Raw genomic sequence first — 57671 nt, 5'->3', positions numbered from 1 at the left:
AGCGATTGGGATATGCGGTCGTCCGCGACGACGAGGGACGCTGCGTGGACGCCGCGCACCGGGATGGCCGCCGAGCAGTCTTCGTCGGCGATCTCGTCGACCGCGGTCCGGACTCCGCGGGCGTGCTGCGCCTGGTGATGGGCATGGTGGCTGCCGGCAATGCGCTGTGTGTGTCGGGCAATCACGAGGCGAAACTCGTGCGTGCTCTTGGCCGTAAAGACGTCAAGCCCACACACGGCCTGCAGGAGACACTGGATCAGCTGGCCGCAGAGGACACTGAGTTCGTCGCCGAGGTGCGGCGATTCTGCGATGGTCTCGTCGCGCACTACGTACTCGACGACGGCAGGCTGGTGGTCGCGCACGCGGGATTGGCCGAGAAGTATCACGGCCGGGCGTCCGGGCGGGTGCGGGCGTTCGCACTATACGGCGACACGAGCGGCGAGACCGACGAGTTCGGTCTGCCGATCCGTTACCCGTGGGCGACTGAATATCGAGGCGCGGCAACAGTGTTGTATGGACATACTCCGGTGCCCGAGACCGAGTGGGTCAACAACACCATGTGCCTGGACACGGGATGTGTCTTCGGCGGCAGCCTCACGGCACTGCGCTACCCCGAGCGCGAGGTGGTGTCCGAACAGGCACGAGCGACGTATTACGAACCCGTCCGTCCGCTGGTCCCGCCGCCGCGCCGCCCCGAGGTGCTGACCCTGACCGACGTCCTCGGTCAGCGCGTGGTCGACACCCATCACATGGGTCGGGTGTCCTTGCGAGACGAGACCGCCGCCGGCGCCTTGGAGGTGATGAGCAGATTCGCGATTCCGCCGGCCGAGCTGCTCTACTTGCCGCCGACGATGTCGCCGGTGGACAGCTCGTCGCGCGATGGACTGCTGGAGCACCCGGATGAGGCGTTCGGATTCTACGCGAAGCACTCGATCGGCCGGGTGGTCTGCGAAGAGAAGCACATGGGGTCCCGTGGGATCGTCCGGGTGGCGCGCGACGGGTCCGGCTGCATCCATTCGCGGACCGGACGCGCCTTCTTCTCCGACGAACGGCAGACGGAACTGCTGTCGCGGATCGCCGATGCCGTGACCCGCGCCGGTGTGTGGACGGACCTCGACGCGACCTGGATACTCGTCGACGCTGAACTGCTGCCGTGGACTGCGAAGGCGGAGGCCATGATTCGCAGCCAGTACGCCCGGGTCGGCGCCGCGGCGACGCACGCACTGCCGGCGGCGGTCGACGTACTGGCGGTCGCAGCCGCGCGCGGAATCGATGTCGATGATCTGCTCACCAGGGTGCGGTCGCGCGCCGCCAACGCCGACCGCTTCGTCGACTCCTATCGTCACCACGTGCAACCGATCGACACTCCGTTGGGAATCCAGGTGGCGCCCTTCCAACTTCTCGCCACGGATGCCGCGACGTATGAGACCCGCGATCACGAGTGGCACCTCGGCATTGCGGATCGCCTGGTCGCCTCCGACCCGGAGTTGTTCCGGCCCACCCGACGCCTCGTCGTGGAGACAGCCGATGCATCGTCGCGCGCAGCAGGCGTCAGCTGGTGGGAGGACCTCACCGCGAGCGGCGGCGAGGGAATGGTCGTCAAGCCGCTCGACAATCTCGTCCGCGGACCGAAGGGCCTCGTCCAGCCGGGGCTCAAAGTCCGCGGTCGTGAGTATCTGCGAATCATCTACGGCCCCGACTACACCGAAGCGGCGACCCTCGCCCGGCTCAAGAACCGCAACCTCCGATTGAAACGGTCGATGGCGCTGCGCGAGTACGCCCTAGGGCTCGAGGCGCTGCGTCGAGCAGTGGCAGGAGAGCCGACGTGGCGCATTCACCAATGCGTGTTCGGCGTCCTCGCGATGGAGTCGGAGGCCGTGGACCCGCGGCTGTAACCGCTGCGGGTCAGAGCGGGCCGGTCGGGAGGTGCCGGCGGACGAGCTTGCCGGTGGGGTTGCGAGGCAGGTCTTCGACGAAGACGACGTCGCGGGGCACCTTGTACCGGGCGAGGTGCTTCTTGGCGTGCGCCTTGATGTCCTCAGGCGTGGGGTTCGCATGTTCGGCGGCGACGATGAAGGCGCGCAGACGTTTTCCGTATTCGTCGTCGTCGACGCCGATGACCGCCACGTCGTCGATGTCGGGATGCTCGCCGAGCAGGTTCTCCACCTCGAGCGGGTAGACGTTCTCGCCGCCGGAGACGATCATGTCGTCGTCGCGGCCGTCGATGTGGAGGAGCCCGTGCTCGTCGAACCGGGCCATGTCGCCGGTGGACATGTAACCGTCGATGATCTCCTTGTTGCGGCCGTCGGTGTACCCCTCGAACGGGGCGCCGTTGCGCACGAACAGCCTGCCGCGCACGTTGGTCCCGGAGATCCGGTTGCCCTTGTCGTCGAAGAGCGCGAGTCGGCTCGTGACCGGTGCGCGGCCCACCGTCCCCGGTGCCAGACGCAGCTCCTTCGGTTGCGCGACCGTGGCGATCGCGACCTCGGTGGAGCCGTAGAGGTTGTAGAGCACGTCACCGAACGTGTCCTGAATGGCTTCCGAAAGTGTCGGCGACAGAGCCGAACCCGCGAGCACGACGATCTTCAGCGACGACACGTCGTACTTGCCGATGACGTCGGGACCCAGGGCGACCATGCGGTGCAGCATGGTCGGGACGGCGACCAGCACCTCCGCCTTGTGCTCGGCGATCGCGGCGAGGGTCTTCTCCGCGTCGAACCGACGCATCACCACGGTCTTGTTGCCCAGCGCCGTCCCCACCCCCCACAATGCGAAACCGGTGGAGTGGAAGATCGGCGAGACGATCACCATGGCGCTGCGCTGCGGCAACGAGATCCGGTCCAGCAGAAGCGCACTGGCGAACGGTGACATCTTGGATCGCTGGGCGCCCTTGGGCAGTCCGGTCGTGCCGCTGGTGAGGATGACGAGTCCACCCCACGCGGCTGGTTCGGGCGGAGTCGACGTATCGCCGGTGGCTGCGATGTCGTCGAGGGTCTGGACGCCGTCGCCGACGGGGCGGTTGCCGTCGATCCAGGTGACGATGCGCAGGGTGTCGGCGGGGAGGGAGTCGGCGAGGTCGGTGAACTCCTCGTCGTAGAGCATCGCCACGATCTTCTCGCGTTCGGCGACCTCGGCGAACTGGGTCTTGCCGAAGCCGGTGTTCATCATGGCCAGGCGGAACCCGGCCTTGCCCGCGGCGCTCATGGTGGTGAGCAGACCCCGGTGGTCCCGCGCGATGACGCCGATGACCGATCCCGGCTTGATGCCGGACGCGAGCAGGTGGTTGGCGAGTGCGTTGGCGTGCGCATTGAGTTCACCGAAGGTGAGCTCGCCGTGCTCGTCGGCGACGGCTCCGGCCTCGGGATACTCGTCGGCACCGTGTGCCACAGCCGCCGCACACGGACCGATGATCTTGGCCCGCTTGACCGTGGTCAGCAGCTCCTTGGGTTTCGTCGGATCCACGAGACCCGATCGCCGCAGGACCTTGAACGCCCCAAAGGCATCCTGCGCCGATTCCACCACCGTGCCGACCGCACCGGTCACCGAGACCATGTCCACCCCACCTTCCGCGGCTGGGCCGCGTCGTCGCTCTCTTCCGGTTCGCTGCGCGCCCGACGCACCCTGGTCACCGTCGTCACCAGCCGTGCCACAGGTGCAGGATATGCCGACCATGCCGACCGATGTCCGTTTCACCCGAATCGGTTGTCACACTGATCAGTTCACCGCATTTCGCACTCAGGTCACCGTTCGCCGTCCCGATGGGGTCGACCGAACGGCGATCTCGTGGCGACAGGCTACCAAGTCTGACAACTCGCGTCATCAGATTGGAGCCCCACGTGCTCTCGGGTCAGTACGGCGGTGGGTCGATGCGGTCGAGTTCTTCGCGGGCTCGTTTGTTTCGGGCGCGTTCTTGTCGCCGGCGGGCCAGTTTGGCGTCCAGTCGGCTGTGTGTGCGCTCCGGGTTGTCGGAGGCGATGACCCGTGGTGTGGGTGGGGCTTGGGCGGCTTGCTCGAACCGGATCCGCCGAAGGTTCGGGAAGGTGTCTTCCAGCGTCTCGGCGTCGCCGGGCAGAGTGACCCCTTCGGGCGTTTCGTATTCGGTGACCAGGCGACCGTCGTCGTCGCGGTACTGCACATCAACCCAGTCCCCGTGGGTCTTGAAGAGGTGACCGGGGCGGCATTTGGTGTTGAGGTTCTCACTCGACGTCGCCCCACCCCGGGCGGGGTCGGTGTGGTCGTACTCGGTGACATGGTCGAGATCGCACGCGAATGCCGAACGGGTACAGCCGGGTTCGGTGCAATACCCGTCCCGCACCCGCACGAAATCAGCACACGACGCGGTGGGCCGATACCCGTTGCCGGGATGGGTCGCCGGATACACCACCGCCACACCCGCGGCGGTGACATCGGTCGAGTCGCCGAAGTGGGTTGCGGTGGAATGCTTCTCGCTGTCGGCTCGGGTGTCCTCGGCTGGTGCCGGGCCGTGCGCACTCCGCCGCTGGTCATCGTCATTGGTGCTGCCGGCCACATAGATGGGCGCGGTGCGGGCGGGGGTGACCGGGGACAGCGTGGCGTCCGGGCGGGCGGCGAGGTCACGGACGTGTTCGTCGCTGATGATGCCGTGTTCGTCGAGGAACCCGACCCCGGGTGCCCCGGCCAGGGTCGCGGCATCGGTCACCACATGGATCACGATCTCGGCGCGGACCGCGTCGAGGACGCTCTGTGGGTCTGGGATGTCGGCAGTGCACGGCTGTTCATCGTCGCACTGGCAGTCGAAGCTGGTGCGGGTCAGCAGCGCGAACATCGCATCGGATCGTCGTATCCCCTGGGTGCGGGCATCCCGCTTGCAGACCGTGTCGGCGAGGATGGCGACGGCTTTGGCCGAGATCCGCACGTTTTCCGCCGACATCACGGCGGTGAGTTCGGCGGTGCCGTCGGGCAGTTCGTGGCTCCATACCCCACGTTGGTCCATGGCGTCTTTGCGGCGTTGGCGTACCGCGTCGGGGTCGTGGCGAAAGACGAGGCGGTCGACCATGTCCCGCAGGCGGGCCCGATCCCACACACCTGTTCGGCGACGCACAGTGTCGGCGATCTCGGCATCCAACGCGGGGGTGATCGGGTCGTCGGTGGGGATCAGTTCGGTGCGGGAGATGATCAGCCGGATCTGCCACTGCGACAGGACCCCGTCACGCAGGGTGTCGGCAACCTCGGGGAGCCGGTCGCGAGGCGCGATGGCCTCATCGATGAGGGTTTCGGCATGCCGTCGCGACACCCCGGCCTGGCGGGCGATGCGGGCCGCGCAGTCAGCATGGCCGTCCATGACGAACCCGGACGCGCTGGTGGTGATCAGGCGGTCGGTCATCGCTGCGATCGTCTGATACTGGTGCCAGGCGAGGTAGGACTCGCCGCGCCGGGTGGCGTCGAGGCCGGCCATCAACATGACCATGTCGGTCTCTGCGGCGTGGGCAGGATCGACCCCGGCGACGAACTCGCCCGGTAGATCGGTCCACGCCTTCACCACGCCCCCCGACGCCTGTCCACTCACCCGCTGCGACCAGGTGATCCGTTGAAAAACAATGTAAACCCGGCCACCGACAATTCCGGTTGAGTCTCTACAGGAGTGACATCGTTGTCGACGAAATGGGCTCTGGGCGTTGCGGTGTGGTGCCGTCCGGGTTGGCGGCGGCTGAGTTCGTCGGGTTGCCAGGTGGTTTCGACACGGCGACTCGCCTAGCGGCTCGTTGCCGGCTCAACCAGCGGGGGTGGGCGACTCGCCTAACGGCTCGTTGCCGGCTCAACCAGCGGAGGTGTGCCAGCTCAACCAGCGCGGGGAGGGGCACCTCGCTCCGCTCGGGGCCGGCTCAACCCAGCGACGGATTTCGCGGCTGCGCGCCGAGCGCTCCGCAGGTCAGCGACGACGAGTAGGTCGAACGCGCCGATCCGGAACCACTCCGCCGGCGCTCACACCGACGCCGCGCGGGCCCGTCCGAGCATGGCGCGCGCGACGGTGTCGACGTGCACGTCGTCGTCCTGGAACAACAGCTGGTCGGTCTTGGCCCGCCGGAAGTGGTGATGCAGCGGGTGCTCCCACGTGAACCCGATCCCGCCGTGGATCTGGATGGCCTCCTCCGCGGCGTACATGGCGGCCCGCGAGGCCAGCACGCGAGCCGACGCGGCCCGCTCGGCCAGATCCGCGTCGTCGAAGCGGTCGACATCCGCGGCGTCGAGGACCGTCGCCTCGGCGAGCTCGGTGGCAACGAGCATGTCGACGAGGCGGTGTTTGAGCGCCTGAAACGATCCGATCGTGCGACCGAACTGCTGACGCGTCTTCGCGTAGTCCACCGTCATCTCGAGGCACCGGCGGGCGATACCCACCTGCTCGGCAGCCAGGGCGATCATCAGCAGCGACCGAACCCGGCGCAGCCGCTCCTCGAGATACGGGCCCGACACCCGGGTCGCCTCGACACCGGTGAACTCGACAGTCGCGAACTCTCGTGTGAGATCCAGGCTTTCACGCTGGTGGCGGCCGATGCCGGCAGCGCCACCGTCGACGACGGCGAGTTCCACACCGGACGCGGTGTGCGCGACGACCACGAGCACGTCGGCCGACGCCGCGTCGAGGACGACGTCCTGCCGTCCGTTCAGGACAAGCGTTCCCTCATCGGTGACCTCCGCACCGATCGACGAGGAGACCACGGCGGGGCCGCAGACGAGCGCGGCGCGCCGCTCCCCGGACGCGATGGCCGGCAGGTGTGCCCGTCGCCCCTCGTCGTCGGCGGCATGGAGCAGGGTGAGGCCGGCCATGATCACCGACGAGAGGTACGGCGAGGAACCGAGACAGCGACCGTGGGCGGTCATCACGACCGACGCGTCCTTCACCCCGTACCCGGCCCCGCCCAGATCCTCCGGAAACGGGATCTCGGTCAGTCCGAGTTCCCGAATCGACGGCCAGACATCCTGCGCCGGAGCGTGTTCCGACCACGCATCGGTGAGGGCGGCTTGCAGATCGCGCTGCTCCACGGTGAGTTCGATGGGCATGTGTACTCCTAGAGGGGTTCGCGCGGCAGTCCGAGGCCGCGTTCGCCGATGATGTTCCGTTGGATCTCGTCCGAGCCGCCCGCGATGCGGTACCCGGGTGCGCCGAGCAGATGCTCCGACCATGCGAACGTGTCGGGCTCGCCGGTGTCGGCGACGATCCGGTCGCCGAGGAACGACGCCGCGGCGTCGCCGACGCGCTTCAGGTTCTGCGTCCACACGAGTTTGCCGATGGAGCCCTCGACGCCCGGCACGGCACCCGCCCGTTCACGTTCGGCGTAGCGCGCCACCATGAGCGCCGCCGCCCGCTCGTAGATCGCGGCATCGCCGAGACGTTGCCGGGCCAGCGGGTCGTCGGACAGTCCGAGACGGTCGACGAGGCGGGCGAGGTCGACGCTGTTGCCGCCGGCACTGACGATCCCGGCGCTCGAGTTCCGCTCGAAACCGAGTGTGGTGAGCGCGACCTTCCATCCGTCGCCCTCGGCACCGACCCGCAGGGCGTCGGGCAGTTCGACGTCGGAGAGGAAGACCTCGTTGAACGTCGACCCACCGGACATCTGTCGGATCGGCCGCACCTCCACGCCGGGCGTGTCCATCGGGACCATGAATGCGGTCATGCCCTTGTGTTTCGGCGCCGACCGGTCGGACCGGGCGATGAGCAGACCCCACTCGGAGAACTGCGCGCCAGAACTCCACACCTTCTGGCCGTTGATCCGCCAGGTGTCCCCACTCCGAACGGCTTTCGTCGACAAGCCGGCCAGGTCCGAACCCGCCCCGGGCTCGGAGAACAGTTGGCAGCACAGCTCGTCCGCGCGCAGGAAGGGGCGGACGAACCGCTCCCGCTGCTCGTCGGTCCCGAGTGCGTGCAGGGTCGGCGCCACCAGTTCGACTGTCACCAGGACGTTCTCGTGCCGGTCGGGGGCCTGGTACCCGCGTTCGAGGTTCACGTAGACGCGTTCGTGGCCCGCGGTGAGACCCGGCCCGCCCCAGTCCGGGCCCCAGGTGATCGCGCCGAAGCCTGCGTCCACGCGTCGGGCCTGCCACGCGCGCGCCGCGTCGATCAGCGCACGTTCCTCGTCGTGTGTCCGATTGTGGAAGATGGCGTAGGTCGGGTCGTGCTCCTGTGCAGCCCGGGCCGGGAGTTCGGCGTCGAGCCAGGTCCGCGCCTGTTCTTCGTAGTCATCGAGCGTGATCGCGCCCGGTGCGGTCGTCGTCATTCTCGTCGTTCCTGTCCTGCTCGGTCGTGCTGTCCTGCTGGATTTCTCACCGTTCGTGCGCCGCGGAGATGGTCACGGCCTGCATCTGCGGCGGTGTGGTGTTGCGGTCGCGGGTCCAGTCGCGGAGGGCGAACTTCTGGATCTTCCCGCTGGCCGTCTTCGGCAGGGAGTCGACGACGAACACGCTCTCCGGGACCTTCTGCATCGCCATTCCTCTCGCGGACAGGAACTCTCGAACCTCCTCGAGGGTGAGGTCGACGGCGTCCCGGGTGACCACGAAGGCGCACCCCCGCTCCCCGGTTCGGGCGTCCGGCCCGGCGACGACCGCGATCTCGGCGACCGCGGGATGCTCACTCAGTTCGTTCTCCACGTCGTGGGTGCTGATCTTCTCGCCGGACCGATTGATGATGTCCTTGATCCGGCCGACGATGTGGATTCCACCGTCGGCATCGAAGTAGGCGAGATCACCGCTGCGGAAGAATCCGTCGGCGGTGAAGGCCTCGTCGTTGAGCGATGCGTCGAGGTATCCGAGGAAGGTGTCGGGCCCGCGCCACAGCACCTCACCGACGACGCCGGTCGCAGCGATACCCCCGGCGCCGTCGGACACGATGACCTCGGTCGGGGCGAGCACGCGGCCATCGGTCCCGGTACGCAGGCGGGGTTCGTCGGAGCGATTGGCGGACGTCACCGACGGCCCCTCGGTGGCGCCGTACATCCGCGTCACGGTGCCCAGCACCTCGGTGGATCTGGTCACCAGCGAGTCCGGGATGTCGGCACCCCCGCAGATGATGTAGCGCACCGACGGTGTGCGTACGCCACGCGCGACGGCCGCGTCCAAAAGGCCACGTAGGAACGGGGTCGCGAAGATCATGAAGCTGGCGCGCTCCTCGAGCACCCTCGTCAGTGCGACCTCCGGGTCCCACGCGTCCTGGAGCACCACCGGCGCACCGAGGAGGAAGGGCAGGGTGAGGGCGCAGTTCACGCCCGTCACATGCGTCACCGGCGACGGGTTGAACACGACGTCGCGCTCGTTGAGTCCGAACGTGTCGATCATCGACATGTTCTCGAACACGAGGGTGTTGTGACTGTGCAACGCGCCCTTCGGATCCGCGGTGGTCCCCGATGTGTACAGCAGCAGGCACACGTCGTCGGGATCGGCGGGCGGCAGCGCGCGCACCGCCTCGATCATCTCCGGCGTCGCGGACGCGATCAGATCGGCGAGTCCGACGGTCTGGCCGTCGGTTGCCCGGCCGTCAGTCGTGACGACCAGGTCCAGTTCCGGAAGTCGTTGTCGGAGAGTTGCATACATCGCGACGTGATCGAATCCTCGGTGTGTTCCGGGAACGAAGGCGACCTTGGTGCCCGCCTGGCCGAGAATGAACCCGACCTCGCGTTCCCGGTAGATCGGCACGATCGGGTTGGCGACACCACGGACCCGATGGATCGCATGGAAGACGACGACCGCCTCGGCCGAGTTGGGGAGCTGGAACGACACCACGTCGCCCGGCTGCACACCGCGGTCGTGGAGCGCCGCGGCCAAGCGCAGGGATTCCCGTTCCACGTCGGCGAAGGTCAGCCGCCGGTCGCCGTCGATGACCGCGACCGTGTCGGGATACCGCGCGGCTGCCCGCTCGAGGAAGTGATCGACCGTCTGGTCTCGCCAATGTCCCGCCGCCCGGTAGCGCACGGCGAGATCGGGACGTGGAGAGTGCGTGGGACGCATGATGATTCCTCCGGATGCTCTTGCCGATTGCTCGTGACGCGTTCTACAGTAACCCACGTCTCACTAAATATGTACATATTAGTGCTCCCCGAGTCCATTCCCAGAAAGAGACCTCATGGCATCCCAGGATCGACGGAGTCGGCGAGCGGTCGTCGCGGCCGGCATCGGAACGGTGGTCGAGTACTACGACCTGACGGTGTACGCGTACCTCGCGGTCGTGGTCAGCCCGCTGTTCTTCCCCAGCGATGACCCGACCGCCTCGCTGCTGTCCAGCCTCGCCGTCTTCGCGTCGGCATATCTGATGCGGCCGATCGGCGGCATCTTCTTCGGACGTCTCGGCGACCGCTTCGGCCGCAAGCGTGCGCTCCTGGTGTCGGTGATCCTGATGGGTGTGGGCACCACGCTCATGGCCCTGCTGCCCACTTACGCCGCGGTCGGGGTCCTCGCACCGATCCTGCTGGTCATCGCCCGGTTGCTCCAGGGCTTCTCGGCGGGCGGTGAGCTCGGCGGCGCGCTGACCTACGTCTACGAGATCGTCGGACCGAAGCGTCGCGGTCTGGGCGGATCGATCGTCGCACTGGGCTCGAACAGCGGCTTCGCCCTGGCTGCGATCGTCGTCGCGACCACCTCGGCACTGACCTCCGAGGCCCAGATGGACAGTTGGGGCTGGCGCATCCCGTTCGTCGCCGGCCTGCCGCTGCTGGTGCTCTGCCTGTGGCTGCGAACCCGCATCGAGGACTCGCCCGAGTTCACCAAGACCGCCGAACGGCGCGAACTGCCGAAGGCGCCGCTCCGAGAGCTGTTGCGCAGTCAGCCCGCCCAGGTCCTGCAGGTCCTCGGGTTGGGTATCGCTCAGAACGCGACCGGGTACATGGTGCTCACCTACATCGGCATCCACCTCGTCCGCGAGGGTGGATACAGTCAGACCGCGGTCACCTGGACCGCCGCCGGCGTGATCGTCTTCATCGCATCATGTATGCCATTGGCGGGAATCCTGGTGGACCGCTTCGGAAGTCGGCCCGTCCTCATCGCCGGCCTGCTCACCGCCGCCACCCTCGCCTACCCCGCGATGGCGCTGATGACCGGTCACGGCCTGGCGGTGGCCGCCATCGCCTTCGCGGTGTTCGCACTGTGCACCCCGCTGATCCAGGTCGCCACCGCGCCGCTGTTCCCGTCGCTGTTCGACACGAAGGTTCGTCTGACCGGTGTCGCCCTCGGCTTCAACCTGTCGACGGTCCTGGCCGGCGGGACCGCCGCCTACATCGCCACGTGGCTCATCGACCGCACGGGCAACTCGCTCTCCCCCGCCTACTTCCTCATCGGTTCGAGCGCGATCGGTCTGCTGACGCTGTTGACGATCCGACGGAAGCGCCGCGGACTCGGCGAGGCCGGTGACGCTGCCGACGACACCCCGGCCGTTCCCGCGCGTACCTGACCCGACCCGGCGTCATCCGGCGCCCGACAACCGAATCCGACGAAACGGACGCGGACCGCCTCTGCACGGTGTGGTCCGCGTCCGTTTCGGCATACTGTTCGAGAACTCAGTTCCTCGAATCCCGGAGGTTCCCGTGGCCAGTGGTCTCGTCGCCCTGCTCGATGACATCGTGACCCTCACCCGGGCGGCCGCCGCATCTCTCGACGACATCGGCGCGGCGGCCGGCAAGGCCAGCGTCAAGGCGGCGGGAGTCGTGGTCGACGACACCGCGGTCACACCTCGCTATGTCCACGGGTTCACGCCCGACCGCGAGTTGCCGATCGTGCGCAAGATCGCCCTGGGCTCGATCCGCAACAAGTTGCTGATCATCCTGCCGGTGGCGATGATCCTCAGCCAGTTCCTTCCGCAGGCGCTTCCCTACCTGCTGATCGCCGGCGGCCTGTTCCTCTGCTTCGAGGGCGCCGAGAAGGTCTGGGAGGCGGTCGGCGGCGGCCACCACGCCGAGGAGCAGACCGCCGGTCAAGCCGGTCCGGAGTTCGAGAAGACGATGGTCAGCGGCGCGATCCGCACCGACCTGATCCTGTCCGCCGAGATCATGGTCATCTCGTTGTCCTCCGTCGAGTCCGAACCGTTCTGGACCCGTCTCGCGGTCCTCGTGGTCGTCGCCTTCCTGATCACCGCGCTCGTCTACGGCGTCGTCGCCGTCATCGTGAAGATGGACGACGTCGGGCTGGCACTGGCGCAGCGCGAGTCGCCCACGGTGCAGAAGATCGGCCGCGGTCTGGTCCGCGCCATGCCCAAGATCATGTCGACGCTGACGGTCGTCGGTATCGCGGCCATGCTCTGGGTGGGCGGCCACATCTTGATCGTCAACGTCGGCGAGGCCGGCTTCCATTGGCCCGCCGATCGGCTCCACGACGTCGAGCACTGGTTCGAAGAGCTGGTCCACGGCGGCTTCGGCGCCGTGCTGTCCTGGACGGCCGGCACCGTGCTCTCCGCCGTCGTCGGCCTCGTGGTCGGTGCCATCATCGTGGCGATCCTGCACGTCATCCCGCGGCGCAAGAAGGACACCGCCGCCGCGCACTGACCCGAGGCCCGTCGACTGGGCGTCGATTCACGTCGACCGTGCACCCCGGGATCACGCGAGCAGCCGCCAGAGACCGATGAGCCCGACGACGACGATCACCCCCCGAAGCGCGCGGGGGGAGAGGCGCCGCCCGTACCTGGCGCCGAGGAAACCGCCGATGAGCGAGCCGACGGCGATGGCCGCCGCGGCCCACCAATCGATCCGGTCGAACGCGACCAGCGTGTACGTGACGGCGGCGACGACGTTGACCACCAGGGACAGCAGGTTCTTAGCCGCGTTCAGCCGTTGCAGGTGGTCGGGGACGACCACCCCCAGGATGCCCATCAAGAGGATGCCCTGCGCGGCGGTGAAGTAGCCGCCGTAGACACCGACGGCGAATGTGCCGAGGGTCATCGCCGCGATCCGCAGGGGACCGAGGTGCGATGGCGTGAGGTCTCCGCCGGGGGACGTGCGAGTGCCCACCCATCTCTGGATGTAGGGCTGGGCGACGACGAGGATCAGCGCGGCGACGAGCAGAATCGGGACCACGGTCTCGAACACCGTCTCCGGCAGATGGAGCAGAAGCCAGCAGCCGGCGATCGCACCGGTGAACGACGCCGGAATCTGCCACCGGAGTCGCGGCCACTGGCCCTCGAGTTCACGCCGGTATCCCCACGTTCCGGACACCCCGCCGGCGACGAGGCCGATCGCGTTGGACATCGTCGCGGTGACCGGCGGGACGCCGAACGCGACCAGCGTCGGGAACGTGATGAGGGTTCCGCTGCCCACGAGGGCGTTGATCGCGCCCGCCCCGACGCCGGCGACGAGTACGACGACTAGTTCCCAGATGGTCACAGTCTCCGAGGGTGCCCTCCGAGATCTACAGCGGCTGCACCGGGGTGGTTTCGACAGGGCTCAACCAGCGGAGAACAGGGCTCAACCAGCGGAGAACCTCGCGTCGCGAGACGACGCCCAGTCGACGGGTCGATCAGTTGATCCGGTCTCCGGTGGACGGGTCGAAGAGGTGCACCGCACTGTCGGACTGGCGCAGGCGGATACCCTCACCGCGCTTGGCCGGGGCCCGGTCGGCAGACCGCGCGACCATCACCATCGGATCGCCGTCGAGGTTGCGGACCGAGTCGTCGGCGAGGTTGGCGTAGATGTAGGTCTCGCTACCGAGTTCCTCGAGGAGAGCGACGTCGGCGTTGAGTCCGGTGCCACTGTCGGACAACGCGAGGTGCTCCGGACGGATGCCCACGACCACGGACTCCAGACCGGAACGACGCAGCGCGGCCTGCGCTTCGGCGTCGATGTCCACGGCAGCACCTGACACGGTGATCACGCCGTCGACGACCGGCGCCACGAAGAGGTTCATCCCCGGCGAGCCGATGAACCCGGCGACGAATGCGTTGACCGGGCGGTCGTACAGTTCCGTCGGCGTGGAGAACTGCTGCAGCACCCCGTTTTTCAGGACAGCGACACGATCCCCCATCGTCATCGCCTCGACCTGGTCGTGGGTGACGTAGACGGTCGTGGTGCCCAGACGCCGCTGCAGGGCCGCGATCTGGGTACGGGTCTGGACGCGGAGTTTGGCGTCGAGGTTCGACAGCGGTTCGTCCATGCAGAAGACCTGCGGTTCGCGAACGATGGCTCGCCCCATGGCGACACGCTGCCGCTGGCCACCCGACAGCTTCGCCGGCTTGCGGTCGAGGAAGTCGGTCAGGTCGAGCAACCGCGCGGCCTCGGCGACCTTGCGCTTGCGCTCGTCGGCGGGCACGCCCCGCATCTTCAACGCGAAACCCATGTTCTCCCCGACGGTCTTGTTGGGGTACAGCGCGTAGTTCTGGAAGACCATCGCGATGTCGCGGTCCTTGGGCGCGACGCCGACCATGTTGTCGCCACCGATCCGGATCTGACCCGAGTCGATCTCTTCGAGCCCGGCGAGCATGCGCAGGGCGGTGGACTTGCCCGAGCCCGACGGTCCGACGAGGACCACGAACTCACCGTCGTCGATGTCCAGGTTCAGTGAGTCGACGGCGAGTTTGTCCGCGCCGGGGTAGACGCAGCAGGCCTTGTCGTAGGTGATGGAAGCCATGATGTTCTCCGGTTTCTACAAAGGTGTTGTGCGAGTGCGTGTCAGAGGGAGTGGATCACTTGATTGCGCCGAATGAGAGGCCGCGGACGAGCTTGTTCTGGGCGATCCAGCCGCAGATGACGACCGGCAGCGCGGCGAGCACGGATGCGGCGGACAGCTGCGCCCAGTACAGGCCCTGGCCGGACATGAAACCGGTCAGGAACACCGGCATCGTCTGCGCGTTGACCGCGGTCATGTTGACGGCGAAGAAGAACTCGTTCCACGAGAAGATCACGCAGATCAGTGCTGTCGCTGCGATTCCCGGCGAGATGAGCGGGAGGATGACTTCACGCACCGAGGTCCACAGACTGGCGCCGTCGATGCTGGCGGCCTCGAGGAGTTCGCCGGGGACCTCGAGGAAGAACGACCGCATCATCCACACCGCTATCGGTAGGTTCATCGCGGTGTAGAGGATGACCAGCGTCCAGATGTTGTCGAGCATCCCGATCTCGCCGACGATCACATAGAGCGGGATGATTGCGGCGACGATCGGCAGCATCTTGGTGCTGATGAAGAAGAACAGCGCATCCTTGGTCTTGCGTACCGGGCGCAGCGACAGCGCGAACGCAGCCGGCACGCCGAGCAACAGCACCAGGATCGTCGACACGATCGTCGCGAACAAGGAATTCAACAGGGGTGTGGCGATTCCCGCGTCGAAGACGTCGCGGAACTGCTGCAGCGTGGGCTCGAAGAAGAAGGTCGGCGGGTTCGTCGCGGCGTCGCTCTCCTGCTTGAACGCCGTCAGCACCATCCAGAGCACCGGGAAGAAGAACCCGATCGCGAGGATCCAGGTGACGGCGGTGAGGGCTGCCTGGCGCGGTTGTCGACGACGGCGGATCTCGGTGCCGGACTGCGCGTCTGCCTCCCCGGCCGGCGTGCGGTCGGAGCGAATGTCGGTGGTCATCAGGCCGGCTCCTCTGTTCCGGAGAATGATTTGAAGATCAGTCGCAGGGCGAGCGTGGCGACGACGATCGTGCCGATCACCGTCACGACACCCATCGCAGCGGCCTGGCCGATGTCGAAGCCGAGGAACGCGCGCTGGTAGATGTAGTACGACAGATTCGAACTGGAGACACCCGGACCACCGGAGGTCATCATGTACACCGCGTCGAAGGTGTTCACCAGGTAGATGGCCCCGAGCACCGCACCCAGTTCGATGAACCGGCGCAGATGCGGGAGTGTGAGTTCCCGGAAGAGCCGGAAGCTCGTGGCGCCGTCGACGCGTGCCGCTTCCTGGATGTCACGGGGCATCGATTGCAGGCCCGCGAGGATCAGCAGCATCATGAACGGCGTCCACTGCCAGACCAATTCGGCCATCACGCTCATCAGCGGGAACTCCGACAGCCAGTCGGTCTCGATACCGAACGGACTCAGCGCCCAGTTGACGAGTCCGTTGGTCGGCGAGAGCAAGCTCGTCTTCCACAGCAGCGCAGCCGCCACCGGGGTCACCAGGAACGGCGTGATGAGCAGTGTCCGAACCACGCCCCGGCCCAGAAACTTCCGGTCGAGCAGAAGGGCGAACATCAGACCGAGGAGCACCGAGATGAGCACCGTGCCGACGATCAGCAGGATCGTGTTGACCGTCACCCGCCAGAACTGACTGTCGCCGAAGACCGCGACATAGTTGTCGAGACCGACGAACGCACGCGAATCCGGACGTACCAGGTTCCATGACTGGGTGGAGTAGTACAGCGTGAACACGAACGGGATCTGCGTGACCACGATCAAGAAGATCAGGGCCGGCAGGAGCGGGCCGCGACGCCGCCAGCCCTCGGCGCGCGTGACGTGATCACGCGAGGACGTCAGCGGTGCCTTCGGGGTCGTGTCGGGTGGTGGAGTGGAGACTGCGGTGGCCATGATCACTGCTCCCTTTGGTAGGACTTGCCGACGACCTGGGCGTACTCCTGTGCCTGGGCGAGCGCGTCGTCGACACTGATCTGACCGGCGATGGCTGCCGAGATCTGTTGACTCACCCGGGTTCCGAGGTCTTGGAACTCCGGGATCGCGAGGAACTGGACGCCGGTGTAGGGCACCGGCTCGAGGGTCGGCTTCAACTGGTTCGCTGCGCGCATCGCGCTCAGTGTCTGCTCGGCGAACGGCGCGGCGAGTTCCTTGTAGGCCGGCAGTTCATACGTGGACAGGCGGCTGCCCGGTGGGACGTGACTGGGCCCCAGGGACTCCGAGACGTACTCGATGTAGCTCTTGCTGGTCATCCACCGGATGAACTTCCACGCCTCGTCCTGGTGCTCGCTGCTGGTGGGGATGCCGAGCGACCAGGTGTAGAGCCAGCCGTTGTCTCCCTTGGCCATACTGGGCGCCGGCAGGTAGCCGACGTCCCCGGCGATCGACGAGGTGTCCGGGCTCTCGAGCACCGACACCGCCGAGGTCGCGTCGTACCACATCGCGACCTGGCCCTGCGACAACAGGTTTCCGCACTCCTGGAAGCCCGACGACGCGGCACCGGCCTCGCCGTGGTTCCGGACGGTGTCGACGTAGAACTTCACCGCCGCGGCGACCTCCGGACTGTCGAGCTGCGCGTTCCAGTCCTCGTCGTACCAGCGGCCGCCGAAGGCGTTGATCACCGTGTTGAGTGGGGCGAGCACCTCACCCCAGCCGGGCTTGCCGCGCAAGCAGATGCCCGCGGTGCGCTCGTTGTCGAGCTTGGCCGCCGCCTCCGCGACCTGTGGCCACGTCGGTTGGGCCGGCAACGACACCCCCGCCTCGGCGAAGAGCTTCTTGTTGTACATCAGGAACGACGACTCGCCGTAGAAGGGCGCCGAGTACATCGAACCATCGTGAGACAGAGCCGTTTTCAGCGTCGGGATGAAGTCGTCGGCGTCGTACTCGGGATCCGCATCCATGTACGGGCTCAGATTCACGAGCCAGCCGTACTCGCCCCACATCGGGGTCTCGTAGTTGCTGATCATCACGACGTCGAACTCACCGCCGCTGGTGGCCACCGATGCGGTGATCTTGGCCCGCGCCTCGTTCTCGGAGAGGGTCACGAATCGCACCGTGACGCCGGGATTCTGCTCCTCGAACTGCGTGGACAGCTTGACCGCGTCCTGCATCTGCGAGTTGGAGACCATCGCGACGGTGATCTCGCGACCACCGCCGCCGGTGAGTGAACCGGCGCCGGAGCAGCCGGTCAGCACCAGCGTCACGGTCGCGATGATCGCACCCAGCGCCCATCGCACTCGGTGTCGGGAGAACATCATTGTTCGCCTTTCTCTTGCACCACAAGCCATTCGGCGGTGGCGAGGTCGGTGACGAGAATGGTGGCGTAGCCACCGCGCAGTGCACCGAGGATGGACTCGCGACGGTGTGTGCCACCGGACACGAGGATCGATGTCGGGCAGGCCCGGACCGCGTCGAGCGACACCGAGACGGTCCGATCGACGAGACTGGAGGGCACCGCGACGCCGTGCGCGTCGTAGAAGCGTCCGCCGATCTCTCCGACCGCGCCGAGTTCCAGGAGTTCGTCGAGGACGACGGCATCGATGAACGAGCCCTCGAACAATGTGGTCGACGTCGACACCGACCCGACGCCGAAGAGCATCACCTGCGCACCGCGCGCCGCCGAGAGCGCCTGCGACAGAATCGAATCACGGTTCACGGCGGTGACCGTCTCCGGGTCGACATAGAGCGGTGCGACCAGCCGCAGCGGACGGGCATGAAGACGTTCGGAGAACCGGGACAGTGCATGGTCGACGCCGGTGTGGTACTCCACCGAGGTCATCGAGCCGTCCATCTGCACGACCCGCTGACATGACGCCGATGCGGCCATGGCGTCGGCGACAGCCACCTGCTCCGGCCCCCAGGTGAATCCGAAGGTGTCGGTCGCCTGGATGCGGCGGGTGAGCACCGAGGCCCCGGCGCGGCCGAGCGCGGCGTTGCCGGTGGTGGTGCCGTCGGCCACCTCGTCGATGACGAGCACCTCGTCGAGACCGAGGGTCTCCTCCACCGCGCGCTCGAGATCGGTGTGGATCGAGGCCGAGAGGTGCGCCGGCGCAGCCACGGACACGCGGACGAGGCCTTGCGCCCGGGCTCGCGCCACCAGCCGACCGGCGGTCGGCCGCGAAACGCCCAGGCGTGATGCGATCTCGGCCTGGGTGAGCCCCTCGAGGTGGTACATCGTCGCGGCGCGGACGAGAAGACGCAGGTCCTGGCCGGAGTCGGGAGTTCCGCGCGAGGCCGCGCGGACTGTCGAGACGGACGGCTCGCCGTCGTCGCTCGTCGACTTCCGAGGTGCCATGGTCGCGTGCCCCGTCCCTGTCGTCGCCGTCGCCCGTTGAGCCAACGACGGTGAGCATCTGCTCACTGGCGGTCAATGTGCTCAATAAGCTAGCATCCGGGTGTGACCCACGCAACAACCGATCGCCCCATAGCGGACGTTCCCGACGCCATGCGCGCCGCCGTCCTGCATCCCGATCTCTCGGTGACCACCGAAAGTCGCAGGTCTCCGCACCCGGAGCCCGGTGACGTCACGGTGGCCGTACGCGCGGTGGGGGTCTGCGGGTCCGACACCCACTACTTCCGGCACGGACGGATCGGCGAGTACGTGGTCCGCGAACCGCTCGTCCTCGGTCACGAGGCGGCCGGGGTCGTCGTCGCCGTCGGGGAAGGGGTGGACCCGGGCCGGGTCGGCGAGCGGGTGTCCATCGAACCGCAGCGTCCCGACCCGACCACAGCGGAGAGCAGACGCGGTGACTACCACCTGTGCCCACACATGCGGTTCTACGCGACGCCTCCGGTGGACGGCGCCTTCGCCGAGTTCGTGACCATCGGAGCCGATTTCGCGCATCCCGTGCCACCCGAGGTCTCCGACGAGGCCGCCGCCTTGTTCGAGCCGCTCTCCGTGGGCATCGCCGCGATGCGCAAAGCCGAGGTGTCGGTGGGCGGCTCGGTCCTGATCGCCGGCGCGGGTCCGATCGGCCTGATGGTGGCGCAGGTCGCCCGGGCGTCCGGTCTCGCGCGCATCGTCGTCAGTGAGCCCGATGAGCAGCGACGTTCTCGCGCAATCGAATTCGGTGCCACCACGGTGATCGAGCCCGGAACCGGGAGCGAACCCGTCGATGCCTTCGTCGATGCCAGCGGTGTCGCGGGTGCGGTCCGGGATGGACTGGCCCGGGTGCGTCCCGGCGGGCGCGTCGTCCTCGTCGGGATGGGCGCCGACTCGATGGAACTGCCGGTGTCGCTCATTCAGAACCGCGAACTGGTGCTGACCGGGGTGTTCCGCTATGCCAACACCTGGCCGACGGCTCTCGCGCTGGTCCGGAGCGGCGCCGTCGACCTCGATGCGATGGTCACCGCCCGGTTCGGACTCGACCAACTCGCCGACGCGCTCGACTCCGATCGCACACCCGGCACCATCAAAGCTGTGGTCTACCCGTCTATTTCTAGATACCTGCCCGGGCCCGCCGATACCGCCCCGAACGAGACGGAAGGAACTCGTCGATGAGCACACCCCTGAACAACGAGACGATGTCGGGCCTCGCCGGCGTGGACGTCCCGACCTACGACCGTTCGGGCGTCACCCCCGGGATCGTGCACTTCGGTGTGGGCGCGTTCCACCGTGCACACCAGGCTATGTACCTCGACCATCTCCTCGCCACCGACGCGTCGGCGAGCGGGTGGGGCATCTGCGGGGTCGGCGTCCGTACGGCCGACGCCGCGATGCGCGACGCCCTGGGGCCGCAGGACGGACTGTTCACACTCACCCTCAAACACCCCGACGGCGCCGTCGAGACCTCGGTGATCGGATCGATCGTCGAATACCTCTACGCTCCAGACGATCCTGAGAAAGTAATCGAGCGGCTCAGCGACCCGGCGACACGCATCGTCTCGCTGACGGTGACCGAGGGCGGCTACAACTTCTCACCGTCGACCGGCGAGTTCGACGCCACGAACCCGGACATCGTCGCCGACCTCGAGGCCAGTGCGCCGCCGCGCACCGTCTTCGGACTGGTGACCGAGGCACTCGCGCGGCGCCGGGACCGCGGTGTCCCGTCGTTCACGGTCATGTCGTGCGACAACATCCAGGGCAACGGCCACATGGCACGATCGACCTTCCTCGCCTATGCGCAGCTACGCGATCCGGAACTGGCCGCGTGGATCGAGACCAACACCCGGTTCCCGAACTCGATGGTGGACCGCATCACCCCCGCGACCCCGCCCGGACTGGCCGCCGAGGTCGCTGATCGCACCGGTGTCGACGACAACTGGCCGGTGGTCGCCGAGCCCTTCACGCAGTGGGTGCTCGAGGACGACTTCTCGATGGGACGCCCTGCACTGGAGCAGGTGGGAGTCCAGGTCGTCGAGGACGTCACCCCGTACGAGCTGATGAAGTTGCGACTGCTCAACGCCGGTCACCAGGCGCTGTGCTACTTCGGATATCTGCTCGGGTACCGCTACGTCCACGACGCGTCGTCGGACCCGGACATTCGGAACCTTGTGCGCCGCTACATGACCGAAGAAGGAGCCACCACCCTCCGTCCACTTCCCGGCGTCGACGTCGAGGAGTACATCGACACCCTCCTCGAACGTTTCGCCAACCCGGCGATCGGTGACACCATCGCGCGCCTCTGCCAGGACTCCTCCGACCGCATCCCGAAGTGGCTGGTCCCGGTGATCCGCGAGCGCCTCGAACGGGACCAGCGAAGCGACCTCGCCGCTGCGGTCGTGGCGAGCTGGACCCGCTACGCTGAGGGCACCGACGAGGCAGGGGAACCGATCGACGTCGTCGACCCGCTTGCGGCCGAACTCGTTCCGCGAGCGCAACGGTCCCGCACCGACCCGCTGGCCTTCGTCGCCGACCCCGAGTTGTTCGGTACCCTCGCGCAGGATCCGCTGTTCACCACTCCGTATCTGTCGGCGCTGGAGTCGTTGCGCAGCAAGGGAGCCCGCGCGACGCTGATCGACCTGCTCGCATGACGACGCTGGTCGCCGGGATCGATTCGTCGACCCAGTCATGCAAGGTGGTCGTCTGTGACGCCGACACCGGGCAGGTGGTGCGCACCGGACACGCTCCGCACCCCGCCGGTACCGAGGTGCACCCGGATCACTGGTGGGACGCACTGTGCTCTGCGGTCGCCGCCGCGGACGGCTTCGACGACGTCTCCGCGGTGTCCGTGGCGGGCCAGCAGCACGGCATGGTCTGTCTGGACGGGAATGGCCGGGTGGTCCGGGAAGCGTTGCTGTGGAATGACACCCGTTCCGCACCGAGCGCTGCTGCTCTCGTCGACGAGTTCGGCGGATCCGAGCAGTGGGCGCGCTCGGTCGGGGTGGTGCCGGTGGCTTCCATCACCGCGACCAAACTCCGCTGGCTGGCCGACCACGAACCGGCGCACGCCGACGCCACGGCTGCGATCTGTCTTCCGCACGATTGGCTGACCTGGCGACTGCGCGACAGTCGCGACCTCGCCGAGCTGACGACCGACCGCAGCGACGCCTCCGGCACCGGCTATTTCAGCGCGGCGACCGGCGAGTACCGAACCGATCTGCTCGACGCCGCGTTCCGCGGCCGTCGACCGCTTCTGCCCCGGGTCCTCGGCCCCGCGGAACGGGCCGGCGTCACGCCGTCCGGCGTCGTCGTGGGCGCCGGCGCGGGCGACAACGCCGCAGCCGCACTGGGACTGCACGCCGGCCCCGGGGATTCCGTTGTCTCCCTGGGCACGTCGGGCGTGGTCAGCGCCGTCGGCGACGTGGCGCCGAATGATCCGTCGGGTCTGGTGGCCGGGTTCGCGGACGCGACCGGGCGTCACCTGCCGCTGGTCTGCACCCTGAACGGCGCCCCGGTGCTGGCGTCGACCGCGTCGATGCTCGGCGTGGACCTGGCCGAGTTCGCGCGGTTGGCCATGTCGGCTGAGCCCGGCGCGGGTGGCGTCACGATGGTGCCCTACTTCGCCGGCGAGCGCTCGCCGAACATCCCTGACGCGACCGGCACGCTGACGGGGCTGACCGCGGCCAACTTCACCCCGGCCGCGATCGCCCGCGCGGCCGTCGAGGGCCTGGTCTCGTCTCTGGTGTTCTGCCGCGAACGGATCGAGCAGCAGGGCATCGACGTCGAGCGCGTGCTGCTCACCGGCGGTGGCGCGAAGTCGGCTGCGGTGCGCCACATCGCACCGGGTCTGTTCGGCGGCAAGGTCGTCGTCCCCGCCGACGGCGAACACGTGGCGCTCGGTGCGGCGCGACAGGCCGCGTGGGCCCTGACCGGTGAACTGCCCGCGTGGGAGACATCGACCCAGACGCTCACCGGGACGCCCACGCCCGAGGTGTACGCGCACTACCGGGAGGCCTCGCTCATGGTGGAACGCGAGGCGGGGCGGTAGGACTGCGGCGGCCCGGATACGCCGAACGTCCGGCGGTCGTGCGCACTTGCCGGGACAATGGCCCGGGGTCGGTACACAACCGAGGAGTGAGCGATGGTCGATTGGGACGGTGACCGGTACGCGGACGTGAGCGCCTTGCAGCGCATGGTCGCCGAGGAGTCGATCGGCGACCTCGAACTCGCCGGGACCGAACGCCTGCTGGACATCGGGTGCGGCGACGGCTTCATCACGATGCTGCTCGCCGACCGGCTGCCGTCGGGCTCGGTCGTCGGCGTCGACGCCTCGCGCCGGATGATCGAACGCGCGCTCGTGCGGGTCCCGGCGGACCTGCTGCGCGTCCAGTTCCACGTCGACGACGTGCTTGCCCTGCCCTTCGACGACGACTTCGACATCGCGGTGTCGTTCAACGCGCTGCACTGGGTGCACGACCAAGGGGCGGCGCTGCAAGGAATCGCGCGCAGTCTCGTCGACGGCGGTCGGGCGGTGCTGCAGATGGTGTGCGCCACCGAGAGACCGAGTATCGAAGACGTGGGGATGGAGGTCGCGGCGCAACCGGAGCGGAAGCGCTACTTCGACGGCTTCGACGCGCCCTACGTCCACGTGGAACCATCGCGGTTCGGGGAACTCGCCACCGACGCCGGGTTCATCGTGGACGACCTGACGGTGAAGGATCTGAACTGGCAGTTCGAATCGGTCGACGACTTCCGAGCCTGGTTCGCGGTCGGGGCGTCGGATTGGACGAGCCGCCTACCGGACAGTGCAGTCGACGATTTCGTCGATGCGGTCATCGACCGCTACACCGACGTCGTCGGCGAACCCGCACTGTTCCGGTTCAGCCAGTTGCGCGCCTCGCTGTCTAAACCTGCTCGCTCAGAGAACCTTTGCTGACCTCCGGTCACCCCGACCCCTGTTCCGAAAGAACCACAGCCACACCGGCCCGTCCCGCTCCCTGAGGAGCGCCCGGAGCCTGCGGAGGGCGCGTCACGAAGGGTCTGCCGCGCATCTCACCAGGACCCTTCGTGACGCTCGCAAGCTCGCTCCTCAGGGAGCAAGAGGGGTCGCAAGCTCGCTCCTCAGGGAGCAAGAGGGGTCGCAAGCTCGCTCCTCAGGGAGCAAGAGGGGTCGCAAGCTCGCTCCTCAGGGAGCAAGAGGGGTCGCAAGCTCGCTCCTCAGGGAGCAAGAGGGGTCGCAAGCTCGCTCCTCAGGGAGCAAGAGGGGTCGCAAGCTCGCTCCTCAGGGAGCAAGAGGGGTCGCTGCCTGCACCCTCACGCACAGTCAACGGGGCGGGGGTCACTCCGGCACGTAGTTGAAGGTGTCCGGATCGGGCCCGATGCGCTCGTCGTTGTTGAGGCGGTCGATCTGGGCGACCTCGTCGTCGGACAGTTCGAAGTCGAACAGTGCGAAGTTCTCCTCGACGCGCGAGCGGGTCACCGACTTCGGGAAGACGATGTCGCCGCGCTGGATGTGCCACCGCAGGGTGACCTGCGCGGGCGAGCGGTCCTTGGACTTGGCGATCTCGGTGATGACCGGGTCGTCGGCCACCTTGCCCTGGGCGATCGGGGACCATGCCTCGGTGGCGATGCCGTGCTCGGAGTTGAACGCCCGCAACGGGTTCTGCGACAGATACGGGTGCACCTCGATCTGGTTCACCGCGGGTACGACGTCGGTCTCGTCGAAGAGACGCTGTAGATGCGCCTGCTGGAAGTTCGACACGCCGATCGCGCGCGCCTTTCCGTCGGCGTAGGCCTTCTCGAGCGCCTTCCAGGTCTGGACGTAGTCGCCCACCTCCGGCAGTGGCCAGTGGATCAGGAAGAGGTCGATCTGCTCGACGCCGAGGTCGGCGAGGGTTCCGTCGAGCGCCTTCAGGGCGTCGTCGTAGTCGTGGAAGCCGTTGTTCAGCTTGCTGGTGATGAAGATGTCGTCGCGCGGAATGCCCGAATCGCGGACCGCTTCGCCGACGCCCTTCTCGTTGCCGTACATCTCCGCGGTGTCGATGTGGCGGTATCCGACCTCGAATGCGGTCAGAGTTGCTTCACGCGTGTCCTCCGGCGGAACCTGGAAGACTCCGAAACCCAACTGCGGAATGGTGATTCCGTTGTTCAGTGTGATGTTCGGGACTGCCATGAGCACTTGTCCTCTCTCTAGGGGTCGTCTACGCCTGCCCCTCACCCGCGCGGCGGGCGGTCTGGGGCCACGTTGTGGTTCAAGGCCGCCGGCCCGCCCTGGTATTCCCGGCCTGGTCACGAACGGGTGCCACCGTCGCCGAGCAACCGGTCGAGGAAATCCGGCGACAACGCTGCCGGAGCGGGACGGTCACCGGCACGAACACTGCGGGCGACGTCGTCGACGAGCCGGGTGAACTCGTCGCCGCCATCCAGCGGAAACCGAACCATGCCCGACGCTGCGCACTGCGCCAGGACAGCCAGGGTGTGTGCGCGTGCCTCCTGCGTCCGACCGGCCGCAGCGAGACACACCGCCAGTAGTCGTCGCGCCCGCAGAAACGCCCGGTGGCGGCCACTGCCGGCCAACCGGTCCACCCACTCCTGCGCCCACCGACAGGCGACGTCAGGGGCTTCGGCGGACTCGCCGGCGTCAAGCATCAACCGGATCGCGGTCTCCGCATGGAGCTGCGCGACGATCGCCGCGATGCCGCGTGTCGGCACCTCGGCGCCGGCATCGACGCGCGCAGACACCCTACGACGAGCCGGCAGGTGCCTCATCACCTGCTCGTTCTCGGCGACGGCACGCAGCCGTGGGGTGTCGAGCCGCTCGGCGATGTCCACGGCTTCGTCCAGGTAGGACGCCGCGACCGCCCGGTCACCGTGGCACAACGCCACGCGCGCCCCGACGAGGTGGCGAGCCTCGATCATGTCGACGACGCCTTCGGCGGCCCCGATGAAGAAGCTCTCGTCGAGCAGTCGTTCGGCCTCGGACACATCACCGCGCTCGTACCGGACCGCCGCGAGAAGAGCGCTGGCGAGCTGCGCACCCTGCGACTGGGTCGACGAACCCTGTTCGCGCGACAACCGGAGTCCCGTACGGAAACATGCTTCGGCACGGTCGAGGTCGAGCTGCTCGACGTAGGCGAGCCCGTCGAGGCCGTAACCGTACATGACCGCGTACGGACCGGTGTTACGTCGGTGTGCCGGGATCGCGCGTTGTTGCCAGCGGTGAGCCTCGTCGAAGTCGAATCGCAAGGTGGCGCTGAGGGTCCCGACATTGTGGATGGCCGACACGAGGAACGGCGACAACCCGTCGAGGTCGTCGGCCAGGCGCGCCACCAGTTCGTCGAGCCCGTCGAGCCGGTCGGAGATGGCGCGCACGCACGCCTCGGCGATGTCGGCCTCACGCCGAATCCCCAGGGCAGCATCGGACCTCGCCCGTCGCTCGAGTGCGACCCGCGCCCGTTCGAGGGAGGCTTCGGCGAGCGCAGCGCGGTGCAGGAGAAGGTTCGCCCACGCGAGCTGCATCTGCAGGATCGGGTTGGCCGCCACCGTCACGGGCGGCAACTTCTCCATCAATGTGATCAGGGTGGTCATTCGCGAGTGTTCGATGAGTGACCGGCCGTCGGTTTCGACGAGTTCGATGGCGCGGTCCGCGTCACCGGAGGCGAGCGCATGGTCGACCGCCTCGGTCAGCATTGCGTGCCCCGCGAACCACTCCGACGCTCTGCGGTGCAGTTGCGGAATGAGTTGCGGCTCATCGCGTTCCAGCCTGCGCCGGAGGAACTCGGCGAACAGGGAGTGGAACCGGAACCACTCCCCGGCCTGATCGACCCGGGTGAGGAACAGGTCACGGAGCTCGATCTCCTCGAGCATGGCCTGTCCGCGCGCCTCGCCGCTCAGCGTGGTCGCGAGATCGGCGCAGATCCGTTCCGGCAGCGAGACGGTGAGCAGGAAATGCAGGACCTCCGGTTCCAGCACGCCCAGGACGTTCTCGGCGAGGAAGTCACCGATGGCATGGTGGCGACCGGAGATGTCGCCGATCAGCTCGCCGGGATGCCCGGATCGGCGCAGCGACACGCATGCCAGTTGCAGCGCCGCGACCCAACCGTCGGTCGATGACCACAGTTCGGCGACCTCGTCGCCCCGCAGGTCCAGACCGGCGACATCAAGGAGGAACCGCCCGGCTTCCGCCTCGTCGAAACACAGTGCTTCCATGTCGATCTCGATGATCTCGTCGTGGACGTGCAGACGACTGACCGGGAGGCCTCGCCGGGTTCGGCTGGTCACGATCACCTGCAGGTGGTGGCAACCGTGTTCGAGCAGATAGTCCATCACCCCGATGACCGTCGGGTCCGTCACCCGGTGCCAGTCGTCGACGATGAGCGCGATGCGCCGGCCGTGCGCGTGGACCTCGTTGATCAACGATGTCAGCACGTACTCCTCGGCGCGATCGCCGTGCTCCTCGACCGCCGCGGCGCAGTCGCCGACGGCGTCCGGGGCCGCCCGGCGCAGTGCCTCGACGAGGTCGGCGAGAAACCGTGCGACGTCGTTGTCGGTGTCGTCGACCGTCAGCCACGCCACCGGTACGCCGTCGACGGCGAGCTCCTCGGCCCACTGGGCCGCGACCGTGGTCTTCCCGTAGCCGGTGGGTGCGTGGATGAGCGTGAGACGGCGCAGCTTCCCGTCGCGCAGTGTCTTCAGGAGTCGGGTCCTGGTGACCTGCGCCCGAGGCCGGATGGGTGGGCGGAACTTCGTCGACGGCATGGGCAGCGTCATCGTCGTCCGCCGCCGCCGCGGCGTCGTCGAGGTGGCAGGCTCCGAGGACCCGTCCGGCAGTGCCATCCCGTCGAGTGGCACCCCGAGCCGCCGCTGCGCGTTCCGCAGTTCCTCGCCCAGCCCTGCCGCCGACCCGGAGCGGTCCGCGGGTTCGCGCGCCATCGCATGTTCGATGCAGCCGGACACCTCCGCGGGGAATCCGGCCGACGTGAGATCGGGAACTCCTTCGCTCGCGACGCGGAGGAAGTGCGCGACCACTTGCTCCCCGCTGCGCCTCTCGAACGCCGCGTGGCCGGTCAGCGCACAGAACAGGGTCGCGCCCAGCCCATAGACGTCGGAGGTCACCGATGGCGTCGCACCGGCGAGGAGCTCGGGCGCGGTGAAGGCGGGCGAACCGGTGACCAGATCGGCGTCGGTCTCGAAGCCGCCGGAGATCCGGGCGATGCCGAAGTCGGTCAACTGGGGTTCGCCGTATTCGGTGAGCAGGATGTTCCCCGGCTTGATGTCGCGGTGCAGGGTGCCCGCCCGGTGGGCCGTCTCGAGCGCACCGGCCACCTTGATGCCGAGCCGGAGCACATCGCGCCAGTCGAGCGGACCGTCCCTGCGGATGCGCAGGTCCAACGACGCGTGGGGGTGGTATTGCATCACGATGAACGGAAAGCCCTCGGGCGTGGACCCGACCTCGAGGATGTTGACGATGTTCGGGTGCCCGGAGAGTCGCCCCATCGCACGCTGCTCACGCACGAACCGCTCGAGGTTCTGGGCGTCGAGGTGGTCGGTCAGCACCTTGACCGCGACATCGCGGTCCAATGCGGGTTGGCGACAGCGATATACGGCACCGTAGCCACCACGACCGATCTCGACCGGATCGGCGAAACCTGCTTCCACCAGTTCACCGGCGACGTCGCGGACGGCATCGCGTTGTGTGGTCAGCGGATCGTTCTCGGCCATGACGTGCCTCGATCGCAGGTCGATCGCGTGGTGCCCTGTCCAGCCTACTCACGCAGACCCCGAACACCCGGGTTTCGTTCTCGAACGGGGTACCCGCGCAGCGGACCGCCCACACCGATTGCGCCCTGCGTTTCCCAACGGTCCTCATCTGTGACAGAGTTGACGGGCGGCCATCGGTCTTGGTGGTTGCGCACACTGAAGAAAGAAGTACAGCAGTATGGCACAGGGAACCGTCAAGTGGTTCAACGGCGAAAAGGGCTTCGGCTTCATCGCTCCCGACGACCAGGGCGCAGATGTCTTCGTCCACTACTCCTCGATTCAAGGTAGCGGCTTCCGCAACCTCGAAGAGAACCAGCGCGTCGAATTCGACGTCGAGCAGGGTGCCAAGGGCCCCCAGGCTACCAACGTCAGCGCGCTCTGAGCTCCTGACTTTCGCGAAACGCCCCGGACGGCCAGTCGGTCGGATGGGGCGTTTCGTCGTCTCCGGACCGAACATCATCTGGCCGGACCGGTTACACACGAAAGTCTTCGCGGCGCGTCGGTCGTCCTGACGAAAACCACCCCCCTCGGTGTAGTCCACGTCACAATGAGGCGGGGCAGGACCCCAGAGACGTGAGGGTGATGCAGGTGACCGATCCGGTGGTGGTGCTGACCAAAGCCCGTACGTCGTGCGAGATGCGGGCGGTACGCGAGTGGACGGCGGCGAACTATCCGGACGCGACGATCTCCCGATCGGCGGAGATCGACTTCGACGGCATGGCGCCGGAGACGTTGCTCGTGCCTGTCCGGGCGGTCTGGCTCCCGGCGGTCCGGCAAGGTGAGCGGCGGGTCACGCTGGGCGACGTCCTGGTGCTGTCCAATCCCCGGCGGCCGCTCGGAGCGGTCCAGCCGCTGATCCGGAAGAGACGTCCAGACAGTCTCCGCGTCGTTGCCGGTGCACCCGCCACGATCGAGGAACTACGCACCCGGTATGCCCATCACCAGGCGCAGGGTGAGCCGTTCGCCCAGTTCGTCCTGTTCCAGGCGTCGGTGTCGGCCGAGCGAGCCGAACGCCAGATCGTCGGTGATCGCTACAAGGTCCCCCGTCTGGTCGCCGAGCAGATCAGCAGTTCGTCGCGATTCCAGACGTCCGCGGCCAAACTCGCAGCCGAACTGGGTCGGCCCACCGATGCGGTGGTCGCCGAGGCCACCGACAAACTCTCGACCTTCGTCGCCACCCAGAGCCGGCTCATGGACGACGTGTTCTCGGCGACCTTCAACCGACTGCACGAGCGGGCCTGGAACGTCACCGTCGACGTCGAGAACCTCAACACCCTGCGCACCCTCAACAAGTCCACCGGCCTGATCTTCCTGCCCTCCCACCGGTCCTATGTCGATCCGCTGGTCCTGGCGAAAGTGCTGCGCAACAACGACTTCCCACCCAACCTCGTGCTCGGCGGGAACAATCTCTCGTTCTGGCCGGTGGGCCCGGTGGCCCGCCGCGCCGGCATGATCTTCATCCGACGCAAGTTCGGCGCGGACCCGGTCTACAAGTTCGCGATGCGCTCCTACCTCGCCTACATCGTCGAGAAGCGCTTCAACCTGGAGTGGTACATCGAGGGCGGTCGCAGCCGGACCGGCAAGCTCCGGAAGCCCAAACTGGGACTGCTCACCTACGTCGTCGACGCGGTGGGGCAGCTCGACGAGGCCGACGTGACGATCGTGCCGACCTCGATCGTGTACGACCAGCTCCAGGAGATCGGCGCGATGGCGGCCGAGGACGCCGGTGGCACGAAGAAGCCCGAGGGCGTCGGGTGGTTGTTGCGCTACGCGAAGGCGCAGCGCGCCTACCTGGGCGAGGCCCGGGTGCGATTCGGGACCCCCATCTCGCTGCGGACCGCTCTCGCCGACGCCGGCGAGGGCCGCGCGCGGCTGGAGAAGGTCGCGTTCCGGGTGATGGACGAGATCAATTCCGCCACCCCGATCTCGGCGACCTCGCTGGCCGGTTTCGCCCTCCTCGGCGCGCACGACAGGGCGTACACGCTCGCGGAGATCGAGGCCATCCTGGCTCCCCTGCTCGACTACATCCGCCGGCGCGAGCTACCCGGCCCGGACCCAGCCCTGTGCCGCGGGGTCGGGCTGACCCAGACTCTCCGGGTCCTCGCCGGCAACGGCGTGGTGAGCTGCTTCGACGGCGGTTCCGAACCGGTGTGGTCCATCGTGCCGGACAATCACGCGGTCGCGGCCTACTACCGCAACGGGGCGCTCCATCACTTCGTCGACCGCGCGATCGTCGAGGTCGCCATGCTCGCCGTGGCCGACGGTGACGTCCGGGCCGACGACATCCCGCCGGACGAACACCCCGTCGGATACGACGAGACGGCCGACGGTCCGCTCGCCGACGAGGGGCTGCTCGCGGCGTCGCAACGGGAGGCCCTGCGAATCCGCGATCTGCTCAAGTTCGAGTTCTTCTTCCCGGCCAAGACCGAGTTCCTGCACCGACTCGGTCTCGAACTCGATCTGCTGGCCCCGGGCTGGCGTGCCGTGACGCCGACGCAGGAGTGGACCTACGAGGTACTGCACGGCCACACCGGCGGACTCCTCGCCCGACGCACCCTGCAGCCGTTCTTCGACGCCCAACTGGTCTTCGCGACCAAACTCGTGGAACTCGGCACCGCATCGCGCGACAAGGAGGACCTGATCGTCGAATGCCTCGGTCTGGGACGCCAGCTGTCCCTGCAAGGTGTTGTGCGCAGCAAGGATTCGGTTTCCAAGGACCTCTACGACGGCTGTTATCAGCTCGCCGACAACCGCCACCTGATCCACGGCGAGGAGGTCGCGGACCTCGCGACCGCCCGCCGGGACTGGCTCGACGAGGTCGAATCGATGCGCGAGCGGCTGGCCCGGATCGCGTCGATCGAGGATCTCCAGCGTGCCGTGGGCGGAGCCGACACCATGGACACGGTCTGGTCGGAGGGGACACGATGAGTGCCTTCACCGACCGGATGCGGGCCATCCGGTCGGCACCCACCGGTAAGAAGGTCGCCGCGCTGTTCGACTACGACGGCACCCTGATCGAGGGCTTCTCCGCCGCCGCCATCATGCGAGCACGCTTGCGCAGCATGGAATTCGGTTTCGGCGAACTCGCCGACTTCCTGCTCATCGGATTGCGCGGCGTCGTGTCCGAACAGGACTACGCGGAAGTGCTCGACGCCACGCGTCCCACGTTCGCCGGCAAGACCTACGCCGAGCTGATCGAGTTCGGCGAACACCTCTTCAAATACGAGACGGCGGCCAAGCTGCGGCCGCAGATGTGGCAGATCCTGCGCGCGCATCGGGAGATGGGACACACCATCGTCATCGCGTCGTCGGCGACCCGATTCCAGATCGAACCCATCGCGCGGGAGATCGAGGCCGACTTCGCACTCGCCACCGATGTCGAGGTCGTCGACGGGGTGGTCACCGGCAACATCCGGGGACGCCCGCTTTGGGGTCCGGGGAAAGCCGCTGCGGTACGCACCCTCGCCCGTGAGCACGGCATCGACCTCGACGCCTCCTTCGCCTACAGCGACGGCAACGAGGACATCCCGTACCTGGAGTCGGTGGGCAACCCGGCGGCTGTCTCCCCGCGCCGAATACTGCGGGCGGAGGCCGAATCCCGCGGCTGGCCGATCATCGACCTGAAGAACCCCACGTACAACCGGCTCGGGATGCTGGCCCGAACCGGCGCCTTCTACGGTTCGTTTCTCGCCTCCGCCGCGGTGGGCGTCACCACCGGGCTCGTTCGACGCGATCCCGCCGCACTCGTCGAGGCCCTGCCGACCGGTACCGACGTCGGGCTGTCACTCGCCGGGATCCACGTGCAGGTCCTCGACGGAGGCGAGTACCTCACGTCGGCGCGGCCGTGCGTGTTCCTGTTCAACCACCAGTCGAAACTCGACCTGCCGGTGATGATCAACCTCGTGCGGTCCGAGGCCACGGGGGTGGCCAAGAAGGAGGTGCAACGGGTTCCGGTGGTCGGGCCGATCCTTCAGCAGGCCGGGTTGGTGTTCATCGATCGCGCCGACCCGGGCCGCGCGATCGAACAGCTGGCGCCGGCCGTCACAGCTCTGCGGGACGAGGGAATGTCGCTCGTGGTCGCGCCCGAGGGCACCCGGTCGCCCACACCACGTGTCGGCAGGTTCAAGAAGGGTCCGTTCCACATCGCGATGCAGGCGGGTGTCCCCGTCGTACCGGTGGTCCTGCGTAACACCGGCGAGTTGATGTGGCGCGGTGCGCAACTCATCCGACCGGGGACCGTCGAGGTGATGGTGCTGCCGCCGGTGGACACCAGCGACTGGTCGCCCGACGAGATCGGCGACCGCGCCGAGGAGGTCCGGCAGATGTACATCAGCGCCCTGGCCGACTGGCCGCTGGACTTCTTCGCCGACGACGACGCCCGGCCACCCGTCGAGGTACCGGAAGAGAGGCAAGTGTGAGCGAGGAACCGGACCTGACCGACGGGGTGGACCGACCGCTCGACTGGGCCAACGAGCCCCACATGAGCTCGGTGGACACCATCATGTGGCGAGGCGACACCGATCGCCGGATGCGCGGGACCATCTGCATGCTCGAGGTGTACGACTGCGCCCCGGACTGGGACCGGCTCGTGGCTGCCCACGAATGGGGAAGCCGAATGGCCCCGCGATTCCGGCAGCGCGTCGTCGACTCCCCGTTCGGCATGGGAACGCCCAGCTGGGCAGTCGACCCGGACTTCGACCTGCACTACCATCTGCGCCGAATCCGTCTGGGCGGCAACGGCAGCATGCGTGAGCTGCTCATCACGTGCGAGCAGCTCGCGATGACCGCGCTCGATGCCGCACGGCCGCCGTGGGAGGGCACGCTGATCGAAGGGCTGCCGGACGGCAGGGCAGCATATTTCCTGAAAGCCCACCATGCGCTCACCGACGGCCTGGGCGCGATCATCGGACTGGCCCAGCTGCATTCGCCCACACGCGAACACAATCCGGGCAAACCCCAGCCGCCGAGCCCCGATCCGGTGAACATCACGCCCGTCGACCTGCTCCGCCGGCAGGTGGGCGAGGAGATCCGGCGGATCCCGCATCGTGTCGACACGACATTCCGCGGCGTCCGCGCGCTGGCGCATCCCCGCCAGGCATTGAGTTCCGTTCTCCGATATGGTCGCTCGGTTCCACGCGTGGCGGGCCTGGTCAGCCCCCCTGGTTCCCCGCTGCTCGCGCATCGGAGCCTGTCGTGGCGTTTCAGCGCGTTCGAGGTCCCGTTCACCGACCTCAAAGCGACCGCGACGGCGACGCGGGCGTCGATCAACGACGTCTACCTCGCCGGGCTCATCGGCAGCTTCCGCCTCTATCACGAGAAGATGGGCACCCCGATCGAGACGATGCCGGTCGCGATCCCGATCTCGGTGCGGCGTCCGGAGGATCCGGCGGGTGGCAACCGGATCGCGGTGGGACGGCTCGCCGGACCGGTCGGGATCGCCGACCCCTTCGAGCGGGTCCTCACCATCCGCGAACAGGTCCGCGTCGCCCGGCACGAACCGGCCGTCGACATCTTCAACACGCTGGGCTCGGTGATGGCCTGGTTACCCGGATCGGTGCTCATGCAGTTCAGCGGCACGACCAGCCAGAACGATCTGCAGGCCAGCAACGTGCCGGGCATCCCGTGGGACACCTACGTGGCCGGCGCCAAGGTCGAGCGGATGTTCCCGTTCGGCCCGCTGCCCGGTTGCGCGATGATGGCGACGATGATCACCCACAACGGAACGGCCTGTCTCGGAATCAATTCCGACGGCGCCGCGGTCACCGACCTCGAGTTGTTCGCCGACTGCCTCGTCGCCGGTTTCGGTGAGGTGCTGGCTCTCGCCGCCGACGACGACGTCGTGCCGGGGGCGCTGCGGCGGGTGGTGTGAGCCCACCACTCGACCAGGTTGCGACGTCGATGAGATCGCAACGTCGTCGGGCGGCCTGCCAGCATGGGGGCATGATCGTCCCGGGCCGGTCCCCGTGGTGGCGAGAAACGCCTGTCGCGCAGAAACTTCGGCTGTGTAGCCCGAACGTACGAATGTGTCGCCGAGAGCTCCACTGACCGCTCCGAGCGCCCGATCCCGTGGATAGTATTCCGCTCGTGACTCCGCGCGATCAGGTGAGCTCATCTCACGTCTCGGCAACGGCGTACAGATCGATCGCCTCGGCGTCGAACCGGAAACTCGTCCGCTCGGCCGTCGTGCCGTGCCGACTCCTCGATCCGTTCACGAGCGGCAAGTCATGATTCCTTTGATAGTCGAGACCGACGACCACCTCGTGGATCTGTTCGGCAGACTGATCGGTGCGGCGGGGTTGGCGCCGACGGTGTGTGGTCCGATCGGCCCACGTCAGCTCTACGAGAACCTCGTGAAGGCAGCTCCGTTCCTCACCGATACGTACGTTCGCGCCGAAGACGGGCTCGCCACCGTCGAGACACCGTCGTTCGACATGGCGTGGTCGGTCTTCACCAACGACCAGCTCAGTGTCGCCGTCTTCGTACTGATCCGTTTCGATGACAATTTTTCGGGCCACCTGCTCCGGTCGGTGATAGAGCCGTTCCAGGAAATGGCCAAGGCCAGCGGCCTCAGTGCCTCCATCGCCAGCAACGGTAGCGCCGACGAAGATGTGGTCGCGACCATGCGCCTGGCCCGTTCGATCCCCATGGATCGGCTGCTCGCCGGTGGCGACATCGACCTACCTCCTGCCGGCCGGCCCCCGCTCTTGCCCCGGGATCCCGGCCCGCTCCCCGGTTCGGTTCCAGCCGGTCACCCGGCATCGCACCCCCACGAGCGAGTCGGACCCCAGGTCTCGACAGTGAATTCCGGCCAGGTCACGTCGCTCGCGAACGGGCGCGACGCCGCGCCCCACCACGCTGGTGGCACCCCACCCCGCGCGGTCGGACCGGTTGCCGCCGTCGCGGCGGCGCCCCCGCCGCCCGCGTCGCCCCCGCCTCCGCATGCGTACGCGCGACCGGTTCCGGGAGGTCCGTCCCCCGACGGTGGACGAATGTTGACACCCGGAGCCAACACCCCTCTCGCTGCGGACACCTCCGACCTCGTCGTGGAGCTCGGCTGGTTCAGCGGCCAACCGGGACTCGAGCTGGACGCCACCGCGATCCTGCTCGACTCGGACCGCCGAGTGTGTGCGGACGACCACTTCGTGTTCTTCAACAATCCGCGATCTCCCGATGGCGCAGTGGAACTCGCCGGTGATCCGCACACGTCACCGGATGGCTACGAGGTCGCCACGATCACCGTCCGGCTGGGATCCGTGTCGCCACAGGTGGAGTCGATCGTCTTCCCGGTCGCGATCTACGACGCCGCGACGCGGAACCACGCTTTCGGGATGATCCCGTCCTCCTATGCGCGGGTTCGGTCAGATGGCACCGCGCAGTCGCAGGCGACGTTCGTGATGTCGAATCCTCCGACCGCCACCGAGACCGCGATGGTGTTCTGCGAGATCTATCGACGCGGCGCGGCGTGGAAACTTCGTGCCATCGGCCAGGGTTACGCCAGTGGACTCGCAGGCATCGCCACCGACTACGGCGTCGATGTCGGCTAGCCATCAGGTGAATCGACGGAATCAGAACAGGACCAACCATGGACACTTTCATTCTCATCGTCATCGTTCTTGCGCTCGCCTGGGCGGGTACCTACGGCTACCAGACGTTCTTGGGCCAGCAGCTCAGCTCTCCGGCGAACCGGACCACCCCGGGCCATCCGACCATCGTGATCCAGAAGCTGGTGTCGACCGCGGCCGGGCGCGGCTGGGGAACCGAGTTGCAGGGGACGACGGTGGTGGCCAGGCACAGCACCGGGGCACAGATACTGATCGACGTGCAGCCCGCCGGTCAGGGTAGTTCGCTGTCCGGGCGGATCACCGGCGTCCGAAGGGGATCCATCGGCACGGTCAAGACCTACAAGAGCGGCCAGACACTGCTGCGCAAGCGGGAACAACTGCTCGCGGCCGGCTGACTGGGCCGCAGCCATCAGCAACACCGACTTTGTTCGACAGATCTCACTTGTTCCGGGAGGATTCGGTGGCCATCGACTACACCCATCGCGGTCGGCGCGGTACCGGCGACACCCCGCCGGACAACCGGACCGCGCCCACCGCGACACCCGGCCAGTCCGCGGTCGACGAGCCCGTAGTGCCCACCACCGGTCGGATCAACTACTCGCGACCCGACCGGCAGCACCGAACGTCGGCGCCAGAGACGCCCGGTCCATCCACGTCCACGACTGACTCCGCCGCCACCGCTGATTCGCCCGCGTCCGTTCCGATCTCCTATGAGCGGCCCCGTAGGACGCCGAGCCGTTCCGTCGAGAAGGTCGAGACCCCGTCCCCGCCGACGGCACTGCGCGCTGCCGGTCCGACGCGGTCACCGTCGTCGCCGTCGGTCGGCTCGGCGCGCCCGGGACACATCCCCGACCGGATCAGGTCGCGGGCCGAGTCGACCGTGTCCAGTGCCGAACGCTCGACTCTCGCCGAGTCATCCGAAGCCGTCGAGCACCACGTACCGACAATGCGCGCGCACGTCGACCACTACCTGCGCCGGGTGGGTGACGAGTTGTCTCGCGTGGTGGCGGATCTGCCCGACATCTCGGCGATCGTGATGAAGCTGTAGGCCACCCACGACCGCCTCCAGAGCCTGATGAAGGACCGCTTTCCGGACCAGTTCGGAAGTCTCTACCACTCTGCCGGCGGTGCCATGCCACCCCCTGAGGTCTGGCTGAGTGCGACCGACGCGTTGATCACCGATCTCACGACGAGGCGGATACCGATGACGGCTGGTGGCCGCGCGAAAGACTGGGAACGGTTCTCCGCTCAATACAAGGGCCTGGCATGTCATTTCCAGCCAATCCTCGACGACCTGCACAAGCGGGCGTTCAACGATGCGGTCACCATCGTCAACGCCGCATCCGGGCGCAAGCACGAGATCCTCGCATGCGATGCCCTCCAGGTCTTTCCGGGCACCGACATCCTCGCAGCGGACCTGCCATCGGTCCTGTCCGGTCTTCGCCCGGGCCTCGGCCAGCTCTACGTGTCACTGGGTGGTGCGCTCGCAGCACTCGAAGTCGATCTCACACTGGTGGCGGGCGACGGCAAGTCCCGTCAGGCGATGAGTGTCGAGACGACGGCGGCGTCGCTCCCCGCGATCCTCGATCTTGGCCGGGCCGGAGGATTCCGGACGACCGAGCCGCTCATGGCCGAACGCGTCATTCTGCAGCTTCTGGCCAGCCTGCCCGCGGATCAGCTGACCATCCGGGTCTTCGATCCGCTCAAGCTCGGTGACTCGGCAGCGTTCCTCTACGGGCTAGACGAGGTCATGGACCGCGTCATCGGTGACAAGGTCAAGACCACCGACCGCGAGATCGACGAACTGCTACAGGAAACCGAAGAACACATCACCCGCGTCACGCAGAAGTATCTGCAGGGTGACCACGCCACACTCACCGATTACAACATCGCGGCGAAGATGGTCACCGAGCCGTATCGGATCCTCCTGCTGTACGGATTCCCTGCCGGCTTCTCTCGCCAGAACCACCTGGACCACGATCGGCTGGAACGACTCGCCAAGATCGTCGATGGTGGCTCGCGCGCGGGAGTGTTCACCATCGTCGTCTCCGATGACATCATGGGTATCGGCCCGACCACCCCGGCGCCCGGAGAGGGCAACGCACGCAGTTACATCGACTCGCTGCCCTGCTTCGGCAACGGGCTGTTGCTCGATCCCCAGGCGCAAAGTTACCTCCTCGGGACCAGCCCGACAGACACCAGGACACGTCTGTCGATCATGACCAACAACTGCGGATTGGGATTCCAGTCCCGCGCGACCTTCGCGAACCTGACCGGTTCCGAACTCGAGGTGAGGTGGGCTCCGCTCCTTGTGCGCGCCGAGGAACAGGACAAGCGACGCGCGATGCTCGTCGAACGTGTCACGAGCAACTTCCAGGCGAGTACCGGAACGGTCATCCGACCCGGCTGGGTCTCCTCACTGGCCGGGGACCCCCTGACCGCCCACCCCTACGAACCGTCGACGTGGTGGCGCAAGTCGACGGCGACCGGCGCGAACGCGAGTATCGGGCAGCTCGGCGCGACCAAAGTCGCCCAGATCCGCCTGCACTCCGGGGACGGCGGCGTCGGCGCACTCATCGGTGGCCGACCCGGCTCAGGTAAGTCGGTGCTGATGCACGCGATGATCATGAGCCTTGTCACCGAGTACTCCCCCAGCGATCTCGAGTTGTATCTGATCGATTTCAAGGAGGGCGTCGAGTTCAAGCGGTACGCAGACCACGCGCTGCCGCACGCCAAGGCGGTCGCGATCGACGCCGAGCGGGAGTTCGGAATCGCGGTACTCGAAGGAATGGTCGCCGAGATCGAGCGGCGCGGTGCGCTTTTCAAAGCCTTCGCATCGAACATCACGAAGCTCGACGACTATCGGAAGCAATCCGGCAGTGAGGCGCTCGCGCGCCAGATCACCATCATCGACGAGTTCCAGAAACTCTTCGAACGGGACGACAAGATCGCCCAACAGGCGTCACATCTGATCGAACGAATCCTGCGGGAGGGACGCGCGTTCGGGCTGCACATCGTGCTCGCGTCGCAGACGATCCAGGGTATGCAGGGACTCGACCGTCATGTCTTGTCCCTGATCCCGACACGGGTCGCACTGCGAATGAGCGCCGGCGATTCCGAACTCATCCTGGGCGAGGGCAATCCCGAAGCCCGCGAACTGTCCCGGGCCGGCGAGGGAATCATCAACGTCAAACAAGGACACCCCGATGCCAATGAGCGGTTCCAGACCACGCTCTGGCACGACAGGTCCGACCACGGCGAGATCGGCACGGACGCCGAAGACGTCCTGACCGTGATTCGAGCCAAGGCCGACCACCTGGGGTTCTCCGGCGCGCCCCGCGTGTACGCCGGTGACGATTCGGCGGAACTAACCGCCGACATCGTGTCCGAAGGACGGATCCCGGTCGGATTACCGGTGTCCCTGGCGCCTGCCCTCAGCTACGACATGCGACGAGAGGGAGGCGCCAATCTGTTGGTGGTCAACGAATCGTATGGTCCGCTACTCGCCGCGCTCGTGGCGCTGGCCCGGACGGGAGCCAAGATCCGCCTCGTCGACTTCCTGGTCGGCGACGAGGAATGGACCTCCACGCGAGCAGTTCTCGCGGACAGCTCGACCATCTCGATCGGTGGGCGGCGTTCACTCGAAGACGTCATCGACGAAACCGCGACAGTGGTAGAGGGACGGGTCGAGTACGAGGACTACAACAATCCCGCCGAGTACGTCGTGCTGTTCGGCGTGCATCGCGCGCGAGACCTGGACCCGGACAACGACTATGACGATGCATCGACGAACGCGAGACTCACCCGCATCCTCCGCGACGGTCCCGAGGTGGGCGTCCACGTCCTCGCTTGGACCGATCGGGGCGGCATACTGAACCGACGCATCTCCCCACAAGCTCTGCGGGAGTTCGGGTTACGCCTCGTCGGGCCCAGCTCGCCGGAGGATTCGCAATTACTCGTGGACAGCGATGCCGCCGCCACCCTGAAGCGGAATCAAGCCGTATTCGACGATCACGATCACGGCGTGACGGCACGAGTGCTGGCGTACGGTCCGCCGTCACCGGACACCCTCATCGAGTTGCTGTGATGAGCAAGGCCCATACCGACGCGGAGGCGATCGCAGCGGTGAAACGCGCTCTGGCCCAGTACGCCGAACGAGTCGGTCCCACCGCCGCGTCCGCCCAGCGCGAGATGTCCGCGATCAGTGAACAGGTGACTTTCTTCATCGAGGAGTGCAACCGGGCGATCAGACGTCTCGAGGACGCGATCAAGATCCTCGAGTCGCAGGAAGATCCCGATGAGGCCCAGCTCCGAGAAAAGCGCCGACAACTGCGGATCTGGATGAGGAGACATCTCGACACCAAACATCTCCAAGCGCAGCTGACTCGAGATCACGACACGTTTCGTGGACACCAGCACCGCTACGCGAACGCCATCGAACCGCTTGCGGAGCGCGGCGCCCAGCGGATGCGTCGGGCACGCGAGGACGTGATCCGCTACGAGAAGAATCAACAGCTCCAGGCCAAGTTCGCCACGCGTTCATGGCAACCGATGACGGGCGGGGGCGCCGGTGGTGGACCTGTCGCCGGCACCTGGACCTCGACTGGGCCCGGCACGTCCACCGCTGGGTCCGGTTCGTATCCTCTCGGCGGACGGGGCGGCCAGTACGGCGCCGGGACGGGCGATGGCGGGGGCTCGGCACCGGAGAACGGCATCCCTGCTCATGACGTGTCGACAGGTCGGTTCGCCACCGACGATGAGGTGCACGTCGACGGGTTACCCGATGGGATCTCGCTCGTACCGCTGAACCGGTGCATCGATGAGGGCAGGGTGCGTTCCGCGGCCGACTTCGATTCCGGTAAGGCGACCGCCGAGGATTGTGTCTGGGCGGCTCGGACCCTGTACCGAGACCTGCTGCCCAGGATGTCCCGGGGCGGCGACGTGATGCAGCGCCTCCGGGACACCGATGCCGGCCGGGGGCTCGTCGGAAATCAGAGCCTGCAGGCCACTTTCCGCGGCTTCTTCGGAGAGACGGGTATTCAAGTCGACGAGTTGCCCGACGGCACCTACGACGTCCGCAATGGGGCACACCGGATCTGGGCGGCTCAGCAGGTCGGTGTCACCCATCTGCCCGCGACCGTCCGGAGGAGGAGCAGATGAGTGCGGTGAGTGAGCACGAGGACGCCGTCAACCAACGCCTGCGAGTCCAACAATCGATGGGCTCGCGGTGGAACGACGTGGTGTACAGCGCGATCTCACGCGACGTCCTCCACCAGGTCACCGTCGAGGAGCGTCTCTACGCGCAACGCCTCCGTGATCTGGAACGGATCAACGTCCAGGCGAAGAACCGCCTGGACGCAATCAGACGCCAGAACCTGGCCTGACCCAGAAACGAGACTCGATGGCCATCAATACAGATCCCGCCGCACTCGCCCGAATGGCACAAGAACTGACCCGGTTGGAGAAGTCGGTCCAAGAGGCGACTCGTCGAGTCCGCACCCAGCTCAACGGCAGTCAGTGGAATGATCCGGTGCGGAAGAACTTCGAGGACCTCCTGGGCAACATCGAACGCAACTCACGCACGATCGCGCAGATGTCCAATGAGGGCGCACGGATGCTCAAGGCGAAGGAACAGCAGATCCGGACATACATGGGTCGGTAGCCCGATCGACCACCACGACAAGCGATCAGACCAGCCTGGCCGGCCACTTCCGTCGTGCGGCCGACGCTCAGATCTGCCAGCGCACGGGTCGCGAGATGATGTCGCGGAGCCGGCGGCGGTAGTACCGGGCGGACTCCTGGTTGAAGACGTCCATCGCGGCCGCGGTCGCCTCGGCATCGCGAGCGCGCATGGCGTCGAGGATGTCCTGCTGGAGTTCGAAGGCCGCGAGCCGCGTCGCGATGGGATGCTCGACGGGTTCGGCGTCGCGAACGAGCAGCCACAGCGTCTCCATGACCACCCGCAGTGCGGGATTGCCCGCCGCCTCGTACACCCCGCGCTGGAACGCGGCGTTGTTCTCCTGGAAGTTGGCGTGGTCCTCGGGATGGTCGCGCATCCGGTCCAGTGCCCGCTGCATCGACTCGATCTGCTCGTCGGTGACGTTCTGCGCCGCGGCCCGCGCGACCATCGGTTCGAGCATCAACCGGACGTCGATGACATCACTGATGTTCGCGCCGTTGATCTGGAGGAACAGCTTCATGATGTTGCCGAGCGAATCGAGTTCGGGCCGTTTGGCTATGGGCCCGCCGCCGATTCCCGCCTTGATCGTCACGAGGTCTCGGCTCTCGAGGAGCCGCAGCGCCTCACGCACCGTCGTGCGTGCCACGCCGAACTCGCTGACCATCTCCTTCTCGGTCGGCAGGCGCTGCCCCTCGACGATGCCACCGCCGAGAATCTGATCGGCCACCATGTTGGCCACCCGCGCGGACATCTTCTGCCCGCGCGGCTGCCGGGTGGCGGGCTCGTCGGCGACGGTCATGCGGCTCCCGTGTCTCGGCTGATCGGTCGGTGCCGACACCTTACCCGCCCGCACCTGCTCTCTAGTTCGGATCGGGGCGGCAACGGTCGCCCCCGAACGATCGGTGCGGTGGCGAGACGACCCGTCGTCGTAACTGTGTACATATTTTGCTCGCTCGATTACCGTGAGTCCCGTTCCGTTCGTTCACGCCGGGGCCCGACCGCCCGTCGGCGCAGTCCACGACAGATAGGCACCCATGCAGACCACCTCCCCGGCCTCCGGGAACCTCTCCGTCACCGTGCACCAGCCCGGTATCGCACTCGTCGAGCTCTCGCGGGGCAAGGTCAACGCCATCGACGGGCAGATGTACGAGGACATCGCGGCGACGTTCGACGCGCTGTCCGACGACCAGGATGTGCGCGTGATCGTGCTGACCGGTCAGGGCCGCATCTTCAGCGCGGGCAACGACATCAACGAGTTCCGGACGATGTCCACCGTCAGCGGCGACATCGCGATGCGGCGGGCCCGGCGGGCGCTGTTCAGCGTGCGCGAGTGTCACCTCCCCGTGGTGTCCGCGGTGAACGGCCCGGCCCTGGGAAGCGGGTTCGGACTCGTCGCGCTCTCCGACCTCGTGGTCGCGTCCGAACGCGCCACCTTCGGACTACCCGAGATGAACGTCGGGGTCCTCGGCGGTGGTCGCTTCACCGCCCGCATGTTGCCCCAGCAGGCGATGCGCCGCATGTTCCTCACCGCCGAACCGGTCGACGCGTCGACCCTGGAGCGGTGGGGAGCACCGATCGAGGTCGTCGCCCACGACGATCTCATGGAGATCGCGACAGCCCGCGCGCGCTCGATCGCGGAGAAGAGCAGGCACGCCATCGTGCTCGCCAAACAATCTCTGAACGGCTGCGAAGATCTCGACATCCGTCGCGGTTACGAGCTCGAGCAGTCCTTCACCGTGCGACTGTCCGAACACCCCGACTCCAAGACCGCGGTGGAGGCCCAGGTCGCCGACCTCGCACGCAAGTGACGACGTCGTGTCCGCGCCGCCACAGCGCGGACCCGACGCACCGCGTCAGTCCGTCGCGATGGTCAGCAGAAGATCCCCGCCGTCGACCTCGGTCGATCCCGACACCGCGACACGCTGCACGATCCCGGTGACCGGCGCGGAGATCGAGGCCTCCATCTTCATCGCCTCGATCGTGCCGATCGGTTCACCCCGGCGGAGTTCGTCGCCCTCCTTCACCGACAGCGTCACCACACCGGCGAAGGGTGCGGCGAGTTGCCCCGGGAGGGCGGGGTCGGCCTTCTCCGCGGTGCGTGTCGTCGACTCGACCGAGCGGTCGCGCACCCGAACCGGCCGCAGTTGCCCGTTGAGGATGCAGAGCACGTTGCGCATCCCGGACTCGTCCGGGTCGGAGATCGCCTCGAGCCCGATGAGTAGTTCGACGCCCTTCTCCAGCTCCACGCGATGTTCCTCGTCCTGGCGCAGGCCGTAGAAGAACTGGTTGGTGGACAGCCGAGACGTGTCACCGTAGGTCTCGCGGTGCTCGCGGTACTCACGATTCGGTCCGGGGAACAGCAACCGGTTGAGCGCATCACGACGCTCCGCCGACGTACCGGCGAGCGCCGCGAGGTCGCTCTCGGTCAGGGCGGTCACCGGGCGAGGGTCGGTGCGGCCCTCGAGGGCGCGCGTGCGGAGCGGCTCCGGCCACCCGCCCGCGGGCTCGCCCAGATCGCCCCGCAGGAAATCCACCACCGAGTCCGGGATGTCGTAGGCCGTCGGATCGTCCGCGAACTCGGCGGCGCTCGCGCCGGCGCCGACGAGTGCCAGCGCGAGATCGCCGACGACCTTCGACGACGGTGTCACCTTGATCAGTCGCCCGAGCACGGTGTCGGCGCCCGCGTAGGCCGCCTCGATGTCCTCGAACCGGTCCGCCAGCCCCAATGCCAGGGCCTGCTGCCGCAGGTTGGACAGCTGGCCGCCGGGGATCTCGTGGGCATAGACCCGGCCGGTGGGTGCCGGCAAGCCCGTGTCGAACGGCGAGTACGCTGCCCGGACCGCCTCCCAATATGGCTCGAGAGCGCAGCAGGCCGCGAGGTCGATCCCGGTGTCGCGGTCGGTGTTCGCCGTCGCGGCGACGATCGCCGACAACGGTGGCTGACTCGTCGTGCCGGCCAGCGGTGCGCTCGCCCCGTCCACCGCGTCCACCCCGGCCTCCCAGGCGGCGAGGTAGGTGGCCAGCTGCCCGCCGGCGGTGTCGTGGCTGTGCAGATGGACGGGCAGGTCGAACCGCGACCGCAAGGCGCGCACCAGGGTCGACGCCGCGGCCGGGCGCAACAGGCCTGCCATGTCCTTGATCGCCAGGACGTGTGCGCCCGCGTCGACGATCCGTTCGGCCAGCTTCAGGTAGTAGTCCAGGGTGTACAGGGTCTCGCCGGGATCGGAGAGGTCGCCGGTGTAGGACATGGCCACCTCCGCCACCGCGGTCCCCGTCTCCCGCACCGCGTCGATGGCCGGCCGCATCGCGTCGATGTTGTTCAGCGCGTCGAAGATCCGGAACACGTCGACGCCCGTGGCCGCCGCCTCGCGGACGAATGCGTCGTTCACCTCCACCGGGTACGGCGTGTACCCGACGGTGTTCTTGCCGCGCAACAGCATCTGCAGGCAGACGTTGGGCATCGCCGCACGCAGGGCCGCCAGACGTTCCCAGGGATCCTCCTTGAGGAATCGCAGCGCGACGTCGTAGGTCGCCCCGCCCCACGCCTCGACCGACCACAGCTGTGGGGTCATCCGCGCGACGTGCGGTGCGACGGTCGCCAGGTCCCGGCTGCGCACGCGGGTGGCCAGCAGCGACTGATGCGCGTCGCGGAAGGTGGTGTCGGTCAGCGCGAGTGCCGTCGACGCGCGGAGCTCGGCGGCGAAACCGTCCGGCCCCAGCTCCCGGAGTCGATCGCGGGACCCCGGCGGCGGTGGGGACGTGAGGTCGATCGTCGGTAGTTTGTCGACCGGGTACACCGCGGACGGTCGCTCGCCGTGCGGTCGGTTCACGGTGACGTCGGCGAGATACCGCAGGATCCGGGTACCGCGGTCGGCGGAGGCGTGCTGCTCGAGCAGGTCCGGTCGGGATTCGATGAACGAGGTGGTGACCCGCCACGCGCCGAAGTCGTCGTCGGCGAGAACCGCCTGCAGGAACGGGATGTTGGTGGCGACGCCCCGGACCCGGAACTCGGCGATCGCACGACGTGCGCGCGCCCGCGCGGTCTCCAGGTCCCGGCCGCGACAGGTCAGTTTCACGAGCATCGAGTCGAAGTGGGAGCCGATCTCGGACCCCAGGCCGACGCTCCCGTCCAGACGGACACCCGAGCCACCGGGCGTGCGGTAGGCGGTGATCCGCCCGGTGTCGGGCCGGAAGCCGTCGGTCACGTCCTCGGTCGTGATGCGGCATTGCACTGCCGCGCCGCGGATCTCGATCGAATCCTGGGTCAGTCCCAGCTCCCGCAGCGTCGCACCGGATGCGATCTGCATCTGGGTGGCGACGAGGTCGACGTCGGTGATCTCCTCGGTGATCGTGTGTTCCACCTGAATGCGCGGGTTCATCTCGATGAACACGTGCCGACCGTCGGAACCGAGCAGGAACTCTACGGTCCCGGCGCAGGTGTACCCGATGTGCCTGGCGAAAGCCACTGCATCCGAACAGATCCGATCACGGACAGCCGGGTCGAGCGCGGGTGCGGGGGCCACCTCGACGACCTTCTGGTGGCGGCGCTGGAGCGAACAGTCGCGTTCGTAGAGATGGATGACCTCGCCGGTGGCGTCCCCGAGGATCTGCACCTCGATGTGCCGGGCGTCGACCACCGCCCGCTCCAGGAAGACCGTGCCGTCACCGAAGGCCGTCGTGGCCTCGCGCGAGGCCGCCTCGATCGCCCCGCGAAGCCGCGACGGCTCATCGACGCGACGCATGCCGCGCCCGCCACCACCGGCGACCGCCTTGACGAACAAGGGCAAACCGACCGCATCAGCCGCGGCCACGAGCTCGTCCACATCACTCGACGGGGTCGACGAGGTCAGCACCGGGAGACCGGCCTCGGCGGCGGCCGCCACGGCCCGGGACTTGTCGCCGGCGAGTTCGAGCACCTCGGCGGACGGGCCGATGAAGGTGATCTGCCGGGTCGCACACGCACGGGCCAACTCGGCGTTCTCGGAGAGGAAGCCGTACCCGGGGTACACCGCATCGGCTCCGGACGTCGCCGCGACGCGGACCATCTCGTCGACCGAGAGGTACGCGCGGACCGGATGCCCGCGTTCGCCGATCTCGTAGGCTTCGAACGCCTTGGCCCGATGAACGGAGTTGCGGTCCTCGTGGGGGTACACGGCCACCGTGCTCGCGCCGAGCTCGACCGCGGCACGAAAAGCCCGTACCGCGATCTCGCCTCTGTTCGCGACCAGCACCTTCTCGAACATGGGTTTCCTTTCGTCACCGGATGCGCCGGAAGTAGCCACGCGAGAAGCGGGCGGCGCGGGAAGGATGTGACCCACATCCCTGGGCCTAAACGTCAGGTTACTCTACTCTAAGTAAAGTTAATTAGCGCCGCGACTGGCGGAGTCTTTACCCTCAAACTGCTGAGAAATATCTATGTACATGTTTCCATCTGTCGCAGGTTTCTATAGTGTGACTTGACATACAGCCTGTCACCTCGATGAGGAGGAACACATGAGTGACGAGCAGTCCGCGGGGGCGGTCGACATCGATCGCTGGATCACCGACTGGGAGTTCAGCAGCCGATACCCGGTGTACACACGCGCCAACGCCGGCGAAGTGCTGCCCGACCCGTCGAGTCCGCTGAACGTCACGATGGTCTGGAACAAGGGCCTCAACATCGGCTGGCGCCAGGGCTACGTCGACAACCTCGGCACTCACCTTGCCGAGGAGATCGACGAGGTGATGCCCGAGATCATCGGCAACTTCGGCGGCTACCACTACACGAACTTCTCGATGACCGAGCTCAACGGCGCCCGGCTCCCGGGGCTGACCGTGCCGGTGTGGAACAGCCTGTGGGTGGGCGACCATCCCGACATCCCCGAGTACGTACCCAAGCCGGGCGACGAGAACGCCGAACTGACGGCCGGTCTCGCCGAGAAGACCGCCTGGGCTCTCACGACCGATGAGTTCCCCGAAGCCGAGGAGGCCAAGCGCCGCGCCGACCGGGCACGCGACCAGCGTCCCGATCTCGCCGCGATGAGCGATGCCGAACTCGTCGAGCACGCTCGTTCGCTGCTCCCCGACCTCATCTACTGCTACGCCTATCACCCGGTCACCACGACGCTGTCGACGATGGGTCCGGCCGTGGCCGGTCAACTCCTCGAAACCATCGGCGAGGCAGACAAACTCGGCGATCTGCTCAGCGGACTGGGCGGCGTGGACTCGGCCGCCCCGTCGTATGCGATGTGGAAGCTCGGGCGCCTCGTCGCCGGTTCGTCCGAACTGACCGGGATATTCGACGACGGGCTCGCCTCCGCCCTCGACGCGATCACCGCGAGTGACTCCGCCGACGCCGCGAGGTTCCGGGAGGAGTTCGACGACTTCCTCTACCGCTACGGCTCGCGCGCACCGAACGAATGGGACATCCGATCGGACAGCTGGGAGACCAAACCCGTGCTGGCACTGATGGCCATCAACGGGATGCGCAACAGCCCGCCGGAGGCCGATCCCGAAGCGATCCTGCGCCGCAATCAGGACAAGCGACTCGCCCTCACCGAGGAACTCGCCGCCAAGATGCCCGACGCGGAGTCGGCCACCGCGTTCCGCAACGCGGCGAAGTCGATCACCAAGTTCATGCCGTGGCGGGAGCGCACGAAGACCGCGTGCGTGAAGATCATGGGTGAGATGCGGGCCGCCCTCTACGAACTCGGACACCGGATGGTCGGGCGCGGGGTCATGGACGACCATCACGACATCACGATGCTCGTCGACGACGAGCTCGATCGCTTCGTCGCCGAACCGGAGTCGTTCGCGGACACCATCAAGGAGCGACGCGAGCAGTATCTCGCCCTGTTCGATCTGCAACCGCCGTTCTTCCTGTTCGAACCGCTCCCCCTCTCGCAGTGGCCCCGGCGCACTGGGCAGCGGGTGGACCCCGCGGTGCCCGGTGACGTCCTCTCCGGTGTCGGCGGTGCCCCGGGTGTCGCCCGGGGACGCGCGCGAATCCTGCACGACCCGTATGAGGCCGAACAGCTGGAGGAAGGCGACATCCTCGTCGCGCCGCAGACCGACCCCGCCTGGACGCCGTTGTTCGTCTTCGCGGGCGGTGTCGTCGTCAATGTCGGCGCAACGATCACCCACTCGTCCATCGTGTGTCGTGAGCTCGGCATACCGTGCGCCGTTTCGGTTCAGGACGCGACGGCCCGCATCCCGGACGGCGCGATGATCGAGGTCGACGGCAACACCGGGTCGGTGACGATTCTCTGATGGCAACGACTGACGGGGCCCGCGGCACGACGATCGGGCTCGCCCTTCCTCAGCTCGGCGAGCACGTCGATGCCGCGGCGGTCCGCGACTTCGCGGTCGCCGCCGAGGAACACGGCTTCACCGGACTGTGGGCGCAGGAACACCTCTTCTACTCCGAGCAGAACGCGTCGGTCTACGGCGGCCGGCACACCACGGCGGTGCATCCCGCCTACCGTTCGGTGCTCGGCGCCACCGAGCTCATGGCATTCGTCGCGTCGTGCACCCGACGGGCGCTGATCGGGAGCAGCATCCTGGTTGCCGGGTACCACCGCCCGGTAGAGCTCGCTCAGCGTCTGGCCACTCTCGACGTGCTCTCCGGCGGACGTCTCGTCGCCGGGCTGGGCGTCGGCTGGTCCGACGAAGAACATCGACTCATGGACGTCGACCCCCGGACGCGCGGGCGCCGGATGGACGAACTCGTCCGCGCCGTCCAGGCGTGCTGGGGACCGGATCCCGTCGAGTTCGAAGGGGAGTTCTTCACCATCCCGACCTCCACCGTGCGGCCGAAACCGGTCCAGACACCACATCCGCCGCTACTGTCCGGGCTGCGGTCGGAACGCGGTCTCGCCCGCACCGCGGCACTGTTCGACATCTGGAATCCCAGCAGCGGCACAGCCGAGGCCCTACAAGCCCAGCTCGACGGGATGGCCGCGCAGCGTCCCGCCGGACGGGCGCCGGTCCGGCTGTTCCTGCGGTCCTACCTCCAGCGCCCCACCGACCCGGTGGGATCCGGCGGACAGGGCATCGACGGTGTGGCCGCCGATATCGCCACCGCGAAGGCGGTCGGTGCGGAACACTTCATCATCGAATGCAATTTCTCCGACGACATCCGGTCGCCGGAGGACTGGGCCACCATGCCCGAGCGGCTGGCGCCGCTGATCCAGCTCGTGCGCGACGACAGCTCCGCGGTGCCCGACTCGTCGGGCGCCGCCCGGCCCCAGAAGGAGAACGCATCATGAAAGCTGCTGTCTGGGAGGGCAGTACACCGACACTCGCCGTCGAGGAGATCCCGCGGCCGACGCCCCGTCGTGGCGAGATCCTGCTCAAGGTCACCGCGTGCGGGGTCTGTCATACCGACCTGCACGTACTGAAGTCCGAGGTGAACTTCCCCGCTCCCGCGGTCCTCGGCCACGAGGTCTCCGGCGTGGTCGAGGAACTCGGCGACGGCGTCGACACCCTCGCGGTGGGCGATCGGGTCGTGTGCAGCTTCATCATGCCGTGCGGCGAGTGTCGCCACTGCGCGCGCGGACTGGACGACCTGTGCGAGAAGTTCTTCGCCCACAACCGCCTCAAGGGCACGCTCTACGACGGTGAGACCCGGCTGGCCCGCGCCGACGGCACCCCGCTGGCGATGTACTCGATGGGCGGACTCGCCGAATACTGTGTCGTCCCTGCCTCGGACGCGTTCGTCGTCCCCGACGGGGTCGGACTGGGCGAGGTCTCCATCCTCGGCTGCAGTTCGTTCACCGCGCTCGGTGCCGTGACCAACGCCGAGCTGCGGCTGGCCGACCGCATCGCCGTCGTGGCGGCCGGCGGCGTGGGATCGTCGATCGTCCAGTTCGCGGCGGCGGCCGGAGTCGCCCAGATCATCGCGATCGACGTCAACGACGACAAGCTCAAGGCGGTGGCCGAGCTCGGTGCGACCCACACCGTGAACTCGCGCGACACCGACGTCGTCGCCGAGGTACGGGCACTGACCGACGGCCACGGCGTCGACGTCGCCTTCGAGGCCCTCGGGCACCCGAGCACCTTCGCGACCGCGCTGGACATCCTCGACGACGGTGGCCGCGCCGTGGTCGTCGGGATCGCGCCGGCCGGCACGCCCGGTGAGCTCGACCTGGCCCGTCTCGTGCGCCGCAGCCTGCAGATCCGCGGTTCCTATGGCGCGAAGGCACGACGTGACATGCCGGCGCTGCTGCGCATGGTCGCCGGCGGAATCGTGGAGCCGGAACGTGTGATCACCCGCCGCTACCGCCTCGACGAGGTCGACGAGGCCTACCAGGCCCTCGCCCGCGGCGAGATCGTCGGCCGGGCGATCATCGAGATGGACTCCGAGTGACCGAGTCCGTGTCCGGCACCGTCGCCATCGTGACCGGTGCCGGCTCGGGCATCGGCCGGGCGGTGACCGAGCTCTTGGTCGAGCGTGGGAGTTCGGTTGTCGCGGTCGACAACTCGCCTGCGGTTCTGGACGAGCTCGCGGACCGTCAGCGGGTCGTCCCGCTCGTGGGGGACGTGACGTCGACCGAGGACAACCGGCGCGCGGTCGAGACGGCGGTACAGCGCTTCGGTCGGCTCGACGCGTTGATCCTCAATGCCGGGGTGCCCGCTTCCGGGTCCATCGAGACCCTGGACCTCGACGTCTTCGACCGATCCCTCGACGTCAACCTCCGGTCGGTGGTTCTCGGTGTGCGCGAGGCGATCCCCGCGTTCCGGCGATCGGGGGGCGGTTCGGTGGTGGTGACGGCGTCGGCGACGGCGCTGGGCGGCGAACCCAACCGCTGGCCGTACGCCGCGGCGAAGGCCGGCGCGGTCAACCTCGCCCGGTCACTGGCCCTCGACCTCGCCGTCGACGGCATCCGGGTCAACTCCGTGTGCCCGGGGCCCATCGAGACCGGGATGACCCGGCGCATCGCCGTCAACACCCCCGAACGCTACGAGTCCCTGCGTCGGATGGTTCCCCTGCAACGCTGGGGCACGGCCGACGAGGTCGCCGAGGTGATCGCGTTCCTCGCCTCGCCGCTGGCCTCGTTCGTCACCGGCGCGACCATCCCGGTCGACGGCGGTGCCACCTGCGGCAGCGGACAGACCATACCCCCGGCCACGTTGGCGCACAGCGCTGTTCGGTGAACCGTCTTGTTCGCAGAGGCACCAACCATCCTGCTCCCTGAGGTGCGAGGAGCGATAGCGACCGACCTCCGCTCCTAATCCGAAAGAACGACATAACCATTGCTCCCTGAGGTGCGAGGAGCGATAGCGACGAGCCACGAAGGGTCCGGCGACCGAGGTTGCGAAGCCCTTCGTGGCTCGCTTCGCTCGCACCTCAGGGAGCAGGGGTGGACTCGCTTCGCTCGCACCTCAGGGAGCAGGGGTGGACTCGCTTCGCTCGCACCTCAGGGAGCAGGGGTGGGCTCGCTTCGCTCGCACCTCAGGGGGCGGGTCGTTCTTTCGGATCAGGGAGCAGGGGTTGGACAGGGATCACCGTCGTGGGTCGACGAGCACCTTGGTGTGTGAGCTACGGCCCGAATCGAGTTCGGCGAACATCGATTCCAGCTCGCCGAGGCCGATCGTCCCGGTGTGCAACGACGCGACATCGATACGCCCCTCGGCGACGAGCGTCATCGCACCGAGGAAGTCGGAGTGCGTGTACGCCAGGGACCCGATGACCGTCAGCTCGCGGCTCTGCCAGTCCCCGTAGCTCACCGACGAATCGGTGCCGGGGTATCCGAGCAGCGCCAATGTCCCACCGCGCCGGACGAGTTCGGCGCTGGGCTGGAACAACGAGGCCACTCCTGAGCACTCGAACACGACGTCGGCGCCGAGCCCAGAGCTCACTTCCTCGAGGCGCCGGGGCAGCTCGGACGGGTCGACGACATCGGTGAAGCCGAGCGCTGTCGCAGCGTCGCGACGGGCCTGGGACGGCTCGGACACGAGGATGCGGCCGGCGCCCGCGGCCCGGGCGTGCTGCGCGGTGAGCAGGCCGATCGGACCGGCCCCCTGGATCACTGCGTTGGCCCCCAACGGGATTCGTGCTCGACGCACCGCGTGGTAGGTGACGGTGGCGGGCTCCAACAGCGCCGCCTCGATGTCCGACAGGGCGTCGGGGACCGGAATCGCGCGGCGCGCGGAGACACGCAGCCGGTCCGCGAAACCCCCGTGGGCAGCCGCACCGGGAGAGATGCCGTTGGCCTCGGCGAACGCCAGATCACAGTGATCGGCGTGCCCGGCCCGGCACTGGGCGCACACGCCGCACGCCGGTCCGACACCCGCGACGACACGCTGCCCGACCGACACATGCGAGACCCCGTCGCCGATCTCGGAGACGGTGCCCATCCACTCGTGCCCGAACACCGCGGGCGGCAAGCCGGCGGACTGGTAGCCGTGCGTGTCTGTCGCACAGATGCCGCAGTACCCGATGTCGATGATCACCTCGCCGGGCCCGGGCGTCGTGTCGGCATCGTTGTTCGTCTCGATCACTCCCGGCTCGGCCACCCGAACATAGCGGGGCGCAGTCGTCGTGCTCATCGCTTCCTCAGTTCCCTGTCATGCGGGCGACGACCGGGGCGAACTGTTCCAGCGCTCGGTCGCCGATGGTGAAGTAGGAGAACCCGAACTCCTCGCGCCGTTGCTCGAGTTGCTCGCAGATGTCGTCGACGGATCCGACGAGTGCGTGCGGGAACGACCGCAGCTCGGCCGGCGTGAAACCGGTTCGTTCGCAGAGCGATTCCTCGGTGACGTCGGTGGCTCCGTCGATCGCGACGAAGTACGCGCCGGTCTCGAGCTCGATGTCGTCCATGCGGTCGCCGGCGCCGGCGCGGACCCAGTCGAGCTTCTTGTGGGTTTCGGCCACCGTGGACGTCGCCACGCTGTCGGAGCCGAGTTTTCCCGACCGGTTGTTGAAGTTGATGCTGACGATGTCGGCGGTGGCACCGGCGAGCGTGAGGACGCGTCGGGCGCCGCCGCCGATCATGATGGGCGGCGCCGTCTCCGGCACGGGGAGCGGCGCGAACCCGGTGGCGCGGACCCCACCGCGATCGACGTCGATCGGTTTCCCGATGAACTGCTGCTGGCAGAGCTCGATCGTCGCGGCCAGCCGGTCGATCCGTTCACCAGCAGGCGGGAACGGTACGCCCATCGCTTCGTATTCGGCGCCGAGCCAACCGGCACCGAGCCCGACCTCGATGCGGCCGGGGGCGAACATCGCCAGTGTCGCAGCCTCTTTCGCGAGAGCGACGGGCTCGTGATAACTGGCGCAGAACATCCGGCACCCGATCACCAGTTCGTCGGTGACCTCGGCGGCGACGGCCATGCTGGCGATCGGCGCGAGGGTGACCGGCCGGTGGGCGGTCGGGTCCAGCGCCGGGCCGGGTCCGATGTAGTGGTCGGACACGTGCAGAGCCGAGTACCCGAGGTCCTCGACCATGCGAGCGGTGTCCCGCCACTGTGCACCGGTCTCGGATCGGTACACCTGGGCGGCGAAGCGGAACGGACGCTTGGGGTGTGAGGTCATGACAGAACTTTCGAATCGTGGTGTCCAGGGGTCGGACACCGGTCGGAATCGGTGGATTCGGAGCCGACGGGCGCGGACGGCACGCGAGCCAGCAGGCGCCGGGTGGCGGTGCCCAGCTCGATCGCCCAGCGGCGCGGGTCCGCGGCGCCGCGGGCCGACGGGACTTCGACGCTGACCGACGCCGACGGCCCCAGGGCCCCCGCCAGTCGACGCAACGGGAGCGCACCGGCACCCGGTGGCAGTCGGTTTCCGCGCGCCTCGGTCATCGCGGTGGTGTCGTCGCGCGCCGGGCCGGTCATGCGGGCGTCGCACAACTGCCAGTACGGGATACCCCCACGTTCGACCTCGGCGCCGAGTCCGTCGACGGTCCCGCCCGCGCGCGACCAGTGCAGCGCGTCCAGCAGCAGCCCGGCTTCGGTGGCCCCCGATTCGTCGAGCAGCGCCCGGCCTGCCCGCAGGTCACGGACAGCGGTGAACACCATGGGCTCGAGGCAGCAGCGCAGGCCGAACTGGGCGGCCGCCTGCGCGAGTGCGGCGAGATTGTCTCCCGCCCGGTCGGCGTCGTCGTCGAGAACGGTGGCGATGAGATAGCGGGCGCCGAGAGCGGCTCCCGCGAACAAGACGGGCTCCCAGTCGGATCGCGACGAACCCGGGTGGATCTTCACGACCTCGACGTCGAGCACGGCCAGTCCGTGATCGTCGAGAGCAAGGAGGGTGTCGGCGAGCAGACGCGATCCCTCGGCCAGGAGATGCCCGCGTTCACCGGGCCGGTCGGACACCCGCACCCCGACCGCGTCGAATCCCCCGGCCGCCGCGTATTCGATGAACCGCGGCGGTGGCACCGCGAGCGCGGACAGCGACGCGAGTGAGACGAGGCGTGTCGACGACATGGTCCCGCCCTCTCCTCTAGTTACTTTAATCTGACTAGTGTTACATGGACCATAGTAGTCCTCCCGCACCTGCTGTCCAGTTCCGATGAGGAGTCCACATGCGTCCCACCCTCGGCACGATCGCCCAACTCGCTTACATCGTCGACGATGTCGCGGTCGCCGCGGAGCGGTTCTCGGAACGGACTGGCGCGGGACCGTTTTTTATGCGCCGCAACGTGATAGACCACGCACACGGAGCCGGTGCGGAAGCCGGCGAGTTCGATCATTCGTCGGCCTACGGCCAGTGGGGCAGCGTGCAGGTCGAACTCGTCGAGGTCCATTCGGCGGCGCCGGCGGCGTTCGCCGTCACCACCACATCCCGCGGCCGGGTCCATCATGTCGCGACGTTCGTGCCCTCGTTCGCCGGCGAACAGGCCCGCCTCGACGCCCTCGGGTATCCGGCGCTGCTGACGGCGACGACCTCGAGCGGAAATGCGTTCGCATTCCATGACACCCGAGCCGACGACGGCCATCTGGTCGAGATCTACGAACCCGCGCCGTCGATCCTCGCGCTGTATGCGAAGGTCGCCGCGGCCGCCGACGGATGGGACGGCCGCCGGCCCGTCCGCGAGTTCTAAGCCGTCGTTGCGAGGAGTTCGGCGGCTCGTTCGCGCGCGAGCGCGAGTACCTGTGGATTCCCCGAATTCCACAGCACCGTCAGCCGTTTCGCGCTGATCCGCCACTCGCCGTCCACCCGCGCCAGGTCGTCGGTGTAGTAGCCGCCGATCGTGAACATCGCGTCGCCTCCCGCATTCGGCAGCACGTGCTCGGCCCGGACATACGTGACCACGCGTCCGGTGCCGGCCGCCGCGTCGACGGTGATGTCGTAGTTCGACAGGAAGTGTTGCGAGGCCGCGAGTCCGGGGAAGAGCATGCGGCCGCGCTGTACCCAGTCGTCGGCGCGGAAGCGGCCGGCATGGCCCGCCCGGTAGCTCGAGTAGTCGATGTCTATCTCGTCGGTGAACACCGAGCGATAGAGCTCCCAGTCACGCAGGTCGATCCCCCGCGCGAAGCGCGCCATCAGCGACACGATCGCCTCGTGGTCGGTGGTCATGAGTCGGTCCTCTCCGTGCGCAGCCCTCACGCGGGCATCTGCAGCGAGATCTTCTCGAAGTACTCCTCGAGACCGTCGGGCCCGAGCTCACGACCGATGCCCGACTTCTTCATGCCCCCGAACGGAGCCATCGGGTTGAAGCGGCCGCCGTTGATCGCGACCTGACCCGTACGCAGCCGTCGCGCGATCGCGACCGCGGCGTCGTCGTCGGCGGCGAAGACCGCCCCGGACAGCCCGTAATCGGAGTCGTTCGCGATCGACACCGCCTCGTCGACGTCGGAGTACGTCAGCATCGCCAGGACCGGACCGAACACTTCTTCGCGGGCGATCTCCGCCGAGTTGTCGACCCCGCTCACGACGGTGGGTCGGACGAAGTAGCCCCCGGCGAGCCTCGAGTCGAGATCCGGCACCGGGCCGGCACCGCCGACGAGCACGCGCGCGTCGCACGGAAGGGACTCCAGGAAACCCAGCACGACACGCCGCTGCCCGGCCGAGGCCATCGGACCGACGTCGACAGCCGGGTCGAGTGGATCGCCGACGGTCATGGCACCCACGAGCTCGGCCACCCGCTGCTCCACCCGGGACAGGTCGTCCCGCGACACCAGCAGTCGGGTCGTCGCCGCGCACGTCTGGCCGTTGTTGACGAAGCAACCGCGGACGGCCGCGGCGACGGCCGCGTCGAGATCGGCACCCGGAGCCAGGATGAACGCCGATTTGCCGCCGAGCTCCAGGGTCACTTTCTTGATTCCTGATGCAGCGAGTTCCGCAACGGTGGCCCCAGCCGAGGTGGAGCCGGTGAGACTCACCAGATCGACCCCCGGATTGGTTGCGAGTCGCTGTCCGACCTCGCGGCCCGGACCCGACACCACATTGAGCACGCCGGCCGGGAGACCGATGAGGTCGGCGATGTCGGCGACGGCGAAGGCCGCGAGCGGTGCGACGCTGCTGGGCTTGACCACCGCGGTACACCCCGCCGCCAGCGCGGGCGCCACCTTGGCCGCCAGTTGATACAGCGGGTAGTTCCACGGCGTGATGGCCCCGACGACACCCGCCGGCACCCGCAGGATGCGCGAGTTCCCGCGACGTTCCTCGAGCGGCAATGCCTCCAGGGCATCGGCCATCGTCCGGAAGACCGCGACCCCGAGGCCGACCTGCACGCCGCGCGAACGGCTGATCGGCGTGCCGACCTCGCGCGTCATGATGGTTGCCAGCTCGTCCTCGCGCGCGGCGAGTTCGTCGGCGAAGCGCCGGAGGACGGCGACCCGGTCCGGCACCGGCACC

General features: G+C 67.7%; 44 protein-coding genes (2 of these 44 running past the window's edge). 24 read left to right on the top strand and 20 right to left on the bottom strand.

What is annotated here, in order from left to right:
* On the top strand, positions 1–1895 hold the 3' portion of the coding sequence (locus B1818_RS09560; RefSeq protein ID WP_058252805.1) for a polynucleotide kinase-phosphatase. The gene continues 601 nt to the left of window position 1, outside the view; only the last 1895 of its 2496 coding nucleotides appear in the window; its start codon lies beyond the left edge, outside the window; the stop codon is at positions 1893–1895.
* A gap of 10 nt (positions 1896–1905) precedes the next feature.
* Here the strand turns inward: B1818_RS09560 and B1818_RS09555 are convergent, their stop codons facing one another.
* The 5 genes from B1818_RS09555 to B1818_RS09535 all read right to left on the bottom strand — a co-directional run bounded on the left by B1818_RS09555 (position 1906) and on the right by B1818_RS09535 (position 9975).
* The gene (locus tag B1818_RS09555; protein WP_058252868.1) at positions 1906–3552 is read right to left on the bottom strand and encodes an acyl-CoA synthetase; all 1647 of its coding nucleotides are present in this window, start codon (positions 3550–3552) and stop codon (positions 1906–1908) included.
* A gap of 295 nt (positions 3553–3847) precedes the next feature.
* Positions 3848–5545: an HNH endonuclease signature motif containing protein gene (locus B1818_RS09550; RefSeq protein ID WP_254859624.1), complete on the bottom strand. Its 1698-nt coding sequence runs from the start codon at positions 5543–5545 to the stop codon at positions 3848–3850.
* 416 nt (positions 5546–5961) lie between these two features.
* A complete protein-coding gene (locus B1818_RS09545; RefSeq protein WP_078112575.1) occupies positions 5962–7038 on the bottom strand; it encodes an acyl-CoA dehydrogenase family protein in 1077 nt (358 codons plus the stop codon).
* A gap of 8 nt (positions 7039–7046) precedes the next feature.
* Complete coding sequence (locus B1818_RS09540) at positions 7047–8252, bottom strand: acyl-CoA dehydrogenase family protein (RefSeq protein WP_078112574.1); 1206 nt, start codon at positions 8250–8252, stop codon at positions 7047–7049.
* 46 nt (positions 8253–8298) lie between these two features.
* Positions 8299–9975: an AMP-binding protein gene (locus B1818_RS09535; RefSeq protein ID WP_078112573.1), complete on the bottom strand. Its 1677-nt coding sequence runs from the start codon at positions 9973–9975 to the stop codon at positions 8299–8301.
* Between the two features lie 115 nt (positions 9976–10090).
* Between B1818_RS09535 and B1818_RS09530 the strand changes: the two genes are divergently transcribed.
* A complete protein-coding gene (locus B1818_RS09530) occupies positions 10091–11410 on the top strand; it encodes an MFS transporter (protein WP_078112572.1) in 1320 nt (439 codons plus the stop codon).
* 133 nt (positions 11411–11543) lie between these two features.
* Positions 11544–12497: a DUF808 domain-containing protein gene (locus B1818_RS09525; RefSeq protein WP_078112626.1), complete on the top strand. Its 954-nt coding sequence runs from the start codon at positions 11544–11546 to the stop codon at positions 12495–12497.
* Positions 12498–12548: 51 nt separating this feature from the next.
* On the opposite strand, the gene B1818_RS09520 is transcribed toward B1818_RS09525, so the two are convergent.
* From B1818_RS09520 to B1818_RS09495, 6 genes are all read right to left on the bottom strand, one after another.
* A complete protein-coding gene (locus tag B1818_RS09520) occupies positions 12549–13331 on the bottom strand; it encodes a sulfite exporter TauE/SafE family protein (RefSeq protein WP_058252811.1) in 783 nt (260 codons plus the stop codon).
* Between the two features lie 133 nt (positions 13332–13464).
* Positions 13465–14571 (bottom strand): ABC transporter ATP-binding protein, encoded by a 1107-nt coding sequence (locus B1818_RS09515; RefSeq protein WP_078112571.1) that lies wholly within the window; start codon positions 14569–14571, stop codon positions 13465–13467.
* Between the two features lie 55 nt (positions 14572–14626).
* Entirely contained in the window at positions 14627–15514 is an 888-nt protein-coding gene (locus B1818_RS09510; RefSeq protein WP_078112570.1) for a carbohydrate ABC transporter permease, read from the bottom strand.
* Complete coding sequence (locus B1818_RS09505; protein ID WP_058252870.1) at positions 15514–16467, bottom strand: carbohydrate ABC transporter permease; 954 nt, start codon at positions 16465–16467, stop codon at positions 15514–15516. Before B1818_RS09505 ends, B1818_RS09510 begins: the two co-directional genes overlap by 1 nt.
* A gap of 2 nt (positions 16468–16469) precedes the next feature.
* Complete coding sequence (locus B1818_RS09500) at positions 16470–17828, bottom strand: sugar ABC transporter substrate-binding protein (protein ID WP_058252814.1); 1359 nt, start codon at positions 17826–17828, stop codon at positions 16470–16472.
* Positions 17825–18865, bottom strand: coding sequence for a sugar-binding transcriptional regulator (locus tag B1818_RS09495; RefSeq protein ID WP_058252815.1), 1041 nt, complete (start codon positions 18863–18865; stop codon positions 17825–17827). Before B1818_RS09495 ends, B1818_RS09500 begins: the two co-directional genes overlap by 4 nt.
* 150 nt (positions 18866–19015) lie before the next feature.
* Here B1818_RS09495 and B1818_RS09490 point away from each other — a divergent pair, with 150 nt between their 5' ends.
* The 4 genes from B1818_RS09490 to B1818_RS09475 all read left to right on the top strand — a co-directional run bounded on the left by B1818_RS09490 (position 19016) and on the right by B1818_RS09475 (position 23828).
* Complete coding sequence (locus B1818_RS09490; protein ID WP_058252816.1) at positions 19016–20071, top strand: NAD(P)-dependent alcohol dehydrogenase; 1056 nt, start codon at positions 19016–19018, stop codon at positions 20069–20071.
* Complete coding sequence (locus B1818_RS09485) at positions 20068–21543, top strand: mannitol dehydrogenase family protein (RefSeq protein ID WP_058252817.1); 1476 nt, start codon at positions 20068–20070, stop codon at positions 21541–21543. Before B1818_RS09490 ends, B1818_RS09485 begins: the two co-directional genes overlap by 4 nt.
* Positions 21540–22940, top strand: coding sequence for a xylulokinase (xylB, locus tag B1818_RS09480; RefSeq protein ID WP_058252818.1), 1401 nt, complete (start codon positions 21540–21542; stop codon positions 22938–22940). Before B1818_RS09485 ends, xylB begins: the two co-directional genes overlap by 4 nt.
* A 93-nt stretch (positions 22941–23033) precedes the next feature.
* Positions 23034–23828, top strand: a complete 795-nt coding sequence (locus B1818_RS09475) for a class I SAM-dependent methyltransferase (protein ID WP_078112569.1) — start codon at positions 23034–23036, stop codon at positions 23826–23828.
* Positions 23829–24230: 402 nt separating this feature from the next.
* Here the strand turns inward: B1818_RS09475 and B1818_RS09470 are convergent, their stop codons facing one another.
* Positions 24231–25064 (bottom strand): aldo/keto reductase, encoded by an 834-nt coding sequence (locus B1818_RS09470; RefSeq protein ID WP_058252820.1) that lies wholly within the window; start codon positions 25062–25064, stop codon positions 24231–24233.
* Positions 25065–25180: 116 nt separating this feature from the next.
* On the bottom strand, positions 25181–28612 hold the full coding sequence (locus B1818_RS09465) for a serine/threonine-protein kinase (protein WP_078112568.1): 3432 nt from the start codon (positions 28610–28612) through the stop codon (positions 25181–25183).
* Positions 28613–28829: 217 nt separating this feature from the next.
* Here B1818_RS09465 and B1818_RS09460 point away from each other — a divergent pair, with 217 nt between their 5' ends.
* From B1818_RS09460 to B1818_RS09410, 11 genes are all read left to right on the top strand, one after another.
* Positions 28830–29033, top strand: a complete 204-nt coding sequence (locus B1818_RS09460; RefSeq protein WP_058252822.1) for a cold-shock protein — start codon at positions 28830–28832, stop codon at positions 29031–29033.
* Between the two features lie 197 nt (positions 29034–29230).
* Positions 29231–31579: a glycerol-3-phosphate 1-O-acyltransferase gene (locus tag B1818_RS09455; protein ID WP_265968600.1), complete on the top strand. Its 2349-nt coding sequence runs from the start codon at positions 29231–29233 to the stop codon at positions 31577–31579.
* Entirely contained in the window at positions 31576–33069 is a 1494-nt protein-coding gene (locus B1818_RS09450; RefSeq protein WP_058252824.1) for an HAD-IB family hydrolase, read from the top strand. The genes B1818_RS09455 and B1818_RS09450 overlap by 4 nt, the downstream gene beginning before the upstream one ends.
* Positions 33066–34520, top strand: a complete 1455-nt coding sequence (locus B1818_RS09445) for a wax ester/triacylglycerol synthase domain-containing protein (protein ID WP_078112567.1) — start codon at positions 33066–33068, stop codon at positions 34518–34520. The genes B1818_RS09450 and B1818_RS09445 overlap by 4 nt, the downstream gene beginning before the upstream one ends.
* A gap of 355 nt (positions 34521–34875) precedes the next feature.
* Complete coding sequence (locus tag B1818_RS09440; RefSeq protein ID WP_078112566.1) at positions 34876–36195, top strand: TerD family protein; 1320 nt, start codon at positions 34876–34878, stop codon at positions 36193–36195.
* A 38-nt stretch (positions 36196–36233) separates the two neighbouring features.
* Positions 36234–36608, top strand: coding sequence for a hypothetical protein (locus B1818_RS09435; RefSeq protein ID WP_078112565.1), 375 nt, complete (start codon positions 36234–36236; stop codon positions 36606–36608).
* A 65-nt stretch (positions 36609–36673) separates the two neighbouring features.
* On the top strand, positions 36674–37261 hold the full coding sequence (locus B1818_RS09430; protein WP_078112564.1) for a hypothetical protein: 588 nt from the start codon (positions 36674–36676) through the stop codon (positions 37259–37261).
* Positions 37262–37345: 84 nt separating this feature from the next.
* Complete coding sequence (locus tag B1818_RS09425; RefSeq protein ID WP_176455906.1) at positions 37346–40300, top strand: FtsK/SpoIIIE domain-containing protein; 2955 nt, start codon at positions 37346–37348, stop codon at positions 40298–40300.
* Positions 40300–41373 (top strand): hypothetical protein, encoded by a 1074-nt coding sequence (locus tag B1818_RS09420; protein WP_078112562.1) that lies wholly within the window; start codon positions 40300–40302, stop codon positions 41371–41373. Before B1818_RS09425 ends, B1818_RS09420 begins: the two co-directional genes overlap by 1 nt.
* Positions 41370–41597: a hypothetical protein gene (locus B1818_RS09415; RefSeq protein ID WP_078112561.1), complete on the top strand. Its 228-nt coding sequence runs from the start codon at positions 41370–41372 to the stop codon at positions 41595–41597. The genes B1818_RS09420 and B1818_RS09415 overlap by 4 nt, the downstream gene beginning before the upstream one ends.
* Before the next feature lie 17 nt (positions 41598–41614).
* The gene (locus B1818_RS09410) at positions 41615–41875 is read left to right on the top strand and encodes a hypothetical protein (RefSeq protein ID WP_139363005.1); all 261 of its coding nucleotides are present in this window, start codon (positions 41615–41617) and stop codon (positions 41873–41875) included.
* 67 nt (positions 41876–41942) lie between these two features.
* Here the strand turns inward: B1818_RS09410 and B1818_RS09405 are convergent, their stop codons facing one another.
* Entirely contained in the window at positions 41943–42692 is a 750-nt protein-coding gene (locus tag B1818_RS09405; protein WP_078112559.1) for a FadR/GntR family transcriptional regulator, read from the bottom strand.
* A 235-nt stretch (positions 42693–42927) separates the two neighbouring features.
* On the opposite strand from B1818_RS09405, the gene B1818_RS09400 reads away from it, so the two are divergent.
* Positions 42928–43701 (top strand): enoyl-CoA hydratase-related protein, encoded by a 774-nt coding sequence (locus B1818_RS09400; protein WP_078112558.1) that lies wholly within the window; start codon positions 42928–42930, stop codon positions 43699–43701.
* A 45-nt stretch (positions 43702–43746) separates the two neighbouring features.
* Here the strand turns inward: B1818_RS09400 and B1818_RS09395 are convergent, their stop codons facing one another.
* Entirely contained in the window at positions 43747–47136 is a 3390-nt protein-coding gene (locus tag B1818_RS09395; protein WP_078112557.1) for a pyruvate carboxylase, read from the bottom strand.
* A gap of 250 nt (positions 47137–47386) precedes the next feature.
* Between B1818_RS09395 and B1818_RS09390 the strand changes: the two genes are divergently transcribed.
* Genes B1818_RS09390 through B1818_RS09375 form a run of 4 tightly spaced genes read left to right on the top strand, consistent with a single transcriptional unit; the run spans position 47387 to position 52027 of the window.
* Positions 47387–49141: a PEP-utilizing enzyme gene (locus B1818_RS09390; RefSeq protein WP_078112556.1), complete on the top strand. Its 1755-nt coding sequence runs from the start codon at positions 47387–47389 to the stop codon at positions 49139–49141.
* On the top strand, positions 49141–50139 hold the full coding sequence (locus B1818_RS09385) for a TIGR03619 family F420-dependent LLM class oxidoreductase (protein ID WP_078112555.1): 999 nt from the start codon (positions 49141–49143) through the stop codon (positions 50137–50139). Before B1818_RS09390 ends, B1818_RS09385 begins: the two co-directional genes overlap by 1 nt.
* The gene (locus B1818_RS09380) at positions 50136–51239 is read left to right on the top strand and encodes a zinc-binding dehydrogenase (RefSeq protein ID WP_058252831.1); all 1104 of its coding nucleotides are present in this window, start codon (positions 50136–50138) and stop codon (positions 51237–51239) included. Before B1818_RS09385 ends, B1818_RS09380 begins: the two co-directional genes overlap by 4 nt.
* Positions 51236–52027: an SDR family NAD(P)-dependent oxidoreductase gene (locus B1818_RS09375; protein WP_254859622.1), complete on the top strand. Its 792-nt coding sequence runs from the start codon at positions 51236–51238 to the stop codon at positions 52025–52027. The genes B1818_RS09380 and B1818_RS09375 overlap by 4 nt, the downstream gene beginning before the upstream one ends.
* Before the next feature lie 348 nt (positions 52028–52375).
* On the opposite strand, the gene B1818_RS09370 is transcribed toward B1818_RS09375, so the two are convergent.
* From B1818_RS09370 to B1818_RS09360, 3 genes are read right to left on the bottom strand one after another with little or no spacing between them, the layout of a single operon-like run.
* Positions 52376–53422, bottom strand: coding sequence for a zinc-binding dehydrogenase (locus B1818_RS09370; RefSeq protein ID WP_078112554.1), 1047 nt, complete (start codon positions 53420–53422; stop codon positions 52376–52378).
* A gap of 7 nt (positions 53423–53429) precedes the next feature.
* Positions 53430–54407, bottom strand: coding sequence for a TIGR03621 family F420-dependent LLM class oxidoreductase (locus B1818_RS09365; protein ID WP_078112553.1), 978 nt, complete (start codon positions 54405–54407; stop codon positions 53430–53432).
* Positions 54404–55297 (bottom strand): sugar phosphate isomerase/epimerase, encoded by an 894-nt coding sequence (locus B1818_RS09360; RefSeq protein WP_078112552.1) that lies wholly within the window; start codon positions 55295–55297, stop codon positions 54404–54406. The genes B1818_RS09365 and B1818_RS09360 overlap by 4 nt, the downstream gene beginning before the upstream one ends.
* Before the next feature lie 98 nt (positions 55298–55395).
* On the opposite strand from B1818_RS09360, the gene B1818_RS09355 reads away from it, so the two are divergent.
* Positions 55396–55914 (top strand): VOC family protein, encoded by a 519-nt coding sequence (locus B1818_RS09355; RefSeq protein WP_078112551.1) that lies wholly within the window; start codon positions 55396–55398, stop codon positions 55912–55914.
* Here the strand turns inward: B1818_RS09355 and B1818_RS09350 are convergent.
* Together B1818_RS09350 and B1818_RS09345 are read right to left on the bottom strand one after the other, a co-directional pair.
* On the bottom strand, positions 55911–56390 hold the full coding sequence (locus tag B1818_RS09350) for a nuclear transport factor 2 family protein (protein ID WP_078112550.1): 480 nt from the start codon (positions 56388–56390) through the stop codon (positions 55911–55913). The genes B1818_RS09355 and B1818_RS09350 overlap by 4 nt on opposite strands.
* 26 nt (positions 56391–56416) lie before the next feature.
* Positions 56417–57671: the 3' portion of an aldehyde dehydrogenase family protein gene (locus B1818_RS09345; RefSeq protein WP_368275486.1), read on the bottom strand. Its footprint extends 287 nt past the window's final position; only the last 1255 of its 1542 coding nucleotides appear in the window; its start codon lies beyond the right edge, outside the window; the stop codon is at positions 56417–56419.

The sequence above is a fragment of the Gordonia sp. IITR100 genome (assembly GCF_002009645.1).
Classification (GTDB): Bacteria; Actinomycetota; Actinomycetes; order Mycobacteriales; family Mycobacteriaceae; genus Gordonia; species Gordonia hongkongensis.
The sequence above is the reverse complement of the archived record's forward strand: the minus strand, read 5'-3'. Positions and strand labels throughout refer to the sequence as shown.

Bases quoted from the DNA above. Each gene is read 5' to 3' on its own strand.
- B1818_RS09555 (WP_058252868.1), bottom strand. From the start codon at position 3,552: ATGGTCTCGGTGACCGGTGCGGTCGGCACGGTGGTGGAATCGGCGCAG.
- B1818_RS09545 (WP_078112575.1), bottom strand. From the start codon at position 7,038: ATGCCCATCGAACTCACCGTGGAGCAGCGCGATCTGCAAGCCGCCCTC.
- B1818_RS09540 (WP_078112574.1), bottom strand. From the start codon at position 8,252: ATGACGACGACCGCACCGGGCGCGATCACGCTCGATGACTACGAAGAA.
- B1818_RS09535 (WP_078112573.1), bottom strand. From the start codon at position 9,975: ATGCGTCCCACGCACTCTCCACGTCCCGATCTCGCCGTGCGCTACCGG.
- B1818_RS09530 (WP_078112572.1), top strand. From the start codon at position 10,091: ATGGCATCCCAGGATCGACGGAGTCGGCGAGCGGTCGTCGCGGCCGGC.
- B1818_RS09515 (WP_078112571.1), bottom strand. From the start codon at position 14,571: ATGGCTTCCATCACCTACGACAAGGCCTGCTGCGTCTACCCCGGCGCG.
- B1818_RS09510 (WP_078112570.1), bottom strand. From the start codon at position 15,514: ATGACCACCGACATTCGCTCCGACCGCACGCCGGCCGGGGAGGCAGAC.
- B1818_RS09505 (WP_058252870.1), bottom strand. From the start codon at position 16,467: ATGGCCACCGCAGTCTCCACTCCACCACCCGACACGACCCCGAAGGCA.
- B1818_RS09500 (WP_058252814.1), bottom strand. From the start codon at position 17,828: ATGATGTTCTCCCGACACCGAGTGCGATGGGCGCTGGGTGCGATCATC.
- B1818_RS09495 (WP_058252815.1), bottom strand. From the start codon at position 18,865: ATGGCACCTCGGAAGTCGACGAGCGACGACGGCGAGCCGTCCGTCTCG.
- B1818_RS09490 (WP_058252816.1), top strand. From the start codon at position 19,016: ATGCGCGCCGCCGTCCTGCATCCCGATCTCTCGGTGACCACCGAAAGT.
- B1818_RS09485 (WP_058252817.1), top strand. From the start codon at position 20,068: ATGAGCACACCCCTGAACAACGAGACGATGTCGGGCCTCGCCGGCGTG.
- xylB (WP_058252818.1), top strand. From the start codon at position 21,540: ATGACGACGCTGGTCGCCGGGATCGATTCGTCGACCCAGTCATGCAAG.
- B1818_RS09475 (WP_078112569.1), top strand. From the start codon at position 23,034: ATGGTCGATTGGGACGGTGACCGGTACGCGGACGTGAGCGCCTTGCAG.
- B1818_RS09470 (WP_058252820.1), bottom strand. From the start codon at position 25,064: ATGGCAGTCCCGAACATCACACTGAACAACGGAATCACCATTCCGCAG.
- B1818_RS09465 (WP_078112568.1), bottom strand. From the start codon at position 28,612: ATGGCCGAGAACGATCCGCTGACCACACAACGCGATGCCGTCCGCGAC.
- B1818_RS09460 (WP_058252822.1), top strand. From the start codon at position 28,830: ATGGCACAGGGAACCGTCAAGTGGTTCAACGGCGAAAAGGGCTTCGGC.
- B1818_RS09450 (WP_058252824.1), top strand. From the start codon at position 31,576: ATGAGTGCCTTCACCGACCGGATGCGGGCCATCCGGTCGGCACCCACC.
- B1818_RS09440 (WP_078112566.1), top strand. From the start codon at position 34,876: ATGATTCCTTTGATAGTCGAGACCGACGACCACCTCGTGGATCTGTTC.
- B1818_RS09435 (WP_078112565.1), top strand. From the start codon at position 36,234: ATGGACACTTTCATTCTCATCGTCATCGTTCTTGCGCTCGCCTGGGCG.
- B1818_RS09425 (WP_176455906.1), top strand. From the start codon at position 37,346: ATGCCACCCCCTGAGGTCTGGCTGAGTGCGACCGACGCGTTGATCACC.
- B1818_RS09420 (WP_078112562.1), top strand. From the start codon at position 40,300: ATGAGCAAGGCCCATACCGACGCGGAGGCGATCGCAGCGGTGAAACGC.
- B1818_RS09415 (WP_078112561.1), top strand. From the start codon at position 41,370: ATGAGTGCGGTGAGTGAGCACGAGGACGCCGTCAACCAACGCCTGCGA.
- B1818_RS09410 (WP_139363005.1), top strand. From the start codon at position 41,615: ATGGCCATCAATACAGATCCCGCCGCACTCGCCCGAATGGCACAAGAA.
- B1818_RS09405 (WP_078112559.1), bottom strand. From the start codon at position 42,692: ATGACCGTCGCCGACGAGCCCGCCACCCGGCAGCCGCGCGGGCAGAAG.
- B1818_RS09400 (WP_078112558.1), top strand. From the start codon at position 42,928: ATGCAGACCACCTCCCCGGCCTCCGGGAACCTCTCCGTCACCGTGCAC.
- B1818_RS09395 (WP_078112557.1), bottom strand. From the start codon at position 47,136: ATGTTCGAGAAGGTGCTGGTCGCGAACAGAGGCGAGATCGCGGTACGG.
- B1818_RS09390 (WP_078112556.1), top strand. From the start codon at position 47,387: ATGAGTGACGAGCAGTCCGCGGGGGCGGTCGACATCGATCGCTGGATC.
- B1818_RS09385 (WP_078112555.1), top strand. From the start codon at position 49,141: ATGGCAACGACTGACGGGGCCCGCGGCACGACGATCGGGCTCGCCCTT.
- B1818_RS09380 (WP_058252831.1), top strand. From the start codon at position 50,136: ATGAAAGCTGCTGTCTGGGAGGGCAGTACACCGACACTCGCCGTCGAG.
- B1818_RS09370 (WP_078112554.1), bottom strand. From the start codon at position 53,422: ATGAGCACGACGACTGCGCCCCGCTATGTTCGGGTGGCCGAGCCGGGA.
- B1818_RS09365 (WP_078112553.1), bottom strand. From the start codon at position 54,407: ATGACCTCACACCCCAAGCGTCCGTTCCGCTTCGCCGCCCAGGTGTAC.
- B1818_RS09360 (WP_078112552.1), bottom strand. From the start codon at position 55,297: ATGTCGTCGACACGCCTCGTCTCACTCGCGTCGCTGTCCGCGCTCGCG.
- B1818_RS09355 (WP_078112551.1), top strand. From the start codon at position 55,396: ATGCGTCCCACCCTCGGCACGATCGCCCAACTCGCTTACATCGTCGAC.
- B1818_RS09350 (WP_078112550.1), bottom strand. From the start codon at position 56,390: ATGACCACCGACCACGAGGCGATCGTGTCGCTGATGGCGCGCTTCGCG.